Raw genomic sequence first — 48,668 nt, forward strand, 5'->3', positions numbered from 1 at the left:
GGGGGGGGGGGCGGTCGCGGCAGCGGGTTTTGAGGAATGGTCAGGAGCGATGGCGCACTGCGGCGTCGCGGTGATCGCGGAGCATCGTGGCAGAGGACTGGGGCGATCCGTGGCCTCGGCAGCCGTAGGCCACGCGCTGGGCGAGTATGGAGTCGTGCAGTGGCGATCCCGGGACACCAACACCGCGTCCACGCGGCTCGGAGCACGATTGGGGTTCGCACTGCTCGGCACCCAGACCGCGTTCGACCTGCACCCCTGAGACGACTGTTCGAGGCGCTCGTCAACGCGATGGCAGATCGCGGAGCAGTTCGATTCCCGAAAGGTCGATGCGATGAGCACATCTTCCCCGCACCGAGGTGCTCTGGTCCTCATCTGTGCACCTCCCGGCACCGGTAAGTCCACGGTGCTGCCCCACCTGATCGAGCGTGGTCGTGGGATCGCGGTCGTGGCCGATATCGACGAAGTCCTCGAAGGCGGCTCCCTGCTGGGCGTGAAGATCGCCCATCCCTCTGCCGCACCGATCTGGCCCGCCTACGATCGGCTCTGGGACCGCATAGGCACTTTCGTCACTCGCGCCGGGTTCGACATGGTGCTCTTGACCCAGGTGCCCAGCGTGTTGCCATCGCCGGAGGTGGGAGCGGTCGTCGGTTGGGAAGTCGAGGACGATACCCGAGCTGCGCGCCTCCGAGGCCGGCAAGAATCCGAAGCGACCGTCGAGGATGCGCGGTTGGATGCGATAGCGCTGCGCGCCTTGCTGAAGCAGAGTTCGATAGTTCGAACGGGAGCGACCGAAGCGCCTGAGCAGTGTGCTGATGCGCTGTGGGCAGCCGTGGAGCCACTTCTGAACGGCGCCTAGATTTCGGAGGTGATGGCCCCCGTCGGTCTCGAATCAGTCATACGGGCTTCATGGCGTCCTAGCGCTGGGTGCGCCGACCGATACATGAGGGATCGTTCCTTCGTGGATCGAGGTACCGATCGCCTCCCCGGGCACAGTGAACCCCCACGCTCTTCCCCGCTCGTCTTCGTCGGCCGGTGGCTCGTGACTTCGATAGGCGCGGGGATGCCCGCACCGTCGCGACGCTCCGAGAGCGCCCATCGTCGACCGCTCTGACGGGTACTGACAGGGCGTCCCTGCCGAGGGGCCGCCCGCCTACGCTGGCAGGACGGTGCAGGATCCCGCCCCTGATCACGAGGGGATTCGCACCGGAACCCTCGACCGCACCGCATCCGGAGGAAGGCACGCCCGGTGACCACGACCGCTCCCGAGACGACCCCGCGTCACGCCCGCACGACCCTGGTCCTCGCGAGCGGGGCGTTCTTCCTCACCACTCTCGACATCCTCATCGTGAACATCGCCCTGAGCTCCATCGGACGAGAACTGGGCGGCGGGACCTCCGCGCTGCAGTGGGTGGTCGATGGATACACGCTGGTGTTCGCGTCCCTGCTGCTGTGCGCCGGGAACCTCTCGGACCGCATCGGGGCCCGGCGCGCGATGACGGCCGGGGTCATCCTCTTCGGGCTCACCTCCGTCCTCTGCACGCTCGCCCCCCTCCACGGGGCTGCTCATCGCGGCGCGGGCCGGTCAGGGCGCTGCCGCCGCACTGATCCTCCCCGCCTCGATGGCGCTGCTGCGCGAGGCCTTCCCGGATCCCGTGCCCCGCGCGCACGCCCTCGGGGTCTGGACCGCGGCGGGCGCGATCTCCGCCGCCGCGGGCCCGCTGCTCGGCGGGCTGCTCACGACCCTGGACTGGCGCCTGGTCTTCGCGATCAACATCCCGGTCTGCCTGGTCATGGCGATCCTGATGGGACGGGTGGCGCCGTCCCCGCGCCGCCCGGTGCCGTTCGACTGGGCGGGCCAGGTGCTCGTTCTCGCGGCGCTCGTGGCCCTCATCTTCGGTCTCATCGAGGGCGGCGCGCGCGGATTCGCCGATCCCGTCGTGCTCGGCGCACTCGGCCTCGCAGCGCTCGGGCTGGTCGCCTTCGTCCTCGTGCAGGCGCGGGTGCGCCACCCGATGATGCCGCTGGGACTCTTCCGCTCCGCCGGACTGAGGATCTCCCTGGTCGGCGGGTTCGCCTTCATCGGCTCCTGGTTCGGGACCGTCTTCGTCCTCAGCCTCTACCTCCAGCAGGAGCTCGGGATGACGCCGCTCGCGGCCGGGCTCGTCTTCCTCCCCTCCGCGCTGATCAGCCTGCTCGGGAACCTCGGCAGCGGGCCCGTCGTCGCCCGCTTCGGCCCGCGGTTCCCGGCCGTGCTGGGGCTCTCCTCGATCACCGTCGGCCTGGTGCTGCTGATCCCCGGCCTGCTCTCGCAGAGCCCGATGGTCCTGGGCCTGCTCATTCTGCTCGTGGGCGCCGGAGGCTCGATCGCCATGCCCCCGCTCACCGGTCTGGTGCTCAGCAGCGTCGAGGCCTCGCAGTCGGGCATCGCGAGCGCCGTGCTGAACACCTTCCGGCAGGTCGGCGGTGCCCTGGCGATCGCGATGATGGGCGCGCTCGCGTCCTCGTCGACCGGCTTCGTCGGTGGGGCCCAGATCGGCTTCGCGCTCGCCGCCGCCGTCGCCCTGGCAGCCGTGCTGTCGGCGCTGCGGATCGGCGCGACCGAGACCCCCATGGCCGCCTGAGATCGCGAAGGGCGGGGGATCCTCCGCTCCCGCGCCCCTGACATGATCGCGCTCACGTCCTAGAGTCGAGGGCATGAGCGCCCCCGGGAACACCGCCGATTCCGACCCCACCGCCGCCGATCCCACTGCCGCCGATCCCGCTGCCGCCGGCACCTCCGCCGCCGGCGCCACCGCCTCGCGACTGAAGCCCCGCAGTCACCAGGTCACCGACGGGCCCGACGCGATCGTCTCGCGCGGGATGCTGCGCGCCGTGGGCATGGGGGACGAGGACTGGGACAAGCCGCAGATCGGCGTCGCCAGCTCCTGGAACGAGATCACCCCGTGCAACCTCTCCCTGGACCGGCTGGCGGGCGCCGCGAAGGACGGCGTGCACGCCGCGGGCGGCTATCCCCTGCAGTTCGGCACCATCTCCGTCTCCGACGGCATCTCGATGGGCCACGAGGGGATGCACTTCTCCCTGGTCTCCCGTGACCTGATCGCCGACTCCGTCGAGACCGTGATGTCGGCCGAGCGGCTCGACGGCTCCGTCCTCCTCGCCGGCTGCGACAAGTCCCTGCCGGGCATGCTCATGGCCGCCGCCCGGCTCGACCTCGCCAGCGTGTTCGTCTACGCCGGGAGCATCATGCCCGGCCACGTGAACCTCTCCGACGGCACCTCGAAGGACGTCACCATCATCGACGGCTTCGAGGCCGCCGGCGCCCTCGCGCGCGGCCGCATGAGCCAGGCCGACGCCGACCAGATCGAGCGCCGCATCTGCCCCGGCGAGGGCGCCTGCGGCGGCTTCTACACCGCCAACACGATGTCGACCGTCGCCGAGGCGATGGGCATGTCGATCCCGGGCTCGGCGACCCCGCCGTCGGCCGATCGTCGACGCGACGCCGACGCGAGACGAGCCGGCGAGGCCGTCGTCGAGATGCTCCGCCAGGGCATCACCACGCGCGACATCATGACCAAGCCCGCCTTCGAGAACGCGATCGCGCTGGTCCAGGCCTTCGGCGGCTCGACCAACGCCGTGCTGCACCTGATGGCGATCGCCCACGAGGTCGACGTCGACCTGACGCTCGAGGACTTCGCCCGCATCGGCGCGAAGGTCCCTCACCTCGCGAACCTCAAGCCCTACGGCCAGTACGTCATGAACGACGTGGATCGCGTGGGCGGCATCCAGGTCGTCATGCGCTCCCTGCTCGAGGCGGGCCTGCTGGACGGCGACTGCCTCACCGTCACCGGCCGCACCGTGGCCGAGAACCTCGAGGCCCTCGATCCGCCGAAGCCCGACGGGGAGATCCTGCGGCCGGTGACCGACCCGATCGCGCCCACCGGCGGCATCACGATCCTCCACGGCTCCCTCGCCCCCGAGGGCGCGGTCGTGAAGTCCGCCGGCTTCGAGGGCGACGTCTTCGAGGGGACCGCGCGCGTCTTCGAGCGCGAGAAGCCCGCGCTGCAGGCCCTGCGCGACGGCACCATCACCCACGGCGACGTGGTCGTCATCCGCTACGAGGGCCCCAAGGGCGGCCCCGGCATGCGCGAGATGCTCGCGATCACCGCGGCGATCAAGGGCGCCGGGCTGGGGAAGGATGTCCTGCTCATGACCGACGGACGCTTCTCCGGCGGCACCACCGGCCTGTGCGTCGGGCACATCGCCCCGGAGGCCGTGGACGGCGGGCCGATCGCCTTCGTGCGCGACGGCGACCGGATCCGCCTCGAGGTCGCGACCGGGAAGCTGGACGTGCTGGTGGACCCCGAGGAGCTCGAGTCCCGCAAGGAGGGATGGGCGCCGCTGCCCCCGAAGTTCACCAAGGGCGTCCTGGCCAAGTATCAGAAGCTCGTGAAGTCCGCCTCGCGCGGTGCGATCCTGGGTGACTGAGGGCGCCGGCCCGGGCCTCGGCGACCCCGCCCGCGCCGCCTTCCCCGTCCGAGAACCGGAGGACCCCTGCCATGCGTGAAGTCGCCGACGGAGTGTTCTTCTCCTCCGGATGCGGATCGAACTGGATCCTGCTGCGCGAGGACGACGAGCTCACCCTCGTGGACGCCGGCTACCCCGGGGACGCTCCGCAGGTCGCCGACGACGTGCGCCGACTCGTCGGCAACCCCTCGAAGGTCCGCGCCGTGCTGGTCACCCACGCGCACGTCGACCACATCGGCACCCTGCCCGGCCTCCTGCGCCACTGGGACGTGCCGGTCCTCGCCCACGCCGACGAGATCCCGGCCCTGCACGGCGAGGTCCACGACCAGGCGGGCGCGCGCGACGTGCTCGCCAACCTCTCCGCCCCGCACATGGCGCGGTGGATCCTCACGGTGCTGCGTGCGGGAGGGATGTCCCACGTGGCCGTGCCGTCGGCCTCGCCGCTGCCCCTGGGTGGGCCCCTCGACCTCCCCGGGCGCCCCGAGCCCGTGCCCGCGCCCGGCCACAGCCTCGGTCACGCGGCATTCCTGCTGCGGGACGCCGGGATCCTCCTGACCGGCGACGCGCTGATCACCGGGCATCGGCTCTCCGTCGTCGACGGGCCCCAGATGCTCCCCGAGTTCTTCGCGCGCGATTCGCAGGCGGCGCTCGACGGGCTCGATGCCCTCGTCGACCTGCCGGCCGGTCTCATCCTCCCCGGGCACGGGGACCCGTGGCAGGGGAGCGTGCGCGAGGCCGTGGAGCGCGCCAGGGCCCGCAGCGCGGCGCAGACGTCCCGCTGAACAGGCTCGCCTCGCACTTCGCGCGCTCGCACGGGTCGGTAGGGTGCGCGCATGGACGCCCCGGACCCCGCCGCAGGACTGCGCATCCACCCCTGCGGTGAGGATGATGCGCGCGCACTCACCGCCCGCGAACCCGTGGGCAAGGACTACGCGTCCTCCGTCTTCGCCGCCCAGCAGCAGGGGATGTGCCTCTTCCTCGTCGCGTGGATCGGTGACGTCCCCGTCGGCTCGGGGGAGCTGGTGTGGAAGCAGGTGCCGGAGCTGCGGAACCTGCACGTCGACGCAGGGTTCCGCAGCAGAGGAGTCGGCTCCGCGCTGGTCGCGGCGGCGGAGGATGCCGCACGGCCGCAGGGCAGGATCGGTCTCGCGGTCGGTGTCGACAATCCGGATGCGCGCCGCCTGTACGAGCGACTCGGGTTCGCGGCGACGGGCGAATCGGAGACCTGCACCTACGAGTACGTCGACGACGACGGTGTGCGCCGCCGCGCCACGGAGACCTCGCAGAGACTCGAGAAGGCGCTCCCTCGAGCCCTCTGACGGGTCACTGCGCCGGCGTCCCGCCCCGGAAGGTCAGCAGGTCCGCCGTCACCTCCGGGGCACGACGTCCTGCAGAGCCTCGAGCACCACGTCGCGATCCACCCGCGTGCCGAACACGCGCACGTCCGCGTGCACCACGCCGCGATCTGCGGCGACGACGTCGCGCACGTGCCGCTCCACCGCGGCGAGGGAGGGGCCGTGCACCGCGGTCGCCGGTTCGAGGACCACGCCCACGGTCGCCGGGCCCTCCTCGTAGTACAGGAACATCGCGCGCTGGGTGGGCTCCCCGAAGAGACGGTGCTGCACGTCCTCCGGGAGGGCGCCGAGCGCGTCGAACAGCAGCGCCTGCGCCTCCGCCCGCGAGTTCGGGCCGCTGCGCGGGCTGCCGGGCACGATGGCCAGCTCGCCGCGCGCGACCCGCAGCGCGATCTCGGCCAGGTGGGGCTCCGTCTGCGCCATCGTGGTCGCCTCCTCCATCGCGACGTGTGATGGCTGCCACCCTACGTGCGCTCGCATGCCTCGGGAAGGTCGGACGCGAGGCGCGCGAACCGACGACGCGCCGGCGGGCCCCGATCCCCGGATGTATCGAGACGGACCCCGCGCAGGTGGGAGCGTGGAACGGCCCGGCCCGTCGGCACCGGGGGACAGACCCTGCTTGACGGGGGCGGCATCGGGGGTCGAGGGTGCGTCATAAGGCGGTTCTCGATTCGGGGCCGCCTTCGTCGATCCCGGACACAGTGGTCCGGATCGTCGTCCTCTCGCACGTCGCCGAAAGCGAGGCATATGCCATGGACACTGCAGTCTTCGAGCAGCACGAATCCGAGATCCGCGGCTACTGCCGCAACTACCCGACCGTCTTCGCCTCCGCGTCGAACGCGCGCCAGGTCGACGAGGACGGCACCAGCTACATCGACTTCTTCGCCGGCGCCGGCGTCCTGAACTTCGGGCACAACAACCCGAGGATGAAGGAGGCGCTGATCGAGTTCATCAGCAACGACGGCGTCGCCCACAGCCTCGACACGTACACCACCACCAAGCGGGACTTCGTGCAGAAGTTCCAGGACGTCATCCTGGCCCCGCGCGGCATGGACCATCGCATGCAGTTCATGGGCCCCACCGGCTCCAACGCCGTCGAGGCCGCCATGAAGCTCGCCCGCCGCGCCACCGGCCGCCGGGAGATCGTCGCATTCAGCCACGGCTTCCACGGCATGACCCTCGGCTCCCTCGCCGCGACCGCCAACCACGCCTTCCGGCAGTGGGCGGGCGTGCCACTGGACAACATCGTGCGCCTGCCGTTCGAGACCGCGCCGGGCGGGGACACCGCGATCGCCGAGTACCGGGAGGCACTGCTGGACACCTCGAGCGGGCTCACCGCTCCCGCCGCGTTCCTCCTCGAGCCGATCCAGGCCGAGGGCGGCGTGAACGTGGCCAGCGCCGCCTGGCTGCGCTCCGTCCAGGACCTCGCCCGCGAGGTCGGCGCGCTCGTGATCTTCGACGACATCCAGGCGGGCATCGGCCGCACCGGCAGCTTCTTCTCCTTCGACGGGATGGGCCTGGACCCCGACATCATCACGCTCGCCAAGGGTCTGGGCGGGTTCGGCACCCCGATCGCCATGAACCTCAACAAGCCCGAGGTCGACCGGCACTGGTCGCCCGGCGCGCACACCGGCACCTTCCGCGGCCAGGGCATGTCCTTCGTCGCGGGCACCGTGGCCCTGGACTACTTCACGGACGACGCCTTCGGGAAGGACGTGACCGCCAAGGGACAGGTGATGCGCGACCGGCTCGAGCAGATCGCCGCGGCCCACCCCGAACGGGGATGGGAGGTGCGCGGCAAGGGCATGATGCAGGCCCTGGACACCCTCGACGGCGCCTTCGCCAAGAAGGTCCAGGACGAGTGCTTCGCACGCGGCCTGCTCATCGGCCCCTGCGGCCAGGACGGCCGGGTCGTGAAGCTCATCCCGCCGCTGACGATCCCCGAGGACGACCTCGCGGCCGGCCTCGACATCCTCGCCGAGGCGATCGACGCCGCCGCGGCGGCGATCCCCGCCGCGAAGGACGCCGACCTGGAAGGCGCCCGCTGATGCGCCGGCGCGAGGACATGACCTTCGCGCCCGAGGAGTACGAGCGCCGCCTCGACGGGCTGCGCAGCCGCATGGCCGAGCGCGGACTGGACGCGGTCGTGATCTCGGACCCCGAGAACCTCATGTACCTCACGGACTACCAGACCACCGGCTACTCCTTCTTCCAGGCCCTCGTGGTGCCGCTGACGGACGATTCCGTGTTCGTCACCCGCGGCATGGAGGAGTCCAACGTCATCCACCGCACCTGGGTGGACCGCACCCGACCCTTCCCCGACGACGGCGACGCCATCGTCACCCTCGTGGGCCTGCTGAAGGACCTGGGACTCGGCGACGCCACGGTGGGCTTCGAGCGCAACAGCTACTACTTCCCGGCCTACCAGCAGGACCGCATGCACGAGGCCTTCGGGCACGGGCTCGTGGACTGCTTCGGGATCGTCGAGGAGGGGCGCCTGCGCAAGTCGCCGGCGGAGATCGAGGTGATGGGCCGCGCGGCGCGGGCCGCCGAGGCCGGCTGGGCCGCCGGTGTCGAGGTGGCCGTCCCCGGGAACTCGGAGAACGACGTCGCCGCGGCGATCGCCTCCGCGATGTTCCGCGCGGGCGGCGAGTTCCCGGCGGTCATGCCCTACGTGACCTCCGGGCCGCGCTCGATGATCGGGCACGCCACCTGGGAGGGTCGCATCATCCAGCCCGGCGAGCACGTGTTCCTCGAGATCGGCGGCTGCTACCGCCGCTACCACGCGGCGATCATGCGCACCGTGGTCAACGGCGGCCTCACCGACTCCATGCACGAGGCGCAGGAGACGATGAAGCGGGCGCTGGCGGAGCTGCGCGGACTCATGAAGCCCGGCGTCACCGTCTCCGAGGTCGACGAGCTCACCCGCGCCGTCATCGAGGACAACTCCGTGGGTGCGCACCTGATCACCCGCGCCGGCTACTCGATCGGCATCGCCTTCCCGCCCAGCTGGGACGAGGGCTACATCCTCTCCCTCATGAGCGGGGACCGGCGCGAGCTCGACGAGGGCATGACCTTCCACCTCATCCCCTGGATGTGGGGCGTGGACGGCGACAAGACCTGCGGGATCTCCGACACCGTCCGCATCACGGCCGACGGCTGCGAATCCCTCTTCCACGTCCCCGAGGACTTCACCGTCCACTCCGCCTGAGAGGAGCACACCATGAGCGAACAGACCGCCAGCGTGCTGACAGCCATCGACCCCACCACCGGCGACGTCGTGCGCGAGGTGCCGGCCGCGACTCCCTCGCAGATCAGCGGGATCGTCGGCCGCGCCCACGACGCCTTCACGACCTGGAAGGAGACCACCTTCGCCGAGCGCGCCGGCGTGCTCCGCGCCGTCGCCGCGCACATGCGCGAGCACGTCGAGGAGCTCGCACCGCTGATGACCCAGGAGATGGGCAAGCCCATCGGCGAGGCCAGGGGAGAGGTGAACAAGGCCGCCTGGGCCGCCGAGCACTACGCCGACCACGCCGAGGAGTACCTGGCCGACGAGCACATCGCCTCCGATGCCACCTCCTCCTACATCCAGCATCTGCCGCTCGGGCCGGTGCTGGGCGTGCTGCCCTGGAACGCGCCCTTCTGGATAGCGTTCCGCTTCGCCGCTCCCGCGCTGATGGCAGGCAACACGTGCGTGATGAAGCACGACCCGCACGTGCCCGGCTGCGCGGCGGCGATCGGGGAGGTCTTCCGGGCCGTCGGCGCCCCCGAGGGGATCTTCCAGGTCCTCCAGGCCCGCACCGAGGACGTCGAGCAGGCGATCCGCGACCCGCGCATCGCCGCCGTCTCCTTCACCGGATCCGACCGGGCCGGCGCGAAGGTCGCGGCGATCGCCGCGAGCGAGATCAAGCCGGCGGTGCTCGAGCTCGGCGGCTCGGACCCGTGCATCGTGCTGGCCGACGCGGACCTCGAGGAGGCCGCGAAGGTCTCCGCGCTCTCGCGCATCATCAACGCCGGCCAGTCCTGCATCGCCGCCAAGCGCGTCATCGTCGAGCGCTCGGTGCACGACGAGTTCGTCGAGCTGCTGCGCGCGCAGCTCGCGGCGCTCACCGTGGGCGACCCCCACGAGGACACCACCCAGGTGGGGCCCATCGCCCGGGAGGAGCTGCGCGAGAACCTGCACCGGCAGGTCGCCTCGTCCGTCGAGGCCGGGGCGCAGCTCGTGCTGGGCGGCGAGATGCCCGACGGGCCCGGGTTCTTCTATCCGGTCACCCTGCTCACCGGCGTGCAGCAGGGCATGACCGCGTGCACCGAGGAGACCTTCGGCCCGGTCGCCGTGGTCGTCGCGGCCGACGACGCGGACGATGCCATCGCGATCGCGAACGACACGCCCTACGGGCTCGGCTCCTCGATCTGGACCGAGACCGCACGCGGGGAGGCCCTCGCCCGGCGCATCGAGGCAGGGCAGGTCAGCGTCAACGGGATCGTGAAGACCGATCCGCGTCTGCCCTCGGGCGGCATCAAGCGCTCCGGCTACGGCCGCGAGCTGGGGCCGCACGGCATCCGCGAGTTCGTCAACGCCCAGCAGGTCTGGGTGGGTCCCGCCGTCGGCTGATCGGCGCGGCCCGCGCCTGACCGTGGAGCGATGAGGCGGGCGGACTCGGCACGCGAGGCCGAGCCCGCCCGCCTCATCCCTTCGGGGCGCGAGGCTCGTCGGGCATACTCGCCCCATGGGCCAGCCCGAACAGCCGCGCTCCGGCGCCGCACCGTCCCCCTCCGCCTCTGATCCCGCGTCGTACGCCGCGTCGAACCCGCTGGGCGTCGTCTCGCTGATCGCGGCGATCGTGCTCGTGGTGCTCTCCACCATCCGCGGCGGACTGAATGTGCTGGTGCCGCTGCTGATGGCGAAGTACAACACGGGCTACGCGCTCTGGGGCTGGGGATCGACGATCCTGCTCGCGCTCGTGGCGCTGGTCGCCATCGTCATCGGAGTCGTCGCCCTGCTGCAGCGCTCGCGACGCAGGACGGCGGCGATCGTCGGCGTGACCGTGGGTGCGTCATGGCTGGTGATGATGGTGGGCGGCCAGCTGCTGAGCGTCGTCGTCGCCGCGCTCGCCCGGGCGATGTGGTGACGGCAGCCGCCGCCGGCGGCGCCTGATCGCGTGCCCGTCGAGTGCTCCGCCCGACACTCCCGCATGATGCACGCGGCAAACCCCTCGTGCGATCCGGATTCATCGGGTACGCTCGAATCAACAGCGCCGATCGAGCGCACGGCCGACCGTCAGGACATCTTCACCCGCAGCACCCACACCCCCTGCAATCGACCGTGGCGTCGCAGGTCCATGAAGGATCTCCGCAGCGCACTCGGCAGCCCACCGGATGAGGCCCCGCGCCCATCCCTACGAACTCCCCACTTCGGACTCCTTCCCACCGGGAAGGTTCCGCCGTGGGGGCGCACGGCGGAGATCTCGTCGTGACCGCACAGAGGGCATCTGCTCTCTGCACACCGAAGGAAAGACTGCATGACTACAGGCACCGTGAAGTGGTTCAACTCCGAGAAGGGGTACGGCTTCATCGCCCCCGACGACGGCTCGGCCGACGTCTTCGCCCACTTCAGCAACATCGCCGGCTCCGGCTACCGCAACCTCGAGGAGGACCAGAAGGTCTCCTTCGACACCGAGCGCACGGATCGCGGCCTGACCGCGACCAACATCCAGCCGGCCTGAACCTCCTCCTGAGCTGAGGGGCGGGTCCGCCCGCCGCCTCGTTCCGGGAGTCGCACGCATCGCGTGCACCGCGCCCCGTCCTCCGCCCTCATCGGCGGAGGGCGGGGCGCGACCGCGTTCAGCTCGCGGCCAGGTGGAACTCGCCCGCCGTCCGGCCTTCGTCCCTATACTCGCAAGGGTACGAGCAGGACATCCGACAGCGAGGGAGGCACTGATGAGTGCGGATGAGAAGTTCGAGAACACGGCGGATCAGCTGGGCGGCAAGGCCAAGGAGGGCCTCGGCAAGCTGACCGGTGACAAGGAGGCCGAGTCGGAGGGCAAGGTGCAGCAGGCGCGCGCCGGCCTCGAGGACAAGGTCCAGGACGTCAAGGACTCCGTGAAGGGTGCCCTGAACGGCCTCACCGGCAAGAAGGACGGCGAGTAAGACTCGTCGCCCGGAGTCCCAGTACTCCGAGAGGAGCCCCCGTCCGGCATGCGCCGGGCGGGGGCTCTTTCGCGTCGTGGCCTGCGGAGCCCGGCCGACTCAGCTCGCCGACGCGGAGGGCGGCCCGCTGTGCTCGCGCCGTGCCTCCCGGTCGAAGACGCCCAGGATCTCGCAGGGTCTGCCCCCTTCGGCGCCGATCGCATGCGGGAGCATCGTCGGGAACTCCGCCGCCTGGTTCTTCTCGACCCGCAGCCGCCGGTCGCCCAGCAGCAGCGTCGCCGTCCCCGAGAGCACCACGAACCATTCGCGCCCCGTGTGCGCCCGCATGGCCGAGGGCGCCGAGGGCGGCTCCGTGAGCCGCTGACGGATCACCGAGAGATCCGGCTGGCCCCGGATCGTCCAGCGCATCGCGCCCCTCGGTCCGTCGAGCGTGGGACTCGAGACCGCGTCGTCCGCGCCGGAGTCCACGAGCTCGTCCAGGGTCGTGTCCAGGGCTCGGGCCAGCGTGATCAGCTGATCCAGGGCCAGGCGCCGAGTCCCGCCCTCGATCCGGCTCAGGGACGACGGGCTCATCCGGGCGCGCTCCGCCAGATCGCCGAGCGACCACCCGCGCGAGACGCGCAGCGCCCGGATCCGTTTGCGCACGAGGGTCTCGATCGCGGCATCTTCTTGCGTCATAGGCAAGAGAGTATGCCGTATAGGCAATCAATGCCTAGTGTCGACGTCGTACACGACGATCGGCCCGCCCCGCGGGCAGGAGGAGGCATCCATGGACCCCCGAGACATCACCGCTGCATCCGCAGGCACCAGCGCCCGCGACGGCTCCCCGGCACGCGGCGCGGCGGATCCCGCCGCGGACGTCGTCGTCATCGGCGGCGGCGCCGCCGGACTGAACGGCGCACTCATGCTCGCCCGTTCCCGCCGCCGCGTGATCGTCGTGGACGCGGGGGACCCGCGCAACGCCCCGGCGGAGGGCGTCCACGGGCTGCTGGGCCGCGAGGGCACGCCGCCCGCCGAGCTCCTGGCACGCGGGCGCGACGAGGTCGAGAGCTACGGCGGGACCGTCGTGCAGGGCCGCGTCGCCTCGGTGCGGCCGGACTGGAGGGTCGACGGCGTCGAGGGCGGCTTCGACCTCACCCTCGAGGACGGTCGCGCACTGCGCGCCCGGCGACTCCTCGTCGCGACCGGCGTGCGCGACGAGCTGCCCGCGATCCCGGGGCTCGCCCGGCACTGGGGGAGCGGCGTCGTCCACTGCCCCTACTGCCACGGCTGGGAGGTGCGCGACGAGCCGATCGGCATCCTCGCCTCGGGCCCGATGTCGGCGCACCAGGCGTGGCTGTTCCGCCAGCTCAGCGACGACATCGCCTTCTTCGCCCGCGGCACCGCGCTCGACGCCCGGACCCGCGCGAGGATGTCCGCCCGCGGGATCCGCGTGATCGACGAGGAGGTGGCCGAGGTGATCGCCGACGACGGAGCCGCCCCCGACGCGTCCGCCGTCGAGGGGGAGCGCGCACCCCGCATCGCGGGCGTGCGCCTGGCGAGCGGGGAGGTGATCGCGCGCCGCGTGCTGGCCGTCGCGACCACGATGACCCCTCGCCTCGACGGGCTCGAGGGTCTGGGCCTGCGCGTCGAGGAGATCCCGGGGATGGGGGCGAAGGTGCCGTCGGCGATGGCCGGGGTGAGCGAGGTCCCGGGCGTCTGGGTCGCGGGGAACGTCACCGACCCGACCGCGCAGGTGGGTGCCGCGGCGGCCGCGGGCGCGCTCGCCGGAGCGCACATCAATGCCGACCTCGCCACTGCCGACACCGACGCCGCGCTGCGCTCGCGCACGGTGGGCGAGGCCGCCGACGGGAGCCTCTCCCTGCTAGCGTGAGTGGCACCGAGGGGAGTCCCGGCAAGGGGCTGAGAGTCCACTGGTCACGCGATGCGCAGGAGCGCGGGGCGGCGACGGCGTGGAGACCCTGAGCACCTGATCCGGATCATGCCGGCGCAGGGACGGAACCGCTGAGCGCCCTCCCCGCCGGTCTCGTGGAAGAGGCATCGTGAGCACCAGCGCCCCCAGTCCCAGCGCGCCGTCCCCCGGCGAACCCGCCACCGGTCGCATCCCCAACGTCCTCTCGATCGCGGGGACCGACCCGACGGGTGGCGCGGGCATCCACGCGGACCTCAAGGCCTTCGCCGCCCAGCGCGCCTTCGGGATGGCCGTGGTGACCGCCGTCGTCGCCCAGAACACGCAGGGGGTGCGCGGGGTCGTCGCGCTCGATCCGGAGTTCGTCGGCGAGCAGATCGACGCGGTCCTCGAGGACGTGCAGGTGGACGCCGTGAAGATCGGCATGGTCGCGAACGCCGCGATCACGGAGGTGATCGCCGAGCGCCTGCGCCGCCACGGCGCGCGCAGGATCGTCCTGGACCCCGTGATGGTCGCCAAGAGCGGCGACCGCCTCCTGGACGAGGACGCGGTCGACGCCGTGCGCGAGCAGCTCGTGCCCCTCGCCGACGTCCTCACCCCGAACCTGCCCGAGGCCGCGGTGCTGCTGGGGGAGGAGCCCGACTGGAGCGAGGCGGAGATGCGTCGGCGCGCCCACGACCTGCTGGCCCTCGGACCGCGCAGCGTCCTCCTCAAGGGCGGCCACCTCGAGGGGTCGCCCACCAGCACCGACCTGCTGTGCGGGAGCGAGGGCATCCTCGAGCTGCCCGCCCCGCGCATCGAGACCACCAACGACCACGGCACCGGCTGCACGCTCTCCGCGGCGATCGCCGCCCGGCTGCCGCGCATGTCCGTCGAGGACGCCGTGCGGGGCGCCAAGGAGTACCTCCACGGAGCGCTCGCCGCGAGCGACCGCCTCGACGTGGGCCGCGGCCACGGGCCGCTGCACCACTTCTTCGAGCTGTGGGACGGCGAGGCGACGCCGGATCGCTGACTCCTTCCCACGGGCGAGGGCCCCGCTCACTGATCCGATGCGGCTCCGCTCCAGGCCGCGCAGAGCACCCGTGCCGCGCGCAGGGGATCGTCGGCCGCGCAGACCGCCGAGACCACCGCGCAGCCCGAGGCGCCCGCGCGCCGCAGGGCCGGGACGTCGGCCGCAGTGATCCCGCCGATCGCGACGCTCGGCACCGGGGAGGCGGCCGCGAGCAGCGCGAACCCCTCGATGCCGAGGGCCGGCGGATGATCCGCCTTGGTGGCGGTCGCGCGGATCGCGCCGATGCCCACGTGGTCGACGGTGCCCTCGGGCAGTGCGGCCACGGCGTCCAGGTGCGCCGACGTGTTCGCGCTGAGCCCGATGACGGCGTCGGGCCCGAGCAGATCGCGGGCACGGCGCACGTCCTCGTCGCCCTGCCCCAGATGCACGCCGTCCACGCGGATCCCGCGCTCGCGCGCCGCCACGGCGGCGTCCACACGGTCGTTCACCAGCAGCAGCGCACGCGCATCGATCACCCGCGCGAGACGCTCCAGGAGGCGCACGTGCTCGGCGAGGTCCGCGTGCTTCTCCCGCAGCTGCACCACCCGCGCGCCGCCCTCGACGGCGAGCTCGACCGTGCGGACGATGCCGCGCGCACCGCACAGCGCGGCGTCGGTGACGAGGTACAGGCCGAGCTCCTCGCTCGAGGGCCTCATGCCGCCTCGCCCCCGTCGCCCTGATCCACGGTGTCGCCGTGATCCCCGGTACCGCCCGGAGTCGCGGCGCCGACGTGCAGGCGGCCCGGCGCTCGGAGCTCGTCCGGGCCGATCGCAGCGAGGGCGTCGAGCAGCCGGGGCGCGAAGGTGCCCGGCCCGTCGGCCCCGGAGGCGGCGCGCTCGGCCGCCGCGGAGTAGGCGGCGTGTGCGGCGACGACGGCCTCGAGCGCAGGTGCTCCCTCGCCGCGCACGCCCAGGAAGGCCGCGATCACGGCGCCCAGGGCGCAGCCCCCGCCGGTCATCCGGGTCAGCAGCGCACTGCCGCCGCCCACCTCCACGAGCGTGCTCCCGTCGGTGATGAGGTCGCGCTCGCCGGAGACCGCGACCACGGCGCCGTGCGTGCGCGCGAGGCGGGTCGCCGCCGCGACGGCCGCGTCGATCGGGTCGGAGGAGTCGACGCCCCGGCCGCCGGTGCCCTCGCCGGCGAGGGCGAGGATCTCCGAGGCGTTGCCGCGCACGGCGGTCGGCCCCTGCGCCACGAGCTCGGCAGCCAGAGGCGTGCGCACCCGCAGTGATCCGATCGCGACCGGGTCCAGGACCCATGGCGTCCCGACGCGACGCGCTCCTGCGACCGCCTCGTGCATGGCCTCGCGCTGCTCGGGCGCGGGAGTGCCCAGGTTGACGAGGAGACCGTCGGCGACCGCGGCGAAGTCGCCGGCCTCGCCGACGATATCGACCATCGCCGGGGCGGCGCCGATCGCGAGCACCACGTTCGCCGTCACGTTCGTGACCACGGAGTTCGTGATCGCGTGGACCAGCGGACCGCGCTCGCGCACCGCGTCCAGCAGCTCGCCACAGCGGGCGGCGAGCCCTGCGGGATCGACGGGACCGACGCGTGACGCGGGGCGCGCGGAGGGATCGGCGGCGACCTCGGGGACGCCGTCTGCGGGGGTTGCGGGGGCCAATCGGGCTCCTCTCGTCGGGGCGAGGGGCCGGCGCGGCCGCGGCGGGTGGTCGTCGACGACCCTCGAGGATCGTCGGCACCCGGCCGCGGCTTCGGACATTCCCTACGCCAGCGCTGACTGGATCAGGTTCGACGGGTCTGCTCTCAGCCGCCGTCGGCGGCACCCCGTGTCACGTGCCGACGAGCCTAGCGCGCGCGAAGGGAGGTCGGGAACGCCGCCCGGCCCTCGTCGGCACGACGCAGCGCACGTCCGTGGTGCCGCGGATCCCCTGTGGTCAGGGTCTGTGATGTGCGGCACGACGTGGCGCCGGGTGGCCAGCTCAGGGCGTCGGGCGGGCGTCCCGGACGTCCGTGCGGCAGGATGCGGCTCGACAAAATAGTTCAGACCAACTAATACTTTCGGCACGGTCGCACGGACCGCACGCACAGCGTCGCGAGCATCGCCCGACGGTCATGACGAAGGAGTCTCCCGTGTCCACTGCCGCACCCGACCTCGAGGTCGACCCGACCGTCGACCCGACGGGCAGCCCCAATATCCTCGGCCCGCGACTGCGCGTGCCCGCGATGGGCATCAGGCCCGCCGAGAAGAAGCCGCTCTGGTACGTCGCCGGGATCTTTCTGGGACAGTTCGGTCTCTTCCTCGCGCTGATGGGCCCCGCGACCGTGTCGGTCCAGATGAAGGCCCGCACGCTCTCGGACATCCCGGCGGAGCAGGCCACGATCGCCGCCGCGGCGATCGCCCCCGGTGCGATCGCGGCGCTCGTCTTCAACGCCCTCGGCGGGCGCCTCTCGGACCGCACGCGATCGGGGCTGGGACGGCGCCGACCGTGGATCATCGGCGGGGCCCTCGCGATGTGCGCCGCGATGCTGCTGATGGCGCTCGCCCCGAACGTCGTCGTGCTGGCGTGCGGCTGGTTCATCGCCCAGGCCTGCGCGAACATGGCGTACGCGGCCTACACCGCCTCCCTCGCCGATCAGCTGCCCGACGAGCAGTACGGCAAGGTCTCCGGCATCGTGGGCATCGCCCAGAACACCGCCATCATGGCCGCGACCTGGTGCGCCCGCCTCTTCGGCGGCACGATGCTGGGGCTGTTCATGATCCCGGCCGTGATCGGCTTCCTGCTGGTGACGATCTACGCCCTGATGCTCCCGGATCCGGTGCTCAAGCAGAACCGCTACCCGTTCAACCTGCGCGAGCTCGTGACCTCGTTCTGGACGAACCCGATCCGCTTCCCCGACTTCGGGCTGGCCTGGTGGGGGCGCTTCATGATCATCATGGCCTCCTACCTCTTCATCAGCTTCCGCGTGCTGTTCATGACCAACCACCTGGGTCTGGAGGACGTGGCGGCGGCGACCGCGGTCGCCACCGGCGTCACGATCTACACGGTGCTCTCCATGGTCGCCGGGCTGGCCGCCGGGTGGATCTCCGACCGGATCGGACGTCGCAAGGTGCTCGTGGCGGGGTCGATCCTCGTCTTCGGACTGGGCACCTACATGCTCGCCCACGTCGACTCGGTCGGCGGGTTCTTCCTGTGCGAGGCGATCATGGGCCTCGCCTACGGCACCTATCTCGCCGTCGACCTCGCGCTCGTCTTCGAGGTGCTGCCGGACCGCAAGACCTCCGGCAAGGACCTGGGCGTCTTCAACATGGCCAACGCCCTGCCGCAGTCGATCGCCCCGGCCCTGGGCGGGATGCTCCTCGCCCGCATCGGCGGGGGCACCGACTTCACGGTCCTCTTCGTGGCCGCCGCGATCTCGGGCGTCATCGGCGCTGTGCTCACGATGTTCATCCGCGGCGTGAAATAGTAGGGGTGACACATTGATGACGGGCCGGTGCGGCACGATCGCACCGGCCCGCTCTCGTCCCAGGTCGACGGAGACCTGTGCCGAAGGGGAGCCCATGAACACCGACCAGACCACGCGCGCCGCCGCGACCGCGAGCGCCGCCGAGGGGACCGTCGCCGCGCGCGAGCCGCGCGAGCGCAGCACCGCCAAGGGGGCCGCCGAGAAGCGTCCGGTCCGTCGGCGCCCGGGGCGGCCCCGCGGGCAGGACTCCGCGGTCGTCCGCGAGCAGGCGCTGCGGACCGCCGTCGACCTCATCGCCCGTCAGGGCTTCGGAGCGACCTCCATGGCGCAGGTCGCCGAGGGCGCCGGGATCTCGCCGTCCGGCCTCGCCCATCACTTCCCCTCGAAGAAGTCGCTGCTGGGGGCCGTGCTCGCCCATCGCGACGCCGTGGACAGCGACCCCATGCCGCCCGAGGGATCCACGCCCTGGTCCGCCTTCGACCATCTGGTGCACGTGGCCGGGCTGAACATGCAGCGCCGCCAGATCGTGCTCCTCTACGCGACGGTCACGGGCGAGGCCACCACCCCCGACCACCCCGCGCACGAGTGGATGCTCGAGCACTTCGAGGCCGTCATGGAGTCGCTGACCCGCTGCCTGCGCCTGGACCAGGAGAAGGGCGACGTGCGCGAGGACGCCCCCGTCGAGCGCATCGCCCGGGAGACGGTCGCCCTCATGGACGGGCTGCAGCTGCAATGGCTCATCGACCCCTCGGTGGACATGGCGGAGATCCTCGGCGACCACGTCGCCCGGCTCAAGGAGGCCTGGGGGACGGGCCAGGACTGACGGCGGACCCGGCCTGGAGGGCCGACGCTGCCGGCGGTGACTTGCCCCGTTCGGCCCGCGCGGCGTTCAATGGTGCGCGTCGGCCGCCCTCGGGCCCGCCGGCACGGCGGTGGGGCCCGCCGTACCCAACCTCGATGATCGACAACGGTCCCTGTTCGTTCCCGGAGCGCGACCCTCGCGCGCCGGGATCCGGCGGTCGCGCGCGCCCGCCCGACGCTGAACAGGAGTGATCCGTGACCCGACCCGAGGACCCGCATCCCGAGATCCCGCTCGACCCCGACGTTGAGAGTCCTGATCCGCCGGGCGGCACGACAGCGCCGAGCGACATCACTGCTCCGGGAAACACCACTGCACCAGACGTCCTCCTCCCCGCGCGCGTCCGGCCCCTGCACCTGCGACCGGGCTCGATCGCCCTGGTGCTGATCGGCGGAACGCTCGGCACGGCCGCCCGCGAGGCCCTGACGCTCGCCGTCCCGGAGCTCGGCGGAGTGCCTATTTCCCTGTTCGCGATCAACCTCGCGGGCGCCTTCCTCCTCGGCATCCTCCTGGAGGCCCTCGCCCGCAGCGGGCCCGACCAGGGCGTGCGCCGCGCTCTGCGGCTGTCCCTGGGCACCGGGGTGATGGGCGGCTTCACCTCGTACAGCTCGCTCGCTCTCGCCGTCGATCAGCTCATGGCCGACGGGCGGGTCCTCGTCGGCGCGGCCTTCGGCCTGGTCAGCGTGGTCCTCGGCGTGCTCTTCGCTGTCGCCGGCATCCTGGCCGCCTCCCGGCGCACGTCGCGTCGGCCCCATGAGGAGGCCGCCCGATGAGCGCCGCGGTCTTCGTCCTGCTCAGCCTCGCCGGCGGCGTCGGTGCGGTCGCCCGCTTCGTGGTCGACGGAATCGTGCGCTCACGTGTCTCCGGCGCCATGCCCTGGGGGACCGTGCTCATCAACGTCAGCGGCTCGCTACTGCTGGGCCTGGTCACAGGGATGCTCGGCGCCCAGCTGCTGAGTCCCGAGCTGCAGGTGGTCCTGGGGGCGGGCTTCCTCGGCGGGTACACCACCTTCTCGACAGCGAGCGTCGAGACCGCGCGTCTGCTCCAGGAGCGCCGGGTGCTCTACGCCCTCGGCAACCTGCTGGGATCGCTCGTCGTCGGCTCGGCCGCCGCTGCGCTGGGGCTCGTGGTCGGCGCGGCGCTCTGAGATGCGGCGAGCGCTGAGGGACGCCGTCGAGCGAGGGGGATCCGGTGGGCGTTGCGCGCCCACAGGGCCGTGATCACCGGGACGACCAGCGAGGTCACGATGAGCGACGTCGCCACGAGCGAGGTGGCGGTCTCGGCCATGGGGCGGAACTGCGGGGAGACCGCGGCGACCAGCTGGGGCGTGGCCACCGCAGCTCCAGCGGTGCTCGAGGCCGCGATGCCTGCGGTCCCGTTGCCCCGTCCGATCACGATGTCGCACAGGATCAGCGGGATGCTGGTGATCACGATGACCGCGAGTCCGAGGGCGATGCCCAGGAGGCCGGTGCGGAGGATGACGGTGAGGTCGACGCCGCACCCCAGAGCGAAGGCGAAGAACGGGATGAGGGGCTGCACTCCCGCTCCCAGGAAGTCGCGCATCCGCGGGTCCAGGTTCCCCAGCGCATAGCCCAGCACGAAGGGCAGGATCAGCCCGACCAGGATGACCGGGTCGAAGCTCGCCAGGCCCGTGGAGCCCAGGACCAGCAGGGTCATCAGCGGTCCGGACTCGATGTTCATCAGGACGAAGGCGCCCGCCTCCTCCTTCGTGCCGAACTGGTTCATCAGCGAGGCGTAGAGCCCGGTATTCGTCATGTCCATCGCGGCGACGAGCGCGAGCGTGGACAGCCCCGCCAGGATCCCGTGGGTGATGTGCCCGCCGGGCACCAGCGCCGTGAACACGACCGCGACCAGCCACGCCGTGGCGAGCTTCGTGAGCAGGAGCGTGCCGGACTTGCGCAGCACCGTCCCGGTCGCACGCAGGGAGATCGTGGCACCCAGGCACACGAACCACACCGCGAGGATCGGCACGGTGCCGGTCGCCAGGCCCTCCGTGAAGGAGCCGAGCGTGCCCGGGAGCTTCGGGACCAGCGTGTTCACGAGGGAACCGAGGAACAGGGGGACGAGCATCAGCCCGCCGGGAATGCGGTCCAGGGTCTTCTTGATCGGCAGCATGGGTCCTCCTCGACCTCATCCGAACGACGTGCCTCGACGGACGCTGCACCCGGACAGGGCGTTCAGGGGCCTCGTCGACGAAGACCCCAATCATCCCATGTCTATCGGTGCAGAGAGCGCCATTGCTTCGGAGGCTCCTGCATTGATGCACCTTGACCCCAGGGGTGTGGGCGAGTTGCGCCAGAACTGAGTGCTCGGAAGGCAAGAGAGCCGATGATTCCACGCCCGACGACCTGGTCCTGGCGTGCCGGAATCACGGGACGATGAGCGTCGGGCGCCCGAGCGGGAACGCCGATGCGAACCGCGGGCAGTCCGGGCGCGGGCAGGGAGAAGCAGAACCGGGGGGGGGAGTGGGCGGTCTCAGCAGTCGGAGACCAGGCGCAGCAGCACGCGGGCGCCGAAGCGGATCGAGTCCACCGGGACGCGCTCGTCGATGCCGTGGAACAGGGGAGCGAAGTCGAGGTCGGCGGGCAGCTGCAGGGGCGCGAAGCCGTAGCCGGTGATGCCGAGCCCGGCGAGCTGCTTGTTGTCGGTGCCGCCGCTCAGGCAGTAGGGGAGCAGCTCGGCGCCGGGGTCCTCGGCGAGGATCGCGCGGTGCATCGCGGCGACGAACGGGGTGTCGTCGGGCGCATCGAGCGAGATGCCCAGGGTGTCCACGATCATCTCGACGTCGGGCCCCGAGAGCTCGTCGATGAGGGCGAGCAGCTCGTCCTGATGGCCGGGGAGGAAGCGGCAGTCGAGCTCCGCCTCGGCGGTCTGCGGGATCACGTTGCCCTTGTAGCCGGCGCGCAGCGTGGTCGCGTTCGCGGTGTCCGAGAGGGTGCCCGAGACGAACTGGCGCGCGCCGCCGAGCAGCGGCAGGAACGCCGCGGGGTCCTCCTCGTCCCAGTCGCGCCCGCTGATCTCGCCCACCCGGTCGAAGAGGGTGCGCACGCTCGCGATGTACTCGAAGGGGAACTCGTGCGCGTCGATCGCGGCGATCGCCCGCGACAGCCGCACGATCGCGTTCTCGTCGTTGGGGACCGAGCCGTGCCCGGCGCGGCCGTGCGCCCGCAGACGCATCCAGGCGTAGCCCTTCTCGGCGGTCTGCAGCAGGTAGGCGCGCACGTCGCGCCCCGTGTCCTTCTCGGGGACGGTGATCGAGTAGCCGCCCACCTCGCTGATCGCCTCGGTGCAGCCCTCGAAGATCTCGGGGCGGTGCGCGACCATCCAGCGGGAGCCGAGCACGCCGCCGGCCTCCTCGTCGGCGAACATGACGATGACCAGATCCCGCGGCGGCTTCTGCCCGGTGCGGGCCAGGTGCCGCACGAGCGCGAGGATCATGCCGTCCATGTCCTTCATGTCCACGGCGCCGCGGCCGTAGAGGACTCCGTCGCGCACCTCGGCGGCGAAGGGGTCGACGCTCCAGTCCTCGGCGTTCGCGGGGACGACGTCGAGATGGCCGTGGATCACCAGGCCGCCGCGCTCGCGGTCCTCGCCGGGGATGCGCAGCACCACGCTCGCGCGCCCGGGCTCCGACTCCATGATCTCCGGCTCGTACCCGACCTCGCGCAGCCGGCCGGCCACGTAGTCGGCGGCCTCGCGCTCACCCGGCCCCTTGTTGCCGCCGAAGTTGCTGGTGTCGATGCGGATGAGGTCGCGCGTGATCTGCACGGCCTCGTCCTGCAGCAGCTCCAGTTCGTCCTGAGTCGGTGCGGAGAGCGGCACGCGGTGGTCCTTCCTGAGCGGGGCTGCACGGGTCTGTCCGAACCGAGCCGCGGGGCTCCGGCACGCGCGGGCGCGCAGCATCGGGTCGTCCCGGCCAGCGTACGCGCGCACAGGGGTCCGACGGAGCGCGCTCCACGCGCTGCCCGGTCAGTCGTGAGGGCGATAGGAGTCCTGCGCCGGATCATGGATCGCGACGGCCAGGCGCGTGTCCGCCTGGCCGTAGTAGGCGAGCCAGCGTCCGTGGAAATGGACCAGCCCCTCGACGAACGTGACGCTCGGGACCAGCCCCTGCGTCTCGGCGGGGGTGGTGGGCCGGAGCCAGGGGACATCGGTGTGCGCGAGCACCCGCGTGGGATCCGACTGGGCGACGGCGAGCTGCCCGCAGCGGTAGTCGACCTCGTGCGGCGAGTGGGCGACCGCGCCGTTGATGAGCAGCACGAGCAGCCCTTCCGCGGTCGCCACCGGCGGGGCTCCGATCTCCACCAGCGTCGCGTCGAACCGCGAGGGGTCCGCGGAGGGCCGATGGATGGGGCGGTCCTGGGCGCACGGTGTCCAGTGCAGGAGATCCGTGCTGGTCGCGACGTAGATCGCACCTTCGCCGAAGTACATGACATAGACCCCGTCGATCGGCTCGGGCCAGATCACGCCGGCCTTCGACCAGGGCCCGTCGGGGCCGTAGGGGAGGGTTCCCCACGTGTTGAACTGCGGGAACAGCGGTCCGTGCTTCTCCCAGGTGCGGAGGTCGCTCGAGGTCGCGAGGCAGAGCTGCGCGCGATGGCCGTCATAGCCGGTGTAGGTGAGGTAGAAGGTCCCGTCGATGCGGGTGATCCGCGGGTCCTCGCAGCCGGCGGACTCGTAGTCGTGCTCGGGGACGAGCACGGGCTCCTCCTCGCGGGTGAAGGCCAGACCGTCGCGACTGCGGGCGAGGCCGATCCGGGAGACCAGGTCCTCGCCGTGCGCCCGGTACAGAAGGACCACCTCGTCCTCGACGACGATCGCCGCCGGGTTGTAGAGGTTCGCGGACTCCCAGCCGTCCCCGCGGGGCTCGAGGATCGGATTGTGCGCGCTGGGGGTGAACGGACCGAGCGGGAAGACCGCCGCCGGGGCGGAGGGAGAGGTGTGCGACATCAGCGGACCCTTCTGACGGGAATGATGCAGGCAGCCGCGACCACGCAGGTCACGGCCACTGCGATGAACGATGCCTCGTACCCGACGGCCGAGGAGAGGGAGCCTGCGACGATCGGGGCGAAGACGGCGGGGAGCGTGTTGGAGGCGTTGAGGACGGAGAGGTCCTTGGCGACGTGGTCCTGGTCGGGCAGCACGTCGAGCATCAGCGCGGCGTCGACCGAGAGGTAGGCCCCGTAGGCGATGCCGCCCAGTGCGAAGAACGCCAGGAACGCCCATGGGGTGCGGAACGCCATCAGCGGCACCACGGCCACCGCCGTGAGCAGAGGGGCCGCGATCACGAACGGACGGCGCCCGAGCCGGTCCGAGAGCGGACCCGCGATCACCGTGGCCGCTCCGGCGCAGACCGCGAGCACCGCGGAGGCCGTGGCGATCAGGTTCCCTGCGGCCTGCCGCCCGAGCCCGATGTAGTCGCTCGCGATGAAGACCTGGTACAGGACGACCATGTAGAGCGCCAGCACGAACAGGAAGCGGCCGGCGAACACCAGCCAGTACTGCAGATCGGCGGGAGGGACGAGGGCCCGCAGGAAGCCCCGCGCTCCGCCCGCGGGCCGCGACTCGTCGATGCTCGAGCGCCGGGGCAGGGCGACGGCGACCCCCACGCAGACCACGAGCATGATCCAGGGCACGGCGAGCAGGCCCTGCTGCGGGCGGGTGATGAACACCGCGGTTAGCACGCCGCCGGCTACCGTGCCCAGCAGCACGCCCAGCCCGGCCAGCCCCGACATGCGCCCGAAGATCCTGGGGACGAGGTGATCAGGGCCGACGGCGAGCACGGCGGCGATCATCGCGTTGATCGACATCTGGAACAGGGCCCAGCCGATCACGACGAGGACCCGTGAGCTGCTCGCTCCGGTGAGCATGAGGGACAGGGAGCCGATGATCGCGCCCCCGGCGATCCACGGAGCCCGCTTCCCGAAGCGGCTGCGCGTGCGATCCGAGAGGGTGCCCGTGATGACGATGGTGATCGCCGCGAGCACGGCGCCCACCGTAGAGGCCGTCGTGTAGAAGCCGATCGGATCGCCGGGCGCGATCGCGTCCGAGGCGGCCTGCAGGTATGCGCCGCCGGCGTTGTTGGTCGCGGACCATCCGAGGTTGAACACCAGCACGAGCGGGCCGATGATGCCCAGCGTCTCCCGCAGTGCGGTGCGCGGGCGCGCCTCGGTGGACGTGGACGTGGACGTGGGCGTGGATGTGGACGGCGGCGGCGCGTCCGACGGCGGACGGGGTGGAGTGGGCATGGCGGGCTCCTCATCAAGCCTCGTGGGATGAGCGGTGGATCGGGACGTCTCAGGTCTCCGGCGTCCAGAGCGCGGCGGTGGATCCCGGCGGGGTGTACGCGCTGACGAGCAGCTCGTCGAGCCGCGAGTGCAGTCGAGGCGCCCGGATCTCGAGATCGCGGACGCGTCCCGCCCCGAGATCGATGGCGTTGTCCTCGGCCTGGACGTCGTCCGCGCCCAGGGTCACGGTGAGCCCGAGGGCAAGGGTGCGGGCCTCCAGACGCAGACGCGCACGATCGCCGGCGGACTCGAGCACTCGTGGACGCACGTCGGGGAAGGGGAGGGGCAGGTCCTTCAGGGCGCCCCCGAGCAGTCGGTTGGCCGGGAGCCGCGTGGAGCCCCCGGCGTCCTCGACCCAGGCGATCGTCCCGGGGTCGAGCACGTGCGGTCCCTCGGCGAAGAACGCCGTGGAGGATGCGGGAAGCGTCCACAGCACGGCGGCGCCGTGGGCCGGGGCCGAGCCCGCTGCCTCGTCCTCGAGCAGCACGGTCCCGTCGGCCCGCTCGAGGCGCACGCGCAGGCGCACGTCCGCGAGCTCGGGCGTCGAGTTGACGACCCACAGCCGCAGCACGCCCTCCGAGTCCTCGAAGGAGGCGATCACGGGGGCGAAGGCCCTGCGCACCGCGTGGAACGCCTGCTTCCGGCGCAGGGCATGGTCGACGAGCGCCCACGTGATCCCCGGCCAGGGCTCGTTCAGCTGCCAGACCAGGGTGCCGCTGGTCCACGGCTCCTGCCGCCGATAGTGCTCGATGCCGTACTTCATGCCCTCGGCCTGCAGGGCCTGGGTGGTGCGGACGTACTCCGCGAACGTGCGCGGGACGCCGGTCTCGACGTCGAGGATCGCGAGCGCCTTGTCCTTCGGCTCGTCCCGGATCCGTGAGCGCAGGACGGGGGAGTCCAACCGTCGGTGCTCGCGGGGGATGACCTGCTCGAGAGTGGGAGCGCAGGCGGCGGAGAGGATGCCGAACTCGCTGATGAACCGACCGGTGTCGTGGCGGTAGCGGCGGAAGTGGGCCGCTTCCCCGAAGCTCGCGTGCTGATCGGGATCCGGGGCCCCCAGCGGGAGCCCGTGCCAGACCTCCCAGGCGTGGCGATCGCCGTCGGCGACGCCGTTGACACCGGCGGGATCGTCCTCCCCGTAGGGCGAGTTCGGCCAGTACGGCACCTCCGGCGCGATCTCGGCGAGCACACGGGGGATCAGCTCGCGGACGATGTGCCACCCCCACGGGCCGTGCTCGAGGGAGCCGTGCGCGAGCTCATGGAGCGCGAGCACCTCGTTGCCCCCGGTCAGCAGCGCGAGGGACGGGTGGTCGGCGAGACGGGCGGCCTGGACGCGGATCTCGGCCTCCACCTCCGCGAGGAAGTCGGCGGACTCCACCTGGTCGCTGCAGGCGAACGGCGCGTCCTGCCAGATCAGCAGGCCGAGCTCGTCCGCGGCATCGAGGAGCGCGTCGCCCGCGTACCCGCCTCCGCCCCAGACGCGCAGCATCGTCATGCCCGCCTCCCGGGCGAGCGCCGCCAGGCGGCGCTCACGGGCCGGATCGGGGCGCAGCATGTCGTCGGGGACGATGCTCGCCCCGCGCGCGAACACGCGCGTGCCGTTGACCGCGAGGTGGAAGGCCCGGTGGCCGTCGCCCGCGTCCTCCCGCACCAGCTCGATCGTGCGGATGCCGACGCGCCGCGTCAGGCCCGTGACGTCGGCCGGACCCGCGCCGTCGGCCCGCCCTGTGGCGTCGGCTCGCCCCGCGGCGTCGGACAGCGCGGCGGTGAGGGTGTGCAGATGGGGTTCACCCAGGTCATGGGGCCACCAGAGGTCGGCGGCGGGGATGCGGAGGCGTGTGCGCGCCTCGCCGTCCTCGTCGGAGATCGCGTGCGCGGACAGGACTGCGGTGGAGCAGGCGGAGCCGGAGGGCCGCGCGAGCTCGAAGTCGACCCGTGCTCCCGGGGCCGTGGTCCGGGCGATCAGGTCGACCTCGGCCGTGCCGTCCTCGTCCAGGCCCAGCGTGCGCAGGCGCATGCCGAGGACCCGACGCTCGGTCCGCTCCACGACCTCGATGGCCCGCACGCCGATCGAGGGGAGTCGCGGCGCGAAGTCCCAGCCGAAGTGCACCACGGGCTTGCGTCGCAGCACGGTGCGGGGATCGCCGAACAGACCCTGGACGTCGCCGTCGTCGCTGTCGCCGCCGTCATCGGGGACATCGCGGCCCATCGCCCGGGCGAGCCGCCGGGCCGTGTCGAGCGGACCCTGCGGGGCCTCCAGCCCCCACAGCGGGGGATCGATCCGGATCAGCAGCTCGTGGGGTCCGTCCGGGCCCGCGGGCAGGGGGATCTCGAGATCGCGGTAGAGCGAGGCATGGGTCGCCGCGCGCTCTCCGTCGAGCCAGAGCGTCGCCGCGAGGTCCAGGCCGCGCATCCGCAGGAGGCGCTCGGCGCCCGGTCCCGTCTCCCGGTCGGTCGCGGGGATCGTGGTGCGCAGCCACCACGCGCGCTGCTGGATCCAGCCGAGCTGCTCGGAGTTCTCCGCGACGTACGGGTGGTCGATGCGCTGCGCGCGGTGCAGGGCGTCGTGCACCTCGAAGGGGAAGCCGGCATCGAGCCAGTCCTCTCCGCCGAGGTCGGGGTCGAGGGCGCTCGGCGGCACGGCGGGGTCCGATCCCGTGAACCGTGCGCCTTCGATCGGAGTGATCGTCTCGGTGGTCTGCACAGGTCCGCGCATCGTCGTTCGCTCCTCCGTCGAAAAAAATGCGAGTGACTCGCAAAAGCGAGAGTATTGCACGATCTCGGGCGGGGCAAGGCCGGATGTCCTCCCGTCCGCGCTCCGTGCTCGCGGCCCTCCCGCTCGCGGTTCGTAGACTGCGGCCGTGGGACTTCGAGAGCGCAAGGCGCAGCAGACGCGGGAGCGGATCGTGGAGGTCGCCCTCGCGCGGTTCGCGTCCCAGGGCTACGACCGGACCACCATGGAGGGCATCGCCGCCGAGGCGGAGGTGCACCCCGCCACGCTCTACCGCTACTTCCCGAGCAAGGACCAGATCGTCCTCGCGGAGTTCGCGACCTCGATCGAGAAGCTCGCGGAGACCTTCGAGGGCTGTTCGCCGACGCTCCCGCCGGAGACTGCGCTCATGCAGGCGATCGATGCCGTGCTGGAGCCGGAGGACCGGGAGCACAGGGAGCAGCGCCGCCAGCTGCGCGCGATCATCGACCAGTCGCCGCCCGCCCGGGCCAGGGTGTGGGACCTCCTGGCGGAGCAGCGACGCAGGCTCGCGGACGAGATCGGCCGGCGCACGGGCGCCGAGCCGACGACGCCGCGGATCGTGCTCACCGCGCGCCTCGCGGTGCTCGTCGCGGAGACGGCGGCCGACCTCTGGCGCGACGGCGACGGCGCGACCCCGGGGCGCGAGATCGCGCGCGACCTCGCGCGGCTGCTCACGGACGGCAGCGTCCTCCTCCCCGACGCCGGCGCCGGCATCGACGCCGACGCAGACGCCGACGTGGGCTAGCCCGCTCGCAGCTCCCGGCGAGCCGCGGCCTCGACGTGCTCCCCCAGATCCCGCAGCAGGGCGGGAGGCGTGCGCCAGGCCTGCCAGTACAGCGGCGTCGTCACCTCGGGACCGCCCAGGGGGACCAGACGGCCCTCCTCGCGCAGGGGGACCGACTGCTGCAGCGGCATCATCGCCCAGCCGAGACCCTCCACGACCGCGCTCGCGAGGTCATGCGTCGAGGGCACGAAGTGTCGCGGGGCGTCCGCAGGGTCGACGCCGTGCGCCCGCAGCCACTGCGCCTGCAACTGGTCGGTGCGATCGAAGTCGATGCGCGGGGCGCGGGAGAGGACGTCGGCCGACGGGGGCCGGGACTCCCGCAGGGTCGCGGATCCCGCGGACCACTGCTCGCACCACCGCTCGCACCACTGCGGCGCGGCGACCGCCTCGTACACCAGGCTGCCCAGGGGCGTCACCGAGCACCCGGGAGAGGCGAGCGAGGAAGAGGTCACGGCGGCCATCGCGGCGCCGCTCTCGAGGAGGCGCGCGGTCGCGTCCTGGTCCTCGCGCAGCACCTCGACCTGGACGTCGTGCGCGGCGACGAACGCAGCCAGCGGCTCGATGAACCAGGTCGCCGACGAATCGGAGTTCACGGCGACCGAGATCCGGGGAGACTGCGCCTCGCCGTCGAGCCCGAGGGCCTCGTGGGCCTCGGCCTCGATGAGCGCGTGGCGGCGCGCGAAGCGGATCACCGCCTGCCCGGCCCCCGTGGCACTCACCGGACGGGATCGCACCAGCATGCGCCGTCCCAGCTGCTGCTCGAGCTGACGCACGCGCTGGCTGACCGCAGAGGGCGTGAGGTGCAGGCGCCGCGAGGCCGCCTCGAGCGAGCCCTCGTCCACGACGGCGGCGAGCGTCTGCGCGAGGACGGGATCGATGCGCACGGGTGCCGCGCGCGGAGGATCGGTGCTCATGAAGCAACGCTACATCTGCATCAGGAATCCTCGCTGGTGCTTCAGGTGCGGGGCTCGTAGCGTCGAGGGATGCCTGCTGCCCTCCACGGCCTGCTCACGGGCCTCGCACTGATCGTCGCCATCGGCTCGCAGAACGTGTTCGTCCTGCGCCAGGGCCTGCGCCGCGAGCACGTGCTCGCCGTGGTCGTGGTCTGCACGCTCTCGGACGTCGTGCTGATCAGCGCCGGTGCCGGCGGGCTCGGCCTGCTGGTCGCCGGCGCGCCGCAGCTCGTGCAGGTCGCGCGCTGGGCGGGGGCGGCGTTCCTCGTCGGCTACGCGCTCCTCGCCGCGCGCCGGGCCCTGCGGCCGACGGGCGAGGCGCTCGAGGCGGAGGGCCCGGCGGGCCGACGCGGCGGGACGACCGCGGTCGCGCTCACCGCGCTGGCGCTCACCTGGCTGAACCCGCACGTGTACCTCGACACCGTGCTCCTGCTGGGGTCGGTGGCGGCGACGCACGGGAGCGACCGCTGGCAGTTCGCCCTCGGGGCGATCATCGGCAGCGCCCTGTGGTTCTCGGCGCTCGGCTTCGGCGCCCGGGCGCTCAGCGGCCCGCTCGCGAGCCCCCGCGCCTGGCGCGTGCTGGACGCCCTGGTCGCGGTGACGATGGTCGTCGTCGCGGTGATGCTGGTGACGGGCGGCTGACGCCCGGGCGGCAGCGGGATCAGTCGACGGGTGCGCCGCGCATCTCCACCGAGATCTGCTCGGCGTCGATCGTCGCGAGCACGTGCTCGACCATCTCCGCATCGAACAGCCCGTCGTCGCGCGCATCCAGCAGGGCCTTGCGCTGCGCCCGGAGGATCCGCAGCATCTCCGCCTTGTCGGGACCCTGACCGGGCCGCCCGGAGTGACCGGCCGCAGTGGAGGACGCACCGGAGTCGGGTCCCGCCTCGTCGGCGGACGGTTCGTCCTCCGGGGCCTCGCCTGCGTCGGCAGCCCGCTCGCCGGCAGCGCCCTCGCCGTCCGAGTCCACGCCGTCCGCGTCCTTCGCGTCCTCCACGGTCTCCGTGCCGATCGTGCTGGTCCCTCCGGCGGCGGCCGCGGCGCCGGCGAGCAGGTCGAAGATCGCCTCGCGCTGGCGGCGATCGAACTCCTCGGCCTCGACGTCGGCCTCCCCGGCCGGGAAGAGGCGGCCGGCGACCTTGCCGACCGTGCCGCCCTGGATCAGCAGGGAGAGCGTCGCGACCGCGAAGGCGATGAACACCAGCAGCGGACGGTGCGGGACCGAGGCGGGCAGGGTCTGGGCGGCCGCGACGGTGACGGCGCCGCGCATCCCGCCCCAGATCAGCATGATGCCCTCGCTGCGCCCCAGATCCTGACGGGAGTAGTAGCCGAAGTCCGCGCGGGCCCGCCGCAGCCGCGTGGCGAACAGCTCCGTGTTCTTCACGGTCACCGCCTCGCCCCGCCGGGGCCCGCCGCGCCGCGGCATGCGGATGTCCTCGCCGGCCTCGATCATCTTCTGCATCGCGGCGATGCGCTCGTTCATCGCCTCGCCGCGCACGCGGGATCGGCGCAGCCGCTTGAGCAGGGTGCGCACCAGCAGCGAGCGCACGGCGAGGGTGACCACGAGCGCGAGCGCCGTGAGGCCGAGGCCCGCGAGGATCCCCAGGCTGTCCTCGTGCAGCGCCTCGAGCACGGTCGTGATCTGCAGACCCATGGTGAGGAACACGAATCCCTCGAGCAGCAGCTGGATGCTCGCCCAGTTCTCCGCGCTGGACATGCGGTGGCGCGGCGGCAGCACCCGCGGATCGAGAGTGCCCGTGATGAGGCCCGCGACGACCGCCGCGACCAGGCCCGAGCTGCCCAGCATCTCCGTGGGGACGGAGGCGATGAACGGCAGGGTGAAGGTGAGCGCGGTGTTCACGGTCGAGCTCTCGATGTGCTTGCGCACCACGAAGCTCACGGCCGCGACGAGAGCGCCGATGATGATCGCGACCACGAGCGACCAGGCGAAGGATCCCAGCGCCCCCGCGAGGGAGAAGCCGGAGGCCGTCGCGACGATCGCCGTGCGCAGGATGACCAGGGCCGTCGCATCGTTGAGCAGGCTCTCGCCCTCGAGGATCGTCACCACCCGACCGGGCACGCGCCCGCCGCGGATGATCGAGGTCGCGACCGCGTCCGTGGGGCTCAGCACGGCGCCCAGGGCAACGCCCCACACGTAGGAGACGCCCGGCACCAGCCAGGCGAAGAGGCCCCCGAGGGCCAGCGACGAGGTGATCACGAGGATGATCGACAGGGCGCTGATCGGGTAGATGTCGCGGCGGAAGCTGATCGCGGGCATCCGCACCGCGGAGGCGTACAGCAGAGGCGGCAAGATCACCTCGAGGATCAGCTCGGGCTCGATCTCGACGGCGGGCACCCCGGGCACGATCGAGACCAGGATCCCGATGCCCACGAGGATCAGAGGCGCCGCGGTCCGCACGCGCGGCGCGATCACGTCGGTCGCGCAGATCACGATGATCGCGGCGACCGCGAGGGCGATGGGGAGGGTCACGGCGGGCTCCGTCCGGACGGGCGTGCAGGTCATCTCGCAGCGGGCGGGCGCGTCCAGGAGTGCTGGAGAGCACCCGGGCTGCATGCGCTGCACGTGCGGGCACGAGCGTAGCGTGAGCGCATCGAGCCGCCTCGCGCTCCCACACCACTCTTCTCGGAGATGAGCCGTCATGAGTCCTGCAGAGTCCGCCCCCGCCGCCGCACCCTCTCTCATCCCGCTCGGCGCGAAGCAGCCGCTCGTCGTCGATGTCTGGACCGACGTGGTCTGCCCCTGGTGCTACGTGGGCGAGGGTCGACTCGAGCAGGCCATCCAGGAGGCAGGGCTCACCGGGAAGGTGCAGGTGCGCACGCACTCCTTCGAGCTGGACCCGTCGGCCCCCACGCGCGCCGAGGAGCGCGCGGCAGGCCAGTCGCCCACGAACGTCGACCACCTCGTGCAGAAGACCGGCCGCGGCGCCGAGGAGGTGCGCGGCATGGAGGAGCAGATCGCGCAGCTCGCCCGGGAGCTCGGTCGCGACTACGCGCTCGAGCGGCCGGTCGCGAGCACGCGTCCCGCGCACCGTCTGCTGCAGGCGGTGCGAGCCGCGGCGGGGGAGGAGGCCGCGAAGGACTTCTTCCTCTCCCTGCAGCGCGGCTACTTCCGCGGCGAGCTCGACCCCTTCGAGGACGAGGTGCTCGTGGAGCACGCCGTCGCGGCGGGACTCGATGCGCAGGCGGCGCGCGAGGTCCTCGCCTCCGATGCCCACGACGCCGAGGTCGACGAGGAGGTGCGCGCCGCGGTCGAGATGGGGGCGCGCGGCGTCCCGTTCATGGTCCTCGGCGACGCCTACGCCGCTCCGGGCGCGCTCCCGGTCGAGGCGCTGCGCGGCGCCCTCGAGGAGCTCGGCCGCGCCCGCGGGCTGCTCGGCGAGGACGGTGCGGCCGACGGGTCGACGGGCATCGTCGGCGGCGAGGCCTGCGGCATCGACGGGAACTGCTGAGGTCGACGGGAGCTGCTGAGGCCGACGCGAACTGCGGAGGCCGACGCGAACTGCGGAGCCGGGCTCCACCGGAAGACGACGGGCCCGATCCGCAGCGTGCGGATCGGGCCCGTCGGCGTCCAGGAGCGGGAGGTCACCTGTCGGTGGGAGCGGCGTCCTCGGCGAGCTCCGCGGCACCCTCAGCGGGGTCGACGGAATCAGCGGCGTCGGCATCGGCATCGACGGGGGCGGCGTCCGCCGCGGGAGCCGGGGAGACCTCGTCGGACTGCTTGATGAGCGACATCTCGAACTCGAGGCTGATGCGATCGGAGATCAGCAGGCCGCCCGAGTCCAGCGGGGTGTTCCAGGTGACGCCCCAGTCGCGGCGGTCGATGCGGCGCGTGCCCTCGAAGCCCGCGCGCAGGTTGCCGAAGGGATCGGTGTCCACGCCCACGAAGTGCAGCGGGATGCTCATCGGTCGGGTGATCCCGTGGATCGTGAGGTCGCCGCTGACGATGAAGCCGCCCTCGTCGACCTCCTCGACGCGGCTCGAGCGGAACATCATCTCCGGATGCGTCTCGACGTCGAAGAAGTCGGCGCTGCGCAGGTGCTCGTCGCGCGCCGAGCTGCGGGTGTCGATGCTGGCCATCTGCACGGTGACCTCGACGTGGGAGCGGTTGTGGTCCTCCTCGTCGAAGACGATCGTGCCGGCGACGTCGTTGAACGCCCCGCGCACCTTCGTGACCATCGCGTGGCGGGAGGAGAAGCCGATCCTCGAGTGGTCCGGGTCGACGGTCCAGGTGCCTGTGAGCTGGGAGGACATCAGCGGACCACCGTCCCCTCGGATGCCATCGGGATCGGGCGCGACGACTCCGTCGCGCGCGCCGAGGAGGTGGTGTTCGGGTGGGGCATGGGGTGCTCCTTGGAATGGGTGCCGGTCCCGGGCGCCGGGATGCGGATGCTCGGGCGGTGGGGCGTCACGGCCCCGGGTGGGACAAAACGGACGCCCGGACTCGTCCCAGGATAGAGGGCGGGTGCATGTCGCGTCGATGCGGCATGCCATGACCATGCCATGGCGGCACGTCGGCCGGCTGCAGGAGAGGCCCTTCGGCCTCCACCGCGACCCCTCGTCCAGAGATCTCTTGACGTCAAGATAATTCCGTGGTGTCATAGTGAGCAGAAGGAAGGCAAGGCATGCCTTACCTCAAGCTCGTTCACGGCCGACGGCGCCTCTCGCGCGCCGGCCCGTCCACTCCGGAAGGGAGACGCCACTCATGACCACAGACGCCGGACCCACCCGCGTCCAGCAGCTCTCCGCGTTCGTCGACCGCGCCCGCTACGAGGACCTCAGCGAGGCCGCCGCCGAGCAGCTGCGCATCCGCGTCCTCGACACCCTCGGCGTCGCGATCGGCGCCCTCGACGCGGAGCCGATGATCGCGATCCGCGAGCTCGTCGACGACCTCGGCGGCGCCCCGCGCTCGGGCCTCATCGGCGGCGGGCGCACCGCTCCCGACCGTGCCGCCTTCGTCACCAGCGGCCTCTCGCGATACCTCGACTTCATGGACTCCTACCTCGCACCGGGGGAGACCTGCCATCCCAGCGACAACCTCGGCGCCGTGCTGGCCTGCGCCGACTCCGTCGGCGCGAGCGGGAAGGAGCTGCTCACCGCGCTCGCCGTCGCCTACCAGGTCCACACCCGGCTGTCCGACGAGGCGCCCGTGCGCGCCAAGGGCTTCGACCACACCGTCCAGGGCGCCTATGCGGCGGCCGCCGGCGCCGCGAAGGCCCTGCGCCTGCCCGCCGCGCAGATCGCCCACGCGATCGCGATCTCCGGCACCGCGAACAACGCCCTGCGCGTCACCCGCACCGGGAACCTCAGCCACTGGAAGGGGCTCGCCTACCCGCAGGTCGCCAAGGAGGGGACCTTCGCCGCGCTGCTCGCCGCGCGTGGGATCACGGGCCCGGAGGAGGTCTTCGAGGGCAACAAGGGCTTCGAGGACTCCATCGCCGGTCCCTTCTCGATCGACTGGGAGGCCGAGGACCTCGAGTCCGTGCTGCGCACGATCATCAAGAAGCACAACGCGGAGATCCACTCGCAGTCCGCGCTCGACGCCGCCCAGGACGTGCGCGCCCAGGACGGCTTCTCCGCCTCCGCGATCACCGGCGTGCGCCTGCGCACCTTCGACGTCGCCCACTCGATCATCGGCGGCGGCGAGGAGGGCGACAAGCGCACCGTGCGCACCAAGGAGGAGGCCGACCACTCCTTGCCGTGGATGCTCGCCGCGGTGCTCCTGGACGGGGAGCTCACGCCCGCGCAGTACCACCACGAGCGGATCCTCGCCGACGACGTGCAGGACCTCATGCGGCTCGTCGAGATCGTCCCGGACGACGAGCTCTCGGCGCGCTTCCCGCAGGCCATGCCCGCCGACCTCGAGGTGACGCTGGCGGACGGCACCGTCTTCCGCTCCGCAGCGGACTCCTACGAAGGCTTCCACACCGACCCCCTGAGCTGGGGCGGAGCGCGTGAGAAGTTCGACGCGCTCACCGCCCCCTTCGCCTCGGCCGAGCTGCGCGATCGCATCGCCGGGATCGTCGAGGACCTCGAGCACCACGAGGTCGCCGACCTCGTGGACGCGCTCGCCCAGGTGCGCGGCACGCGCGCCTGACCCCGTCGGCCGCTCCCGGGACCGACCCGTCGGGCCCGCGTCGCGACCGCACCACGAACACCCCCGCTCTCACTCCAGGAGGAATCATGAGCAACCAGATCCCCTTCGACGTCTCGTTCAACTTTGTCCCCCGCGCGAAGCGCCCCCAGAAGCCGCGCACCGTCGGCCTCACCGAGATCCGCGCCCCCTACTACTCGACCTTCGGCACCCGCCACCTGAGCGACGTCTTCGACGTGGCGGGCCAGTGGGTCGACGGCATCAAGTGGGCCGGCGGATCCTTCGCACTGGTCCCGCCGGAGCAGGTGCGCGCCTTCTCCGACATCGCCCACGAGAACGACTCCTACGTCTCCTCGGGCGGCTGGCTCGAGACCGTGCTGCGCTACGGGGACGACGCGGTCGACCACTACCTCAAGGAGGCGAAGGAGGTCGGCTTCGACGTCATCGAGATCTCGACGGGCTTCATCATGCTGCCCACCTCAGGGCTCGAGCGCCTGGTCGAGAAGGTCGTGAAGGCCGGGCTCAAGGCCAAGCCCGAGCTCGGCATCCAGATCGGCTCGGGCGGCGACTCCGGCGAGGCCGAGCTGGCCGCCGAGGGCGCCAAGGACATCGGCGACCTCGTGGACCGCGGCAAGCGGGCCCTCGACGCCGGTGCGGAGATCATCATGATCGAGTCCGAGGGCATCACCGAGAACGTCCGCGAGTGGAACACCGGCGCCGCCGCGTCGATCATGAACGGGCTGGGCATGGAGAACGTCATGTTCGAGGCCGCCGACGGGCCCGTCTTCGAGTGGTACGTCAAGAACTACGGCAACGAGGTCAACCTCTTCGTCGACCACTCCCAGATCCTGCAGCTCGAGGGGCTGCGCCAGAACATCTGGGGCAACAAGTCGACATGGGGCCGGGTCATCAACCCCGCCTGAGACGGAGCACCTGAGACGGAGAAGGCGTCCACGACGGGCGCGGTACCGAGGACGGAGGCGACGCCCGGGAACGGGGGCGGGAGCGGGCGTGATGCCCGGGGCTCCCGCCCCCGTCCGCATGCGGGGACCTCACTCCCAGCAGATGCAGAACGGGTGCCCCGCAGGATCGGCCAGGACGTGGAAGCCTCCCGCCTGCTGCGGCGTCGCGGCCGGCTGGAGCATCCGAGCGCCGAGGTCCAGCACCTCCTGCAGCGCGGCCGGGGCGTCCGCGTGGTCGACGTAGAGGTCCGGATGGATCTGGATCCGCTGGCGCTCGGGACCCTGCCCCGGCCACTCGGGCGCCACGTGGTCCGGGGCGTGCTGCACGCCCAGCGCGATGCGGCCGTCGACGACGACGTCCCGCCAGTGCGCGAACGGACCCTCGTCGGGCCCGGCCTCTACCTCGCCGCCCAGGACCGCGGCCCAGAAGGCGGCCTCGGTCCCGGTGTCCGCGGCGTCCAGGACCATGAAGCTCTTCGTGATGTGCATGCTGCGATGCCTCCCGATGCGAGGGGGTCCGACGGGCCCGGACCCCGGACTCCAGCATCCGGGACCCTCGCGCGGGGCGCAAGCGCGGAGGCGGGATCGAGATCGTGACACAAATGTGATGAGTGCGCCCGGAGACCGCCCTCCGAGAATGCGCGAAAAGGCCGCGCCGGTGCTGGTCAGAGCGCGTTCCGGGAGGGGGTCGGATTCACGGTCCGAAATCTGCGGACACAGCACCCGGATCCGCCGGAAATCGGACGCGACGTGCGTTCCTGGGTGTTGCGAGGTTGAGAACCGCAGGTCAGGCGACCAGTATGGGACGTCGGGTCAGGGTCGGCCGCAGCATCGAAGAATCGTCATTCGCGCGCTCGAGAAGGCGGAGGAATCGCTCCGAGCGCTCGCAGAACCGCGGTTCCGGAGCGATCTGCCTGCCCCTGGCCGTTCGCCGGACGTCTACACGAGGGAGTCGATAGTGCCCGTCATCTCAGCCGACGGTCTCTTCAAAGTGTTCGGGCGCCGCCCGCAGCGGGGCGTCGATGCGCTGCGCCGCGGGAGCACCCGCGACCAGTTGCGCGAGGACGGCCTCACGGCCGCCGTCATCGACGCCTCCTTCGAGGTCGAGCCCGGTGAGATCTTCGTGGTCATGGGGCTGTCCGGCTCGGGCAAGTCCACGCTCATCCGCATGGTCAACGGGCTCCTGCCCGCGACCGCCGGAAGCCTCGAGATCGGCGGCGAGAACCTGTTCACGATGTCCGCGAAGCAGGAGCGAGAGGTGCGGCGTCGGCGGATCTCCATGGTCTTCCAGCACTTCGCCCTGCTGCCGCACCGGACCGTCGGCGAGAACGCCGCCTACGGGCTCGAGGTCAGCGGCGTGAACCGCGCCGAGCGGGAGAAGAAGGCGGAGCAGGCTCTGCAGATGGTGGGCCTCGAGGGCTGGGGCGGCTACAGCCCCTCGGCGCTCTCCGGCGGCATGCAGCAGCGCGTGGGCCTCGCCCGCGCCCTCGCCGCCGGCACCGACATCCTGCTGATGGACGAGGCCTTCAGCGCCCTGGACCCGCTGATCCGCCGCGACATGCAGGACCAGCTCGTGGACCTCCAGCAGCGCCTCGAGAAGACCATCCTGTTCATCACCCACGACCTCAACGAGGCCATGCGCATCGGCGACCGCATCGCGATGATGCGCGACGGCCGCATCGTCCAGGTGGGCACGAGCGAGGAGATCCTCAACGAGCCCGCGAACGACTACGTCGCGAAGTTCATCCAGGACGTCGACCGCAGCCGCGTGCTGACCGCCGGCGCGATCCTCGAGAAGCCCGCCGAGGTGCTCGGCACCGCCCAGGGCCCGCGCACCGCCCACAAGCTCATGCGCGAGACCCAGAACCCGTGGCTCGTGGTGCTGAACCGCGACCACACGCCGGCCGGAGTCCTCTGGGAGGACGACGTCGCCGACGCCGTGAGCGCCGGGCGCGAGGACCTGCCCTGGTCGAGCGTCCACGAGATGCCCGTGGTCCGGGAGGACACCCCGATCGCTGAGCTCTTCGCGCCGTCGGCCCAGCACCTCAGCCCCCTCGTGGTGGTCGACGGCGCCGGGAAGTTCACGGGCGTCGTGCCCCGCGTCACCCTGCTGACCGCCGCGGGCGTCGCGAACGACGAGCACCGCGGATCGCCCTCGGAGCCTCCGTCACCGCCGGATCCGACGGGGGAGAGCGGGCGCCCCGATGCGCCCGCCGCCGCCGTGGCGAGCGATCGCCGCACGATCTCCTCGGCGACTCTCGGAGACGCCGCGGACCGCGCCCCGCGCAGCGCGCATGACACGACCGAGCACCAGGGAGGGGAGGCCCGATGAACCCCGACGAGAGCATCATCCCCGCCATCCCGATCGGCGACTGGGTCGAGTCGGCCATCGACTGGCTCACGGACAACGTCGGCTGGCTGTTCGACGCCATCAAGCTGATCTTCACGTTCCTGGTCGAGAACCTCACCCTCGCCCTCACCGGGATCGCGCCGATCGCGCTGATCATCATCTGCGCCCTGCTCGCATGGGCCGTGCGCTCCTGGAAGTTCGCGATCGGCACCGTCATCATGTTCGCGCTCGTGCTGTCCATGGGGCAGTGGGTGCACATGATGGAGACCACCGCGCTGGTGCTGGTGGCGACCGTGATCGCCGTGGTGATCGCGATCCCAGTGGGCGTGCTCGCCGCGCGCAACCGCGTGGTCAGCGCGATCGTCAGGCCGATCCTGGACTTCATGCAGACGATGCCCGCCTTCGTCTACCTGATCCCCGCGGTCACCATGTTCTCCATCGGCGTGGTGCCCGGCATGGTCGCGACGATCATCTTCGCGCTGCCGCCCGGGGTGCGCATGACAGAGCTGGGCATCCGCCAGGTCGACGGCGAGACCGTCGAGGCCGGCGAGGCCTTCGGCGCCACCCCCTGGCAGATCCTGCGCGGCATCCAGCTGCCGCTCGCCGTGCCCACGATCATGGCCGGCGTCAACCAGGTCATCATGCTCGCCCTCTCGATGGGCGTCATCGCCGGCATGATCGGCGCTCCGGGGCTCGGCAAGCAGGTCGTCCAGGCGATCTCGAGCCTCGACCTGCCGCTCGGCGTCGAGGCCGGACTGTCCGTCGTCTTCCTCGCCGTGTTCCTCGATCGCCTCACCGCCGCCCTGGGCACGCCGAACCAGTACGGCAGCTCCCTGATCGCGCTCGCGCGGAAGGCGCGCGGCAACCGGGCGAAGAAGTCCGCGTCGGCCGCCGCGGCGTCGTCCTCCGCGAACGCCCCGAGCGCCTCGAGCGGATCGGCGGTCGCGTCCGCATCGGCCGACTCGAACGCCTGATCCCCGCCGCATCCCACATCCCGACCGAAGGAGAGAAGCAGAGATGAACGAACGACACGTCCTCAGCACCCGCCCCCTCGCCCGCCGCAGCGCCCTCGTCGGCGGCGCGGGCCTCGTGGGACTCGGCCTCGCGGCCTGCTCCGGGAACGCCACCACCGGCGGCGACTCGGGCGACTCCGGCGACAGTGGCGGCAAGGAGATCGTCATGGGCTACGTCCCCTCGTGGACGGACGGCCTGAGCACCGCCTACCTGCTGGACAACCGCCTCACCGAGATGGGCTACTCCGTCAAGCACCAGGAGATCGAGGAGCCCGCGGCGCTGTACGCGGGGCTCGCCAAGGGCGACATCGACATCTACCCGTCGGCATGGCCCGAGGTCACCCACAAGAAGTACATGGACAAGTACGGCGACGACATCGACGACCTCGACACGTACTACGGAAACGCGGTGCTCACCATCGCCGTCCCGAAGTACACGAAGATCGAGTCGATCGCCGACCTCAAGGGCAACGCCGACATGTTCGACGGGAAGATCATCGGCATCGAGCCCGGCGCCGGCCTCACCGGCGTGGTCAAGGACGACGCGATGCCCGCGTACGGCCTCGACAAGGAGTACGAGCTCGTCACCTCCTCGACGACCGCCATGCTCAGCGAGCTGAAGAAGGCGACCGACGCGGAGAAGGACATCGTCGTCACCCTGTGGCGCCCCTTCTGGGCCAACACGGCATTCCCCGTGAAGGACCTCAAGGACCCCGAGGGGGCCATGGGCAAGAAGGAAGGCCTGCACTTCCTGGGGAAGAAGGACTTCGCCGACGACTTCGCGGACGCCGCGGAGTTCATCGGCGGCATCAAGCTCGACGACAAGCAGTACAACAGCCTCGAGGATCTCGTGGTCAACGAGTACGGCAAGGGCAAGGAGGCCGACGCCGTCAAGAAGTGGCTCGAGGACAACCCCGACGTCCTGCCCGAGGTCAAGAAGAGCTGACCGGGGGGAACGCCCCGGAGGGCCCGCCGCCTCATGCGTGAGGCGGCGGGCCCTGCGCCGTCCGAACCCCCGCCACGCCCGCCCCGACCACGAGCACGAGGTGCCTCCATGACCGACGCCCCTGATCCCTCCTTCCCCGCCCTGCACCGCGTGCACCCGAGCGGCTGGATCAACGACCCCAACGGGATCGTGCGCACGGACGGCCGTTGGCACGTGCACTTCCAGCACAACCCGGCCGCGCCGCGGCACGGGGACATCCGCTGGGGCCACATGTCGTCCCCCGATCTGGTGAGCTGGCGCGCCGAGCCCGACAGCCTGAGCCCCCGCCCCGGCGAGGCCGATGCGGGCGGCTGCTGGAGCGGGGTCGCCCTCCTCGATCCCGCCCGTGACCACGCGCCCGCCCTCGTCTACTCGGGCGTCGACGGCATCGACGACGAGCACGCGCGGGTGATGCTCGCGCGCACCAGCGCGGACATGACCGAGATCCTCGAGCCCGGACATGTGGTCGCGGACGTCCCTGAGGACCTGCGCCTGCTGGGCGTGCGCGACCCCTTCGTGTTCGAGGCCTTCGGACATCGCTATGCGGTCCAGGGCGCCGGGATCCTCGACGCCGCCGGGACGGACGGGGACGATGCCGCCCCCGCGACGCCCGCGCTGCTGCTGTACGGCTGCGACGACCTGGAGAGCTGGGAGCCGCTGGGCACCCTGTTGACCGGGGAGGACCCGATCGCCGGGGAGATCGCGCCCGCGGAGATCTGGGAGTGCCCGCAGCTGGTGCAGGTGGACGGCGACTGGGTGCTGCTGCTCTCCCTGTGGGATCGCCGGGGCCCTGCGGAGGGGCGGACCTCCCGCACGGTGCACCTCGTCGGCGCCCTCGAGCAGGACGAGCGCGGGCTCCCGCGGTTCGTCGCCCGCGCCGGCGGGCCGATCGACTCCGGTCCCGATCTCTACGCGCCGCAGGCGGTGCAGGACCGCGAGGACGATCGCGTGCTGATGTGGGGCTGGTCCTGGGAGGGGGAGGAGCGCACCCAGGAGCAGGCCGACGCCCAGGGCTGGGCCGGGTGCCTCACCTTCCCCCGTGAGCTCGCGCTCGAGAACGACCGTCTGCTCGCGCGGGTGCCGCGGGAGATCGACGCGCTGCGGGCACGCGAGGAGCTCGTGATCGGCAACGCCGTCCAGGTCGGGGCGCCGCCGCGCCTCGAGGTGCGCGCACCCCACGGGGCGCGCGTGGAGGTGCTCGCTGCGGACGGCGCCTCCCACGAGGTCGTCGCCCTCGACGGCGCCCTGCGGATCTTCGTCGACGGCAGCCTCCTCGAGGCGATCGGGGAGCGCACCCTGCCGCACACGCGCCGCGTGCACCTCGCCGACGGCGAGCAGCTGCGGATCAGCGGCCAGGAGCTGCAGGCCTGGAGCCTGCGCATCCCCGCATCCTCGGAGTGAGCGCCCACCGCGTGCGCCCCCGGCCGCTGCCGGTAGCCTCGCGAGTGTGAGGATCGAACTCGTGCTCGGCGCCGGCTCGGCATTCGGGCTCGCGCACCTCGGCGTGCTGCGCGCACTGCGCGAGCGCGGCCACGAGATCGTGCGGCTGCACGGCTGCTCGATGGGGGCGCTCGTCGCCGGCGCGGTCGCCGCCGGGAGCGTGCGCACGCTCGAAGCGCTCGCGGATCGGGCGGGGCCGCTGGATGCACTGCGCCTGGTCGATCTGCACGCGCACGGAGCCGGTCTGGTGGGCGGACGCCGCATCGAGGACCTTCTCGCCGAGCTCTACGGGGAGCGCCGCATCGAGGAGCTCGACCTCCCCCTGCGCGTGGTCGCCACCGACGTCGCCACGTGGCTCCCGGTCTCGTTCGAGAGCGGCTCGCTGCGAGCGGCGGTGCGTGCCTCGATCGGTGTGCCCGCCCTGCTCCCTCCCGTCGAGATCGACGGCCGGGTGCTCGCGGACGGCACGCTCGTGCAGCCGCTGCCCGTGCCCGAGGAGCCCGATCCCCGGGCCCAGCGGGTGCTCGCCGTGAGCGTGCTGGGTCCTCCGTCCTCGGACCCCTGGGCAGCCGGCGTCCCGCGGCGACGCACCGCGCGCTACGTGATGGACTCCCTGAGCATCGCCCAGCACGGCATCGAGCAGGCCGTGCTGGCCGCCCACCCCGAGGTGGCGCTGCTGCAGCTGCCGACGGGGGACGGCGCCTCGGCGCTGTCGTTCCATCGGGCGGGGCGGATCTCCGCACGCGGCCATCTCATCGCCCGCGAGCAGCTTCCCGCCCTCGGGCTCTGAGAGCACCCGACTCAGTGACGGCGACCGGTGTCCGGGGCCGCCACCACGGTCGGCCGATGCAGGTGGAGGCGGGGGACCGTCCGGCACAGGCGCTCGCACACGGCGTCGACGGCGGGGACGCCGACCATCCCCACCCAGAGGGCGCGATCGCCCACGGCGGGGTCCTCGGGCACGAGCCACTCGTCGGCGAAGGCGCTCAGCGCCGCGGCGGCGCGCTCGCCGCGCGGCAGGGCCGGGCCGGGTCGGGGCTGGGAGGCCTCGGGGAGGCCCAGGGAACGGGCGGCCGAGGGATGCGCACCGCGCGCTCCCCACAGCGACTCGGCCGAGAAGGGCACGAGGCGCGGCAGCACCGTGAGCATCATGCGGCCGGGGAGATCGAGCGGAGGACGCCGGGCACGCGAGAGCTCGAGGACCACCGCGCCGCCCACATCCTCGTTCAGATGCTGGCACATCGTGAAGATGAGCCCCAGATCATGCTCGTCGCCGAGGATCAGGCAGCGGTCCGGCAGGTGCTCCACGTCAGTCCTTGCACTCGTGCTCCCCGGCGCCGATGACGGCCCGCCGGGCTGGTGGGCAGGGCTTGCGCCCTGCGGTGACGCCACCGTAGCCACGTCGCCAGCAATTTCGCAAAGCGTGACTTGCGGAAATGGACACGCGTCCGTGATGACGGGACGTCGGTCCCGGTCACGCATGGGCCCCGCGCGGTAGCGTCGAGGCGTGAACGCCTCCGATCCCGCAACCCATCCCGCCTCTGGCTCGTCTCCCGTCACCTCCCTCGAAAACCTCGCGGACGAGCTGCTCGACGCCGCGGCCTCGGCGCACAGCGGCCGCGCCGGCCGACCCTTCCACGGCATCGATGCGCATGCCGATGGCGGGACAGCGCACGGAACCGGACGCCCGGGCGTGCTCACGCAGATCGTCCTCGCCCTCACCGAGGGATCGCGGCTCTCGGATCACGAGAACCCCGGGGAGGCGACCCTGCAGACCCTCCGGGGACGGGTGCGGATGCGGGCAGGGGAGCGCACGTTCGAGCTCTCGGCCGGGGAGCTGCTGGTGATCCCGCAGGAGCGCCACGATCTCGTGGCCCTCGAGGACGCCGTGGTGATCCTGACGATCGCCCGTCGCACCGAGGCCGGGCAGGAGAAGCGGGCATGAGCGCGCTCGCCGTGGTCCTCGCCCTGACCTTCGTGTGGATCGGGCTGATCGTCGGACTCTCCTTCATCGAGGCGCCCGTGAAGTTCCAGGCGCCGGGCGTCACCCTCGCCCTGGGCCTCGGGATCGGCCGGCTCGTCTTCCGGGTCCTGCACGCCGTGCAGATCGCGATCGTCGTGGTGGTCGTGGTCTGCCTGGTGCTCGGGGCCGGCGCGGGCATCCCTGCGCCCGCCGTGGCGGGACTCGTGCTCGCGATCCTCATGCTCATCGGCCAGCTGGCCGTGGTCCAGCCTCGCCTGACCCGCCGCTCGAACGCCGTGCTCGCGGGCGAGGACGCTCCGCGATCACGCGCCCACCATGCCTACGTCGCCCTCGAGCTGCTGAAGCTCGTGGGCCTCCTGGTCGGCGGCATCGCCCTGCTCGCGCACCTGGTCGCGCTGGCCGGCTGAACGGAGCGACCGGTCTCCGCCCGGACGGTGTCGCGCCGGAAAAGCGCTCGCGCCCTTCGAGGTGCTGCCCGCAGACTGGTGGCGAGCATCGGGCACGGAGCGGCATCGAGGTCTTCCGCAGATGTCCCGCGTCTTGACCGGTCCGCGCTGCTCGGGCATCAGCCCTTCGGGGCCCGGGGTTCGACTCCCCAGACACAAGGTCGTCGCCGGCTGCGGGTTCGCCGCGGAACGGACCAGCGGCCCGGGTCCGATCCTGTGCACGCCGGTGCGCCGGCCTCGGCAGGGGACGCCCCGGGGCCCCGTCCCTCCGCGTCCGCGCCCGGCGACGACCGCACACACTCAGCCTCAGCATGGACTCCAGGAGGGACGCGACATGATCCTCAGCCGACGCCGCAGCGCCTCGGCGGCCTTCGCCGTCGTGGACGAGGGCTCCGCCACGTGGGAGCGGGCTGCGCTTCTCTCGCCCGTCGCCGTGCCCGGCAGCGCTGTGGTGCGCGCCCGCGGGGAGCGGCTCGAGAAGATCTCGCGCCGCGAGGTCGCGCGCCCTGCGGACCGGTTCCGCCAGGTCGACATGCGCCGGCGCCAGCTCGTGCTGAGCCCGCAGTCGATCCCCGCCGCCGAGGGCATCGACGTGCACGTCACGGCCGTCGTCACCGTGCGGGTGGGCGATCCCGTCGCCTTCGCCGCGGCCGCCGAGGATCCCGACGCCGAGGTCTACCTCGCGGTGCAGATCGCGCTGCGCGACGCCGTCGCCGCGGTCCCCCTGGATGACGTCCTGCAGCGTCGCGTGGATCTCGACGGCGTGCGCCGCGCCGCGAGCCTGGCAGCCGCTGGGGTGGGTCTCGAGCTTGTCGCGGTGGTCCTCAAGGACGCCTCGGCCCCGCGCCAGGTCGCACTCGCGCGCGAGGAGGAGCAGGTCGTCCAGATCACCTCCCGCACCGCGATGGAGCGTGCCCGTGCCGAGGTCAAGGCCACCCGCGCCCGCCTCGCCGCCGCGCAGATGCTCGAACGGAGCCCGATCCTGGCCGGCGTGCGACTGCTCGAGGCACTTCCTGCCGGCGCGACTCTCAAGGTCGATGCCGGGACGCTGCCGGGCCTGAGCGGCACGGTGAGCGGGACCGGCACGAGCGACGACGCCTGAGGCGACAGCAGGCGCTGGACATGACGACGGCCCGGACACCAGGGTGTCCGGGCCGTCGGATGTCGGCTGTCCGGCTCGCGGCCGCTCAGGCCGCGAGCGGGTCAGGCGTCGATCGCGGAGCGATCACTCCTCGTCGGAGACCGCCGGGGTGCGCGCGCCGAGCTCGGCGTCCAGGCGCAGGATGCCCGAGCCGTCGTCGCCCACGCGCTTCACGCGGCCGATGATCTCGGAGACGGTCGACTCCTCCTCGATCTGCTCGTCGATGAACCACTGCAGCAGCGGCACCGAGTCGAGGTCGCCCTCCTTGTCGGCCGAGCGGTAGAGCTCGCGGATCGACTCGGAGACCTTCTCCTCGTGGGCGAGGGCCGCCTCGAAGATCGCCAGCACCGAGAGGCCGGGAGCGACCTCGGGGGCGGCGATGGTGCCGATCTGGGCGTGGTTGCCGCGGTCGGAGACGTGGGCGATGAACTTGTTGGCGTGGACCAGCTCCTCCTCGGCCTGGGCCTGGAGCCAGGCGGCGATGCCGGGGAGGTCCTGCTCGTCCGCCTCGACGGCGAGCTGACGGTAGGTGGCGAATGCGGCGAGCTCCAGGGTGATCTGGGCCTGGAACTTCTTCTCGAGATCAGTGCTCATCTTCATGGAGCTGACACTAGCCGCCCGATCCGTCGTTGTCAGCCATGAGAAGGCTCGGCTTCGTCGCCGAGCAGTATGCCTTGGTCGCGCGCACCAGCGCCCCTTCCCGGAGTCGGCGGGACGGATATCGGTGCAGGTGAGGGAGAGATCCTGGGGTCCGTTGGGCGGTGACGGCGCCTCGGGGGCGCAGGCCGGACCGCGCGCGGGTACCCGACAGCGGGAACGGGTGTGACCAGGGCTACTCGCGGGTCGCGCGAGCTCAGGGGATGTCGGCCGCCGGAAGCCCCTCGATCGCCCCGGACACAGGCCCTCAGCCGTCGGACGAACCTCCGTCGGACACCTCGCCGTCACCGCCGAACAGGGCTTGCCCGAACATCGTCTCGCCCTCGGCGACGCCCGGCAGGATCGCGAACAGGCCGCTCGCGACGTGCTGGAGGTACTCGGTGAGGGCGTCGTGCTTGGTCATCCGGTCCAGGACCGGGTAGAAGCCCGTGCGGGGATCGCGCACGAACGCCTCGAAGAACAGCCCCGCGTTGATGCGGCCCAGCGAGTCGCTGCCCTCCGTGAAGTTGAAGCCGCGGCGCAGCATGCGCGCCCCGTCGTTCTGGTCGGGGGAGACCATGCGGATGTGGGCGTCGGTCGGGATCAGCGGTGAGGCGGATCCTCCGGCCGCGAGGTCCGGCGCCGTGAACTCCTGCGAGGCCGCGGTCGGGTCGGTGATCGACAGCGGAGCGCCGAAGCGCTTGTCGCGGCCGATGATCTCCTCCTGCTCGATCAGGCGCAGACGGTCCCACACCTCGAGCTCCATCCGGATCTTGCGGATGATCAGGTAGGTGCCGCCGCGCAGCCAGTCCGCGCCGTCGTCGTCCGCTCCCACCCAGAGGTGCTCGGCCAGCGCCTCCGCGCCGTCCTCCGCCTTCATGTTGGAGGTGCCGTCCTTGAAGCCGAAGAGGTTGCGGGGAGTCTCCTGCGCGGTCGAGGTCGAGGAGGTGCGGCCGTAGCCGATCTGGGTCCAGCGCAGCGCGGCCGATCCGAAGGCCAGACGGGTGAGATTGCGGATCGCATGCATCGCGACCTGGGCGTCGTCCGCGCAGGCCTGCACCACGAGGTCCCCGTCGGACTGGGCCTCGCGCAGCGTCTCGTTGGCGAAGCGCGGCACCCCCTGGGTGAGCACCTCGGTCGCGCGCGAGGCGAGGCCGAAGCGGTCCCTGCCGTCCTCGTCGCGGAACAGGGACGGGCCCACGCCCACGGTGATCGTCAGCGAGCTGGGCGGATATCCCCAGGCCTCGCCGGTGTCGCGCGGGGCCGCCTGCCGGTTCGCGAGCGGCTGCCCGCCCACGAGCTCGCCCGCGCACATCTGCTCGCTCGCCGTGCACCAGGTGCCCATGAGCTCGCGCAGGCCGGCCAGGCTCGTGGCGGTGACGTCGTAGGCGGCGGTGAACAGGTAGTCCTGCGCGGGCGTGACGATGCCCTGCTGGTGCTCCCCGCGGAACGGGTGGGAGGTCTCCAGTGGATCAGGGGTCGACGCGGGCGGGGGAGCCGCGGCCCGCCCGCCCGTGTAGCCCAGCAG

Annotated in this window: 47 protein-coding genes, 1 pseudogene and 2 riboswitches; of the genes and pseudogenes, 32 read left to right on the forward strand and 16 right to left on the reverse strand. The window is 72.1% G+C overall.

From position 1 onward, the window contains the following. The first annotated feature begins 49 nt into the window (after nucleotides 1-49). The 7 genes and pseudogenes from MHY49_RS09505 (at nucleotide 50) to MHY49_RS09530 (ending at nucleotide 5,843) form a co-directional block, all read left to right on the forward strand. Nucleotides 50-259, forward strand: a complete 210-nt coding sequence (locus MHY49_RS09505) for a GNAT family N-acetyltransferase (RefSeq protein ID WP_239203800.1) — start codon at nucleotides 50-52, stop codon at nucleotides 257-259. Nucleotides 260-331: 72 nt separating this feature from the next. Beyond that, nucleotides 332-856 (forward strand): AAA family ATPase, encoded by a 525-nt coding sequence (locus MHY49_RS09510; protein WP_239203762.1) that lies wholly within the window; start codon nucleotides 332-334, stop codon nucleotides 854-856. 390 nt (nucleotides 857-1,246) lie between these two features. After that, nucleotides 1,247-1,531 (forward strand): annotated as a pseudogene (locus tag MHY49_RS19355) (MFS transporter); the annotation flags it as partial. A gap of 28 nt (nucleotides 1,532-1,559) precedes the next feature. Further along, nucleotides 1,560-2,621, forward strand: coding sequence for an MFS transporter (locus MHY49_RS09515; protein ID WP_255719827.1), 1,062 nt, complete (start codon nucleotides 1,560-1,562; stop codon nucleotides 2,619-2,621). 73 nt (nucleotides 2,622-2,694) lie between these two features. Continuing rightward, a complete protein-coding gene (gene ilvD, locus MHY49_RS09520; protein ID WP_239203763.1) occupies nucleotides 2,695-4,485 on the forward strand; it encodes a dihydroxy-acid dehydratase in 1,791 nt (596 codons plus the stop codon). A gap of 71 nt (nucleotides 4,486-4,556) precedes the next feature. Beyond that, nucleotides 4,557-5,306 carry an MBL fold metallo-hydrolase gene (locus MHY49_RS09525; protein ID WP_239203764.1) on the forward strand — a complete coding sequence of 250 codons (750 nt, stop codon included), beginning with the start codon at nucleotides 4,557-4,559 and terminating at the stop codon, nucleotides 5,304-5,306. A 51-nt stretch (nucleotides 5,307-5,357) separates the two neighbouring features. Continuing rightward, entirely contained in the window at nucleotides 5,358-5,843 is a 486-nt protein-coding gene (locus MHY49_RS09530) for a GNAT family N-acetyltransferase (protein ID WP_239203765.1), read from the forward strand. 48 nt (nucleotides 5,844-5,891) lie between these two features. Here MHY49_RS09530 and MHY49_RS09535 read toward each other — a convergent pair whose 3' ends face one another. Continuing rightward, entirely contained in the window at nucleotides 5,892-6,302 is a 411-nt protein-coding gene (locus tag MHY49_RS09535; RefSeq protein WP_228359017.1) for a hypothetical protein, read from the reverse strand. Nucleotides 6,303-6,631: 329 nt separating this feature from the next. Here MHY49_RS09535 and MHY49_RS09540 point away from each other — a divergent pair, with 329 nt between their 5' ends. From MHY49_RS09540 to MHY49_RS09565, 6 genes are all read left to right on the forward strand, one after another. Further along, complete coding sequence (locus MHY49_RS09540) at nucleotides 6,632-7,927, forward strand: aspartate aminotransferase family protein (protein ID WP_239203766.1); 1,296 nt, start codon at nucleotides 6,632-6,634, stop codon at nucleotides 7,925-7,927. After that, nucleotides 7,927-9,090: an ectoine hydrolase gene (gene doeA, locus MHY49_RS09545; protein WP_239203767.1), complete on the forward strand. Its 1,164-nt coding sequence runs from the start codon at nucleotides 7,927-7,929 to the stop codon at nucleotides 9,088-9,090. The genes MHY49_RS09540 and doeA overlap by 1 nt, the downstream gene beginning before the upstream one ends. A gap of 12 nt (nucleotides 9,091-9,102) precedes the next feature. After that, the gene (locus MHY49_RS09550) at nucleotides 9,103-10,494 is read left to right on the forward strand and encodes an NAD-dependent succinate-semialdehyde dehydrogenase (RefSeq protein ID WP_239203768.1); all 1,392 of its coding nucleotides are present in this window, start codon (nucleotides 9,103-9,105) and stop codon (nucleotides 10,492-10,494) included. A 115-nt stretch (nucleotides 10,495-10,609) separates the two neighbouring features. Next, nucleotides 10,610-11,011 carry a hypothetical protein gene (locus MHY49_RS09555; protein ID WP_239203769.1) on the forward strand — a complete coding sequence of 134 codons (402 nt, stop codon included), beginning with the start codon at nucleotides 10,610-10,612 and terminating at the stop codon, nucleotides 11,009-11,011. Between the two features lie 390 nt (nucleotides 11,012-11,401). Then, nucleotides 11,402-11,605, forward strand: a complete 204-nt coding sequence (locus MHY49_RS09560; protein WP_152352115.1) for a cold-shock protein — start codon at nucleotides 11,402-11,404, stop codon at nucleotides 11,603-11,605. A gap of 214 nt (nucleotides 11,606-11,819) precedes the next feature. After that, nucleotides 11,820-12,029, forward strand: coding sequence for a CsbD family protein (locus MHY49_RS09565; RefSeq protein WP_228359012.1), 210 nt, complete (start codon nucleotides 11,820-11,822; stop codon nucleotides 12,027-12,029). Nucleotides 12,030-12,128: 99 nt separating this feature from the next. Here the strand turns inward: MHY49_RS09565 and MHY49_RS09570 are convergent, their stop codons facing one another. Continuing rightward, entirely contained in the window at nucleotides 12,129-12,707 is a 579-nt protein-coding gene (locus MHY49_RS09570; protein ID WP_239203770.1) for a helix-turn-helix transcriptional regulator, read from the reverse strand. A gap of 91 nt (nucleotides 12,708-12,798) precedes the next feature. Between MHY49_RS09570 and MHY49_RS09575 the strand changes: the two genes are divergently transcribed. Both MHY49_RS09575 and thiD read left to right on the forward strand, forming a co-directional pair. Further along, nucleotides 12,799-13,902, forward strand: a complete 1,104-nt coding sequence (locus MHY49_RS09575) for an NAD(P)/FAD-dependent oxidoreductase (RefSeq protein WP_239203771.1) — start codon at nucleotides 12,799-12,801, stop codon at nucleotides 13,900-13,902. A 6-nt stretch (nucleotides 13,903-13,908) separates the two neighbouring features. Next, nucleotides 13,909-14,028, forward strand: a riboswitch (TPP riboswitch). A 43-nt stretch (nucleotides 14,029-14,071) separates the two neighbouring features. Continuing rightward, nucleotides 14,072-14,950, forward strand: coding sequence for a bifunctional hydroxymethylpyrimidine kinase/phosphomethylpyrimidine kinase (thiD, locus tag MHY49_RS09580; protein WP_239203772.1), 879 nt, complete (start codon nucleotides 14,072-14,074; stop codon nucleotides 14,948-14,950). Nucleotides 14,951-14,976: 26 nt separating this feature from the next. Here the strand turns inward: thiD and thiE are convergent, their stop codons facing one another. Further along, nucleotides 14,977-15,645: a thiamine phosphate synthase gene (gene thiE / locus MHY49_RS09585; protein WP_304502672.1), complete on the reverse strand. Its 669-nt coding sequence runs from the start codon at nucleotides 15,643-15,645 to the stop codon at nucleotides 14,977-14,979. Beyond that, on the reverse strand, nucleotides 15,642-16,610 hold the full coding sequence (thiM, locus tag MHY49_RS09590; RefSeq protein WP_370646082.1) for a hydroxyethylthiazole kinase: 969 nt from the start codon (nucleotides 16,608-16,610) through the stop codon (nucleotides 15,642-15,644). Before thiM ends, thiE begins: the two co-directional genes overlap by 4 nt. 81 nt (nucleotides 16,611-16,691) lie before the next feature. Continuing rightward, nucleotides 16,692-16,787, reverse strand: a riboswitch (TPP riboswitch). A gap of 293 nt (nucleotides 16,788-17,080) precedes the next feature. Between thiM and MHY49_RS09595 the strand changes: the two genes are divergently transcribed. The 4 genes from MHY49_RS09595 (at nucleotide 17,081) to crcB (ending at nucleotide 20,421) form a co-directional block, all read left to right on the forward strand. After that, on the forward strand, nucleotides 17,081-18,415 hold the full coding sequence (locus MHY49_RS09595) for an MFS transporter (RefSeq protein WP_239203773.1): 1,335 nt from the start codon (nucleotides 17,081-17,083) through the stop codon (nucleotides 18,413-18,415). A gap of 94 nt (nucleotides 18,416-18,509) precedes the next feature. Then, on the forward strand, nucleotides 18,510-19,238 hold the full coding sequence (locus tag MHY49_RS09600; RefSeq protein ID WP_239203774.1) for a TetR/AcrR family transcriptional regulator: 729 nt from the start codon (nucleotides 18,510-18,512) through the stop codon (nucleotides 19,236-19,238). Nucleotides 19,239-19,471: 233 nt separating this feature from the next. Next, entirely contained in the window at nucleotides 19,472-20,047 is a 576-nt protein-coding gene (locus tag MHY49_RS09605; protein WP_239203775.1) for a CrcB family protein, read from the forward strand. Further along, entirely contained in the window at nucleotides 20,044-20,421 is a 378-nt protein-coding gene (gene crcB / locus MHY49_RS09610; protein ID WP_239203776.1) for a fluoride efflux transporter CrcB, read from the forward strand. The genes MHY49_RS09605 and crcB overlap by 4 nt, the downstream gene beginning before the upstream one ends. Here crcB and MHY49_RS09615 read toward each other — a convergent pair. The 5 genes from MHY49_RS09615 to MHY49_RS09635 form a co-directional block, all read right to left on the reverse strand. Next, complete coding sequence (locus MHY49_RS09615; protein WP_239203777.1) at nucleotides 20,337-21,410, reverse strand: 2-keto-3-deoxygluconate permease; 1,074 nt, start codon at nucleotides 21,408-21,410, stop codon at nucleotides 20,337-20,339. The genes crcB and MHY49_RS09615 overlap by 85 nt on opposite strands. A 360-nt stretch (nucleotides 21,411-21,770) precedes the next feature. Then, on the reverse strand, nucleotides 21,771-23,117 hold the full coding sequence (locus MHY49_RS09620; RefSeq protein ID WP_239203778.1) for a M20/M25/M40 family metallo-hydrolase: 1,347 nt from the start codon (nucleotides 23,115-23,117) through the stop codon (nucleotides 21,771-21,773). A 147-nt stretch (nucleotides 23,118-23,264) separates the two neighbouring features. Next, complete coding sequence (locus MHY49_RS09625; RefSeq protein ID WP_239203779.1) at nucleotides 23,265-24,245, reverse strand: glycoside hydrolase family 130 protein; 981 nt, start codon at nucleotides 24,243-24,245, stop codon at nucleotides 23,265-23,267. Further along, the gene (locus tag MHY49_RS09630) at nucleotides 24,245-25,543 is read right to left on the reverse strand and encodes an MFS transporter (RefSeq protein ID WP_239203780.1); all 1,299 of its coding nucleotides are present in this window, start codon (nucleotides 25,541-25,543) and stop codon (nucleotides 24,245-24,247) included. Before MHY49_RS09630 ends, MHY49_RS09625 begins: the two co-directional genes overlap by 1 nt. A 49-nt stretch (nucleotides 25,544-25,592) precedes the next feature. Next, on the reverse strand, nucleotides 25,593-28,298 hold the full coding sequence (locus MHY49_RS09635; RefSeq protein ID WP_239203781.1) for a hypothetical protein: 2,706 nt from the start codon (nucleotides 28,296-28,298) through the stop codon (nucleotides 25,593-25,595). Nucleotides 28,299-28,443: 145 nt separating this feature from the next. Between MHY49_RS09635 and MHY49_RS09640 the strand changes: the two genes are divergently transcribed. After that, entirely contained in the window at nucleotides 28,444-29,079 is a 636-nt protein-coding gene (locus MHY49_RS09640) for a TetR/AcrR family transcriptional regulator (RefSeq protein ID WP_239203782.1), read from the forward strand. Here MHY49_RS09640 and MHY49_RS09645 read toward each other — a convergent pair. Next, a complete protein-coding gene (locus MHY49_RS09645) occupies nucleotides 29,076-30,032 on the reverse strand; it encodes an ArgP/LysG family DNA-binding transcriptional regulator (protein WP_239203783.1) in 957 nt (318 codons plus the stop codon). The genes MHY49_RS09640 and MHY49_RS09645 overlap by 4 nt on opposite strands. A 69-nt stretch (nucleotides 30,033-30,101) precedes the next feature. On the opposite strand from MHY49_RS09645, the gene MHY49_RS09650 reads away from it, so the two are divergent. Next, complete coding sequence (locus MHY49_RS09650; RefSeq protein WP_239203784.1) at nucleotides 30,102-30,713, forward strand: LysE/ArgO family amino acid transporter; 612 nt, start codon at nucleotides 30,102-30,104, stop codon at nucleotides 30,711-30,713. 19 nt (nucleotides 30,714-30,732) lie between these two features. On the opposite strand, the gene MHY49_RS09655 is transcribed toward MHY49_RS09650, so the two are convergent. Next, complete coding sequence (locus tag MHY49_RS09655; RefSeq protein ID WP_239203785.1) at nucleotides 30,733-32,562, reverse strand: sodium:proton antiporter; 1,830 nt, start codon at nucleotides 32,560-32,562, stop codon at nucleotides 30,733-30,735. A 169-nt stretch (nucleotides 32,563-32,731) separates the two neighbouring features. Between MHY49_RS09655 and MHY49_RS09660 the strand changes: the two genes are divergently transcribed. Further along, on the forward strand, nucleotides 32,732-33,541 hold the full coding sequence (locus tag MHY49_RS09660) for a DsbA family protein (RefSeq protein ID WP_239203786.1): 810 nt from the start codon (nucleotides 32,732-32,734) through the stop codon (nucleotides 33,539-33,541). A 133-nt stretch (nucleotides 33,542-33,674) separates the two neighbouring features. Here MHY49_RS09660 and MHY49_RS09665 read toward each other — a convergent pair whose 3' ends face one another. Further along, on the reverse strand, nucleotides 33,675-34,343 hold the full coding sequence (locus MHY49_RS09665) for a YceI family protein (protein WP_370646083.1): 669 nt from the start codon (nucleotides 34,341-34,343) through the stop codon (nucleotides 33,675-33,677). 451 nt (nucleotides 34,344-34,794) lie between these two features. On the opposite strand from MHY49_RS09665, the gene MHY49_RS09670 reads away from it, so the two are divergent. Then, the gene (locus tag MHY49_RS09670; protein WP_239203787.1) at nucleotides 34,795-36,186 is read left to right on the forward strand and encodes an MmgE/PrpD family protein; all 1,392 of its coding nucleotides are present in this window, start codon (nucleotides 34,795-34,797) and stop codon (nucleotides 36,184-36,186) included. Between the two features lie 86 nt (nucleotides 36,187-36,272). Further along, complete coding sequence (locus MHY49_RS09675; protein ID WP_239203788.1) at nucleotides 36,273-37,106, forward strand: phosphosulfolactate synthase; 834 nt, start codon at nucleotides 36,273-36,275, stop codon at nucleotides 37,104-37,106. 129 nt (nucleotides 37,107-37,235) lie between these two features. Here the strand turns inward: MHY49_RS09675 and MHY49_RS09680 are convergent, their stop codons facing one another. Next, the gene (locus tag MHY49_RS09680; protein ID WP_239203789.1) at nucleotides 37,236-37,634 is read right to left on the reverse strand and encodes a VOC family protein; all 399 of its coding nucleotides are present in this window, start codon (nucleotides 37,632-37,634) and stop codon (nucleotides 37,236-37,238) included. Nucleotides 37,635-38,103: 469 nt separating this feature from the next. On the opposite strand from MHY49_RS09680, the gene MHY49_RS09685 reads away from it, so the two are divergent. The 5 genes from MHY49_RS09685 (at nucleotide 38,104) to MHY49_RS09705 (ending at nucleotide 43,723) form a co-directional block, all read left to right on the forward strand. Beyond that, complete coding sequence (locus tag MHY49_RS09685; RefSeq protein ID WP_239203790.1) at nucleotides 38,104-39,477, forward strand: glycine betaine/L-proline ABC transporter ATP-binding protein; 1,374 nt, start codon at nucleotides 38,104-38,106, stop codon at nucleotides 39,475-39,477. Beyond that, a complete protein-coding gene (locus MHY49_RS09690) occupies nucleotides 39,474-40,469 on the forward strand; it encodes a proline/glycine betaine ABC transporter permease (protein WP_239203791.1) in 996 nt (331 codons plus the stop codon). The genes MHY49_RS09685 and MHY49_RS09690 overlap by 4 nt, the downstream gene beginning before the upstream one ends. A 43-nt stretch (nucleotides 40,470-40,512) precedes the next feature. Continuing rightward, the gene (locus MHY49_RS09695; RefSeq protein WP_239203792.1) at nucleotides 40,513-41,454 is read left to right on the forward strand and encodes a glycine betaine ABC transporter substrate-binding protein; all 942 of its coding nucleotides are present in this window, start codon (nucleotides 40,513-40,515) and stop codon (nucleotides 41,452-41,454) included. 108 nt (nucleotides 41,455-41,562) lie between these two features. After that, on the forward strand, nucleotides 41,563-42,894 hold the full coding sequence (locus tag MHY49_RS09700) for a glycoside hydrolase family 32 protein (RefSeq protein ID WP_239203793.1): 1,332 nt from the start codon (nucleotides 41,563-41,565) through the stop codon (nucleotides 42,892-42,894). 46 nt (nucleotides 42,895-42,940) lie between these two features. Next, nucleotides 42,941-43,723 carry a patatin-like phospholipase family protein gene (locus tag MHY49_RS09705; RefSeq protein ID WP_239203794.1) on the forward strand — a complete coding sequence of 261 codons (783 nt, stop codon included), beginning with the start codon at nucleotides 42,941-42,943 and terminating at the stop codon, nucleotides 43,721-43,723. Nucleotides 43,724-43,734: 11 nt separating this feature from the next. Here the strand turns inward: MHY49_RS09705 and MHY49_RS09710 are convergent, their stop codons facing one another. Then, nucleotides 43,735-44,241 carry a hypothetical protein gene (locus MHY49_RS09710; RefSeq protein ID WP_239203795.1) on the reverse strand — a complete coding sequence of 169 codons (507 nt, stop codon included), beginning with the start codon at nucleotides 44,239-44,241 and terminating at the stop codon, nucleotides 43,735-43,737. A gap of 199 nt (nucleotides 44,242-44,440) precedes the next feature. Here MHY49_RS09710 and MHY49_RS09715 point away from each other — a divergent pair, with 199 nt between their 5' ends. The 3 genes from MHY49_RS09715 to MHY49_RS09725 all read left to right on the forward strand — a co-directional run bounded on the left by MHY49_RS09715 (nucleotide 44,441) and on the right by MHY49_RS09725 (nucleotide 46,465). Further along, on the forward strand, nucleotides 44,441-44,878 hold the full coding sequence (locus MHY49_RS09715) for a cupin domain-containing protein (protein ID WP_239203796.1): 438 nt from the start codon (nucleotides 44,441-44,443) through the stop codon (nucleotides 44,876-44,878). Beyond that, complete coding sequence (locus MHY49_RS09720) at nucleotides 44,875-45,324, forward strand: hypothetical protein (RefSeq protein WP_239203797.1); 450 nt, start codon at nucleotides 44,875-44,877, stop codon at nucleotides 45,322-45,324. The genes MHY49_RS09715 and MHY49_RS09720 overlap by 4 nt, the downstream gene beginning before the upstream one ends. Before the next feature lie 373 nt (nucleotides 45,325-45,697). Continuing rightward, nucleotides 45,698-46,465 (forward strand): SPFH domain-containing protein, encoded by a 768-nt coding sequence (locus MHY49_RS09725; RefSeq protein WP_239203798.1) that lies wholly within the window; start codon nucleotides 45,698-45,700, stop codon nucleotides 46,463-46,465. Between the two features lie 123 nt (nucleotides 46,466-46,588). Here the strand turns inward: MHY49_RS09725 and MHY49_RS09730 are convergent, their stop codons facing one another. Together MHY49_RS09730 and MHY49_RS09735 are read right to left on the reverse strand one after the other, a co-directional pair. Next, nucleotides 46,589-47,104 carry a ferritin gene (locus MHY49_RS09730; protein WP_152352089.1) on the reverse strand — a complete coding sequence of 172 codons (516 nt, stop codon included), beginning with the start codon at nucleotides 47,102-47,104 and terminating at the stop codon, nucleotides 46,589-46,591. A 304-nt stretch (nucleotides 47,105-47,408) separates the two neighbouring features. Continuing rightward, on the reverse strand, nucleotides 47,409-48,668 hold a 1,260-nt coding region (locus MHY49_RS09735), incomplete at its 5' end, for a Dyp-type peroxidase (RefSeq protein WP_239203799.1).

Source organism: Brachybacterium sp. ACRRE (genome assembly GCF_022346485.1).
GTDB classification, from domain to species: Bacteria; Actinomycetota; Actinomycetes; order Actinomycetales; family Dermabacteraceae; genus Brachybacterium; species Brachybacterium halotolerans.

Excerpts from the sequence above, each read along its gene's own strand:
- MHY49_RS09660 (WP_239203786.1), top strand. The coding sequence starts at position 32,732 with ATGAGTCCTGCAGAGTCCGCCCCCGCCGCCGCACCCTCTCTCATCCCG.
- MHY49_RS09700 (WP_239203793.1), top strand. The coding sequence starts at position 41,563 with ATGACCGACGCCCCTGATCCCTCCTTCCCCGCCCTGCACCGCGTGCAC.
- crcB (WP_239203776.1), top strand. The coding sequence starts at position 20,044 with ATGAGCGCCGCGGTCTTCGTCCTGCTCAGCCTCGCCGGCGGCGTCGGT.
- doeA (WP_239203767.1), top strand. The coding sequence starts at position 7,927 with ATGCGCCGGCGCGAGGACATGACCTTCGCGCCCGAGGAGTACGAGCGC.
- MHY49_RS09600 (WP_239203774.1), top strand. The coding sequence starts at position 18,510 with ATGAACACCGACCAGACCACGCGCGCCGCCGCGACCGCGAGCGCCGCC.
- MHY49_RS09575 (WP_239203771.1), top strand. The coding sequence starts at position 12,799 with ATGGACCCCCGAGACATCACCGCTGCATCCGCAGGCACCAGCGCCCGC.
- MHY49_RS09730 (WP_152352089.1), bottom strand. The coding sequence starts at position 47,104 with ATGAAGATGAGCACTGATCTCGAGAAGAAGTTCCAGGCCCAGATCACC.
- MHY49_RS09670 (WP_239203787.1), top strand. The coding sequence starts at position 34,795 with ATGACCACAGACGCCGGACCCACCCGCGTCCAGCAGCTCTCCGCGTTC.
- MHY49_RS09645 (WP_239203783.1), bottom strand. The coding sequence starts at position 30,032 with ATGAGCACCGATCCTCCGCGCGCGGCACCCGTGCGCATCGATCCCGTC.
- MHY49_RS09720 (WP_239203797.1), top strand. The coding sequence starts at position 44,875 with ATGAGCGCGCTCGCCGTGGTCCTCGCCCTGACCTTCGTGTGGATCGGG.
- MHY49_RS09680 (WP_239203789.1), bottom strand. The coding sequence starts at position 37,634 with ATGCACATCACGAAGAGCTTCATGGTCCTGGACGCCGCGGACACCGGG.
- MHY49_RS09635 (WP_239203781.1), bottom strand. The coding sequence starts at position 28,298 with ATGCGCGGACCTGTGCAGACCACCGAGACGATCACTCCGATCGAAGGC.
- MHY49_RS09625 (WP_239203779.1), bottom strand. The coding sequence starts at position 24,245 with ATGTCGCACACCTCTCCCTCCGCCCCGGCGGCGGTCTTCCCGCTCGGT.
- MHY49_RS09525 (WP_239203764.1), top strand. The coding sequence starts at position 4,557 with ATGCGTGAAGTCGCCGACGGAGTGTTCTTCTCCTCCGGATGCGGATCG.
- MHY49_RS09690 (WP_239203791.1), top strand. The coding sequence starts at position 39,474 with ATGAACCCCGACGAGAGCATCATCCCCGCCATCCCGATCGGCGACTGG.
- MHY49_RS09665 (WP_370646083.1), bottom strand. The coding sequence starts at position 34,343 with ATGTCCTCCCAGCTCACAGGCACCTGGACCGTCGACCCGGACCACTCG.
- MHY49_RS09650 (WP_239203784.1), top strand. The coding sequence starts at position 30,102 with ATGCCTGCTGCCCTCCACGGCCTGCTCACGGGCCTCGCACTGATCGTC.
- ilvD (WP_239203763.1), top strand. The coding sequence starts at position 2,695 with ATGAGCGCCCCCGGGAACACCGCCGATTCCGACCCCACCGCCGCCGAT.
- MHY49_RS09565 (WP_228359012.1), top strand. The coding sequence starts at position 11,820 with ATGAGTGCGGATGAGAAGTTCGAGAACACGGCGGATCAGCTGGGCGGC.
- MHY49_RS09560 (WP_152352115.1), top strand. The coding sequence starts at position 11,402 with ATGACTACAGGCACCGTGAAGTGGTTCAACTCCGAGAAGGGGTACGGC.
- MHY49_RS09530 (WP_239203765.1), top strand. The coding sequence starts at position 5,358 with ATGGACGCCCCGGACCCCGCCGCAGGACTGCGCATCCACCCCTGCGGT.
- MHY49_RS09540 (WP_239203766.1), top strand. The coding sequence starts at position 6,632 with ATGGACACTGCAGTCTTCGAGCAGCACGAATCCGAGATCCGCGGCTAC.
- thiE (WP_304502672.1), bottom strand. The coding sequence starts at position 15,645 with ATGAGGCCCTCGAGCGAGGAGCTCGGCCTGTACCTCGTCACCGACGCC.
- MHY49_RS09550 (WP_239203768.1), top strand. The coding sequence starts at position 9,103 with ATGAGCGAACAGACCGCCAGCGTGCTGACAGCCATCGACCCCACCACC.
- MHY49_RS09630 (WP_239203780.1), bottom strand. The coding sequence starts at position 25,543 with ATGCCCACTCCACCCCGTCCGCCGTCGGACGCGCCGCCGCCGTCCACA.
- MHY49_RS09725 (WP_239203798.1), top strand. The coding sequence starts at position 45,698 with ATGATCCTCAGCCGACGCCGCAGCGCCTCGGCGGCCTTCGCCGTCGTG.
- MHY49_RS09695 (WP_239203792.1), top strand. The coding sequence starts at position 40,513 with ATGAACGAACGACACGTCCTCAGCACCCGCCCCCTCGCCCGCCGCAGC.
- MHY49_RS09555 (WP_239203769.1), top strand. The coding sequence starts at position 10,610 with ATGGGCCAGCCCGAACAGCCGCGCTCCGGCGCCGCACCGTCCCCCTCC.
- MHY49_RS09570 (WP_239203770.1), bottom strand. The coding sequence starts at position 12,707 with ATGACGCAAGAAGATGCCGCGATCGAGACCCTCGTGCGCAAACGGATC.
- MHY49_RS09675 (WP_239203788.1), top strand. The coding sequence starts at position 36,273 with ATGAGCAACCAGATCCCCTTCGACGTCTCGTTCAACTTTGTCCCCCGC.
- MHY49_RS09505 (WP_239203800.1), top strand. The coding sequence starts at position 50 with ATGGCGCACTGCGGCGTCGCGGTGATCGCGGAGCATCGTGGCAGAGGA.
- MHY49_RS09535 (WP_228359017.1), bottom strand. The coding sequence starts at position 6,302 with ATGGCGCAGACGGAGCCCCACCTGGCCGAGATCGCGCTGCGGGTCGCG.
- MHY49_RS09615 (WP_239203777.1), bottom strand. The coding sequence starts at position 21,410 with ATGCTGCCGATCAAGAAGACCCTGGACCGCATTCCCGGCGGGCTGATG.
- MHY49_RS09510 (WP_239203762.1), top strand. The coding sequence starts at position 332 with ATGAGCACATCTTCCCCGCACCGAGGTGCTCTGGTCCTCATCTGTGCA.